Genomic DNA, 53117 nt, shown 5'->3' with positions numbered 1-53117 from the left:
TTATAATAGTTTTCTCATACCTCTTATCTACCCAATTTACCTCTACACCCTCACCAACCATCCTTTCAACCACTCCCCTTTATCCACACCACACCCTCCCAACAACTCCACCACCGCTCCATCCACCACAAACAGGAACATCTCTGCGTCAACTTTAGAGGCGTTCAAATTAGCAACTAGAAGTGGTTGATTGACTTCTTCAACCAGCCAGTTCCGATACTCCAGCACAATTGCATAAGCGTTCAGATAATGAATTTTTAAAAATTATTCCAGATTTTTGCGATATTGGATAAAACCAGCATTTATAGCAATGTTGTCATAAAGCCTTCTGGCCTGCTCATTACTTTCATGCGTTAACCAGTAGACACGCGAACATTGTCTTTCAGCCGCTTTTTCATAAACGGCTTCAATTAATTTGCGCCCCAAACCTTTTACCCGTGCATTCGGTGCAACAAATAAATCCTGTAAATAGCAATAGTCACCTATCGTCCATGTACTTCGATGAAAAATAAAATGCACAAAACCAATCAGCCCCTCTTGCTCTTCAATAACCAGACAGTACATCGCTTCATCAGGATCAAGTAAACGAGAAAATGTTTTTTCTGTAATTTGAGGATTGATCTCAACCTGATAAAAAGTTTGGTATCCTTGCCATAATGACATCCAGTTTTGCTGATCTTGCTGGCACAGCTGTCTTAATTTCACTTTATAATTTCCATTTGCACTTCTAATCTTCAAAAGCATAAGCCAGCCCTGAACAAAAGGCAGTGCCAATCGGCTTTTTTCACCAGAACCAATTTATAAACGTATATTTGGTTAAAATGTGACACACTTCTCTAAACCATAAACGAGAGATTTTCCACCACTTTACACAATATAAATACATAAAATAATTAAAAGCGACTTGATTAGTACATTTTGAAACATTCGCTAACCAAAACACTGTCTAATTTAAAGTAAAATTCATGAACTAACTCCTCCAACGTCTGTTTCAAGGCCATCCCTTGACTGATGTGCCTTTATTGCGTCTGTATCATCATTTAAATTCTTTCTCTCTATATCGTTTGTCATATAGAGCGTCATTTAATTTTTAAGGTAAATTGAATGAAAAAATTTTGGAAATATTTATTAGTACTGCTCGTAGTACTAATTATTATTGCAATTGCCTTTCTTTTTAGACCAGTTGCGTCTAAGGCAATTAAAACAGCAAATGACGAGCCGACTGTCGATGTTGTACTCATCGGCGGCGGGATCATGAGTGCCACTTTAGGTACTTACCTCAACGAATTACAACCAGACTGGAACATCCGCATGTATGAACGTCTTGATGCTGTTGCACAAGAAAGTTCAAACGGTTTTAACAATGCGGGTACAGGTCACTCTGGCTTTATGGAAATGAACTATACCGAAGAAAAAGACGGTAAAATGGACATTTCTAAAGCCATCAACGTGGCAAGCCAGTTCGAAATTGCAAAACAGTTCTGGGCTTACCAAGTTAAACAAGGTGTGCTTGAAACTCCAAATACATTCATCAACCCAGTACCGCATATTGCGTTTGTCTGGGGCGACAATGTGAACTTTATGGAAAAGCGTTATGCTGCCATGGTTCAACATCCATTATTCGCTGGCATGAAATTGAGTGAAGACAAAGCTGAAATTCAACAATGGGCTCCATTGGTGATGGACGGTCGTGATCCTCAACAAAAAGTTGCTGCAACGCGTATGGACGTAGGTTCTGACGTGAACTACGGTGCAATCACTAAACAGTTGATTGGCAACCTCGAAAAAAGTCCAAACTTCAAGCTAAGCACTTCAACAGAAGTTACTGGTATTAGCAAAAATGACGACAACACTTGGTCTGTCGCTTTCAAAGATGTGAAATCTGGCAAAGTTGATCATGTAAAAACACGTTTTGTGTTTATTGGTGCGGGCGGTGCTGCAATCAAATTATTGCAAATGACTGGTCTTCCAGAAGCTCAACAATATGCAGGCTTCCCTGTAGGTGGTGAGTTCCTTGTAACTGACAATCCAGCGGTAACTGCAAAACACACAGCTAAAGTGTATGGCCGTGCTGATCTTGGTGCGCCTCCAATGTCTGTTCCACATATTGATACCCGTTATATCGACGGTAAAAAATATGTATTGTTTGGCCCATTCGCAACCTATTCAAACAAGTTCCTGAAAAATGGTTCACAACTTGATTTGCTTGCGTCAACCAACAAGAACAACGTGTTGCCTATGGCTGCAATTGGTCTACAAAATGCGGACCTTGTACAGTATCTCGTAAGTCAGGTATTGATGTCGGATGCTGACCGTTTCAACGAGTTGAAAAAATACTACCCTGAAGCAGATCCAAAAGACTGGCATCTACAACAAGGTGGTCAACGTGTTCAGATCATCAAGAAAGAACCGGGCAAACCAGCTAAATTGCAATTCGGTACAGAAATCTTTGCATCTAAAGACAAGTCTGTAACGGCGTTGTTGGGTGCTTCTCCAGGTGCATCTACTTCACCTTACATCATGCTTAACTTGCTTGAAAAAGCATTCCCAGAGCAAACTAAAGGTGTATGGAATGATAAATTGCATGAGATTGTCCGTTCTTATGGTCAAGATCTTGCCAATGATCCAGCCTTGCTTGATCAAATCCGTCATTATTCAAGCTCAACACTTGGCTTGAACTATACGACACCAGCAAACTTGATTCCTGCGAAAAAAGTCGTAAAAGCTGAAGCTGTTGCTCAGTAATTCTGCTTAGGAATGAGTTCAAAAGGGAGGAGTTTCGGCTCTTCCCTTTTTTGTTTTATTTTTTCTGTGCCTTTTAAATCTATGTCTTCCGATGTAAGCCCCTCTGCTTTTGCCGCATTTACCTGTCGTGACTTTAAGTTATTGACCATCAATCAATGCTGCTTAACCTTTGCGGTTTTGATTCAGGAAGTGCTGATTGCCTTTCATCTTTATCAAATTACCAAGAATCCACTCATCCTCGGTCTGGTTGGGATCATGGATTTCTTACCCTTTTTGGCGCTCTCTTTATGGGGCGGTTATATTGCTGACCGTTTTAATCGTCAGCGTATTTTGCAGATCAGCTTTAGTATTGCCATTCCCCTTTCCATCGCTTTATGGCTGTGCTTTGATCTGTTTCAGTCGGACAAAATCACAACCACCGTCTTACTGATTTCGACTTTTAGTCTTTTATTTCTATTTGGCTGCATTCGCGGTATTTATAGTCCATGCTTTAACTCGTTACGACCTTTTGTCGTGCCCGAACATCTTTATACCAATGCCGCAACATGGACCAGCATGTGCTGGCAGGCCTGCGGTATCCTTGCCCCCGTGATCGGTGGTTTTTTGCTTGCACATCTTGATCTTGATATTACCTTTGGCGTTATTGTCGGATTATTTATGACAGGTAGCGTGGCACTCTGGCGCTTACAAAAAAGACAATTTCCACAACTTCAAACCGAATCGATTGCCAAAAGTCTGCAACAGGCACTGCAATTTATTTTTAAAACTAAAATTATTTTTTGGGCCATGTTTCTCGATCTTGGCTCGGTATTTTTTGGTGGCATCATTGCCCTGCTACCAATTTTTGCACAGGATGTGTTACATATCGGCGCCGACGGTTTCGGTCTATTGCGTGCTGCGCCTGCGTTTGGCGGCCTGATCATGATGATGATTCTGGTTCGTTATCCTCCCAAACATAAACCTTGGCAGATCATGTTAATGGCCGTTGCAGGATTTGGTTGTTGCACATTGTTATTTGCTGTTACCAGACACCTCTATTTTTCTGTCGCAGTTCTCATTATTATGGGAGCTTGTGACAGTATCAACATTGTCATTCGTCAAACCATACTGCAACTTATTCCCCCCAAGGACATGCTTGGACGTATTGCTGCCATTAATGGCATCTTTGTCACGTCTAGTAATGAGCTAGGCGCATTGCAGTCCAGTGTGATGACACGCTTTTTCAGTGTGGTTCCAGCAATGTTGATCGGCGGCACGCTTTCTTTGCTCTGCGTGGCTTTAACCAGCGTCAGAAGCAAAGCGTTATTTAAATTTCGTTTTTAAATTCTTTTATATCGCTGTTTAGAAAAATCAATGTAAGTCATATGAAACACACTTTGCCCGCATCCTCTGGTGCATCTAGGTTCATTATTGTTTCCATTTTTGTATGGCTGGTACTTTTGTGCCTGCAATCCATCTATATCGTGATTATTGGCGGCAGCGCTTATCTTTTCTGGACCTCTTTTGGCTTATTGATCTTAAATGTACTCAGCCTTCGTCCAACCATTTTAAAAAACCGAATTGCCACCGTTGTGACGGCAGCCTTATTGATTTATCTAGTGCTTAACTCACTGTTTTGCACTTATCTGATTATCGCATTCTATTGTATTTTCCATTTATATTCCGATGAGTATAAGAATAAACGCTTGATCAAACTGGCAGGCTTATTTCTGATCATGATTATTTTTGCGCTCTATCAAAGCCAGTCCCTACATGAACTAAAACAAAAATATGCGCCTTATGAAACAGGTGAAACTTGGCAACAACACGGCGCTTTATAAAACTATCCAATAAAAAAACCTCACATGACGTGAGGTTTTTTATTGTGAATACTAATCTTGCGAATCAGGATACAAAGGACGGTTTCCGGGACTAATGCGGTTGATATGCAAGAAAGTCATGTGACGTTCATACTTATCGAGAATGTCATTAATCACCTGTTCTTTGGTGTATCCCACCAAGTCATTATCCTGCGAACCTTCATACAGGAACGTTTCTAAACGATAGTAATGTTGCTTACCACGTTTGCCACGCTCACTAAAGGTCGGCGCGATATAACGCACAGGCCAGATCTGGTAAACGAAGTTATGCTCTTCTTCGATGTAAATGGTGAGATCAAGATGATACAGCGTATCACTCTCTTCCACTTCACCTTGGGTGACTTCGACACTCATACCACGCTTGACTAGCTCATCTGCAACAGTCTGAACGGCAGGTTTACACACGCTGTCGAGCATACGTTGGGTTTCGCTACTGCCAGGATGATGCATAACGCGAGACAAACGCTGTTTCCAGTTTAGAATATCAACATTACCCACCACAGGCGCTGCATTCAGGCTGCGACTGGCTTTACGATAATCTTCTAAACGCAAGGACTTATACAGACCCGCCATCACCAGCAACATGACAAAACTAAACGGCAATCCCATGATGACCGTGGCACTTTGCAAGGCGGTAATCCCGTTTGCCATTAACATGGCAATAGTCAATAAGCCAATTGCAGTGGCCCAGAAGATACGTAACCAACGCGGTGCATCATTATCGACATTGGAGAATTTGGTGGTGAAGTTGCCCAGTACCAAAGCACCAGAATCTGCTGACGTCACATAGAACAGTAAACCTGTAATGGTGGCAATACCCGCAATAAAGGCAAAGCCCGGATATTGAGCCAGCAAGTCATAGAAACCATGCGCAGGATCGGTCAATACCGTTTGTGCCAATGCCATATTCCCATCAAAGATCACGCTATGTAAGGCACTATTACCAAAAATAGATAACCAGGTAATGGTGAACAATAATGGAATGATCAAGGTACCACAGACAAATTCACGGATGGTACGACCACGGGAAATACGTGCCAGGAACAGACCAACAAATGGAGACCAAGCCACCCACCATGCCCAGAAGAACAAGGTCCAGGCATTCATCCAGTCTTTTGGACGGTCAAAAGCAAAGCTTTCCAGAGCCAGACTCGGGAAACGACTAATATAATCGCCAAAGTTTTGTACCAGTGCATTGAGCAGGAATTCGGTATTTCCGAGGAACAATACGAACAGCATCAAGCCAATTGCCGCATAGATATTGATTTCAGATAAAATCTTAATGCCTTTATTGACCCCTGCTGTCACTGAAATAATAGTGACGATTACCGCAAGCCCAATCAGAGCAATCTGAATCCACAGGTTCTCTGGTAAGCCAAACAGTACATGCAGACCATAATTGATCTGTACCACCGCAATACCGCAGGTGGTCGCAATACCGAAGATGGTACCAATGACGGCGGCAGTATCGACGGTATGACCAATCGGGCCATCAATCTTATTACCAAAAATCGGATATAAAGCAGAACGGATAGTCAGTGGCAGATTATAGCGGTAACTAAAGTAACCTAAAGCCATCCCGACCAGTGCATACATGCCCCAACCGGTTAAACCATAGTGAAATAGTGTCCACACCATCCCCTGACGGGCCGCCTCAAAGGTCTGGCCTTCGCCAACAGGAGGATTCATATAGTGGGAGAGCGGCTCTGCAACCGAGAAGAACATCAAGTCTGTCCCGATCCCTGCCGCAAACAGCATGGCTGACCAGCTCAGTAGACTGAACTCAGGCTTCGAATGTTTTGGGCCAAGCTTGATATCGCCATAACGGGAACAGGCAATAAAGACCACAAAGACCAGATAAAGTGTCGCTGCTAACAGGTAGTACCAGCTAAATTTATCACTGACCCATGCCAGTACCACATTCAATAAGTGGTTGGCAAAATCGTTAAAAAAAATCGTAACAAGTGCAAATGTTAAAATAAGTAGAGCTGAAACATAAAAGACCACACGATTCAAATGATCTTTATTCGCTAATGTAGAATCATCAACCGCTCTTGGATTATCTGTTGCCATACAATCCTCAGGGAGTTAGAGAACAAAAAGAAAATATTCATCCACGTCTTTCCACTGCATCTTCAATGAAAAGACATTTCTGAATAAAAAATGAAAAATAAAAGTCATTACCCAAATTACAATGTTTCTGATTTTTCAGTTGCAAAATGTGATGGTGGGGTTACTGGCGCTATTACTTGCGGCGGTTGAGGTCGTAAAGCATCCTGCTTCAGGGCTTTGGCTAACCCAAACATATACAGCAAAATAATAACGGAAAATGGCAAACCACAAAGTACCACGGCGCTTTGCATGGAGTGGAAACTCCCTGCCAAAAGCAAGCCAATACTGACAATGGTAATGACCACAGACCAGAAAACTCTTAACCAAATTGGCGAATCACTTTCATTGCTACCCCCTTTCGAGGACAGATTTGCGATCATGAGTGTACCAGAACCCACGGGGGTCAAAAACAATACGAAACAAATCACAACAACAATGCCAGCAATATAGGGGTTGAATGGTAAATATTCGAGAAGCTTGAATAGAGATAAAGCCGCATCGGTCAACACCATATCACCAAGTGCTTGCTGCTTTTGATTTAAAATCAGGTCAATCGCTGTATTTCCAAAAATCGAGATCCAGGCCAAGGTAAAGCCCAATGGCACCAGACAAACGCCCAGCACCACTTCACGAATGGTACGGCCTTTAGAAATACGCGCGATAAACATGCCGACAAATGGCGCCCACGCAATCCACCATGCCCAGTAAAATACCGTCCATGCCCCCTGCCATTCACCCGCTTTGGCATTGAAAAGATACATGTCGAAACTTTTACTAATGAAATGATCGAGGTAATCACCCGTGTTCTGCACCAGACCATTGAGTAAATGATTAGTTGGCCCAGTCAGGAACACAAATAACAATAAGGCATACAACAGACGCAGATTGATACGCGATAGCCATGCCAGACCTTTTTCAATACCAACTACCGTGGTAATGGTCGCCACAAACATCATCAATAACACTACAGCAATCAGCGTTGTATGATTATTGGGAATATCTGGTACTAAATAATGGAGGCCCGACACCAACACTAATGCGCCAATGCCCAGATTGGTCACAAGGGAAATAACCGTCGCCAGAATCCCGAAACCATCAACAAAATCACCGACCAGACCATAAATACGCTCACCAAAAATCGGATATAACGCAGAACGCAGTGCCAGCGGCAAATCTAAACGGAAGGCAAAATAACCCAGCGTTACACCTAATAAGGCATACAGCACCCAGCCATGAATCCCCCAATGCAGGAAGCTATACATCATGGCATCCCGTGCCGCCTGAATTGTTCCGCCTGTACCTTCAGGTGGTCGCAAGAAGTGATCAACAGGTTCAGCCACGCCATAATAGAGCAAGGCAATACCAATCCCCGCCGAAAAGAGCATAGAGACCCACGCTAGATAACCGAACTCAGGTTTATCGTCATCTCGCCCTAAGGGAATTTGTCCGACGCGCGAAAATGCCAGCCAGGCAACAAAACCTAAACACAGAATAATGACCAGCATGTAATACCAGCCAAATAATTTGTTTGCCTGCCCTTGCACATAGGTCAGCCAGTACTGGCTTTGGGCTGGAAACAGTACAAACAATAGGCCAAAAATGCCTATACTGATTGCAGAGCTCCAAAAAACAAACAAATTTAAACGTATGGGTTCGGATGGGGATCCTTCATTACTTTTTGACACCATGTTCTTGCTCCTTGCAATTGGTGTATTTTTCTTAAAAAATAATGTGATAAGTCCTGTTGAGTACTTACCTTCTTATCCATAAGAAGCCTTGATTTCTTACTTTACATCTATTCTTGCCAAGCAAAAATTAATTGATTTTTACAGATTATACTTTTTATTGATTGAACGTTCAATCAATAAAAAGTATGATAAAAAATGTTATGATGCTCTACATTGAGAAATGTTGAATAAAAAGCACCTTGGCAGGGCTTTAAATGGATAAGCATGACAAAGCGTAGAGTAAAACCGGAACATGTGCGACGTGAAGAAATTATTAACGCCGCATTTTATGTGATTTCTGAAGTGGGGTTATCCAATACCACCATTGCACAGATTGCAAAAAAGGCCGAACTATCAACCGGTATTGTGAGTCACTATTTTGGTGACAAGCAGGGTTTAATCAATACCTGTATGCAGGAGATGCTCAACGTTTTGCGTCAGAAAACTGACCAATATAAAACCGAAGCAGATCCACATCCAGAAAGCCAGATCAAGGCCATTATTGATTCCAACTTTGATATTAGTCAGGTCAACAAACAAGCCATGCGGGTCTGGTTAGACTTTTGGTCTGCAAGTATGCACCTTCCCGAACTTGGACGTTTACAACGAATTAATGATCAACGCCTGTATTCCAACCTGAAACATTATTTCCTCATGTTGGTCGATGATAAACAACAGGCAAGCATTGCCGCCCGCGGATTGGCGGCTTTGATTGACGGATTATGGTTACGTGGCAGTTTAAGCAGTCATGACGAGTTTGACAGCCAGCTGGCACGTTCCATTGCTTACGATTATGTAAAAACGCAATTGCAATTTGCGAACAAGCCTTTGCAGGAGAAACAGAATGAGTGATGCACAAGTTCATCAATTGTATATCCACGGACGTTATGTCGCAGCGACCAGTGGTAAAACATTTACCAGTATTAACCCTGCCAACGGTGAAGTGATCGCAACACTTCAACAAGCGTCACAACAAGACATTGAAGCGGCTGTTCAAAGCGCACAACAAGGCCAGAAAATCTGGGCTGCCATGACCGCAATGGAACGTTCTCGTATCCTGCGTCGTGCAGTTGATATCTTACGCGAACGTAATGATGAACTGGCTCAGTTAGAAACCCTCGATACAGGTAAAGCCTACAGCGAAACATCGACTGTCGATATCGTAACGGGTGCAGATGTACTTGAATACTACGCAGGCCTTGCGACTGCCATTCAAGGTGAACAAGTTCCACTTCGCGAATCAAGCTTCTTCTATACCCGTCGCGAACCCCTCGGTGTAGTGGCTGGTATCGGTGCATGGAACTATCCAATTCAAATCGCAATGTGGAAATCTGCCCCTGCCCTCGCTGCAGGTAATGCCATGATTTTCAAACCAAGCGAAACCACGCCACTGACTGCATTCAAACTTGCTGAAATCTATACCGAAGCAGGCTTACCAGACGGCGTATTTAACGTAGTACAAGGCGCTGGTCGTGATATTGGTCAATGGCTGACTGAACACCCAGTGATTGAAAAAATCTCGTTCACTGGTGGTGTCGAAACTGGCAAGAAAGTGATGGCAAGTGCTGCGGGTTCGACGTTGAAAGAAGTGACGATGGAGCTTGGTGGTAAATCTCCACTCGTTATTTGTGATGATGCCAATCTTGACCGTGCCGCTGATATTGCAGTGATGGCCAACTTCTTTAGTTCTGGTCAGGTATGTACCAACGGTACGCGTGTATTTGTACCAAAAGCCATGCTCGCTGATTTTGAAGCAGCCGTTGTGGAACGTGTAAAACGTATTCGTATGGGTGATCCAATGGCTGAGCAAACCAATTTTGGCCCACTCACCAGCTTCCCGCATATGGAAAAAGTGTTGTCATTCATCGAGTCTGGCAAACAGCAAGGTGCGAAAGTGTTGATCGGTGGTGGCCGTGCCACTGAAGGTGATCTAGCCAAAGGCGCGTATGTATTACCAACCGTTTTCAGTGATTGCCAAGATGACATGGCGATTGTGCAGGAAGAAATCTTTGGCCCAGTCATGAGCATTCTGAGCTATGAAACTGAGGAAGAAGTGATTCGCCGTGCCAATGCCACAGATTTCGGTCTGGCAGCAGGTGTGGTGACTCAAGACATTACTAAAGCACATCGCATTATTCACCAGCTTGAAGCAGGTATTTGCTGGATCAATACATGGGGTGAATCCCCTGCGGAAATGCCAGTAGGTGGCTATAAGCAATCTGGCGTAGGCCGTGAAAATGGCTTAACCACACTGGGTCATTACACCCGTATCAAATCTATTCAAGTTGAGTTAGGTGAGTATCAAAGCATTTTCTAATGCGCTCACCCTTCACCCTCAAGATTAATCCTATGTGCCACGCTATCACTTGATTGCGCTGGCACTCTCCAGAATACAAAAGGGATAACGATGAATACTCAAGCATACGATTACATTATCATTGGCGCAGGATCTGCCGGAAATGTGCTCGCAACACGTCTGACTGAAGACAAAGATGTGTCTGTTTTATTATTGGAAGCCGGTGGCCCAGACTACCGTTTAGATTTCCGTACTCAAATGCCAGCTGCGTTGGCGTTCCCATTACAAGGTCGTCGCTATAACTGGGCTTATGAAACCGACCCTGAACCACACATGAACAATCGCCGTATGGAGTGTGGTCGCGGTAAAGGTTTAGGTGGTTCTTCTCTCATTAACGGGATGTGCTACATCCGTGGTAATGCCATGGATCTGGATCAGTGGGCAACCATGAAAGGTCTGGAAGACTGGACTTATGCAGACTGCTTACCCTATTACAGAAAAGCTGAAACTCGCGACATTGGTGCCAATGATTATCACGGTGGTGATGGCCCTGTGTCAGTGGCAACGCCTAAAAATGGCAACAATGTGCTATTCCATGCGATGGTTGAAGCAGGCGTACAGGCGGGTTACCCTCGTACCGATGACTTAAATGGCTATCAACAGGAAGGCTTCGGTCCAATGGATCGTACCGTAACACCAAATGGTCGTCGTTCAAGTACCGCGCGTGGTTATCTGGATCTAGCCAAAGGTCGTCCAAACTTAACCATCATTACCCATGCCACCACCAACCGCATCCTGTTCAATCAAAAACAGGCTGTGGGCGTGGAATATATTATTGGTGCAGACAAAGCCAATTTGAAACAGGCACAGGCCAAACGTGAAGTCTTACTTTGCGCAGGTGCGATTGCGTCACCACAAATCCTGCAACGTTCAGGGGTGGGTGAAAGTACCTTCCTGAAATCGATGGACATTGATGTAGTTCATGATTTACCAGGTGTCGGCGAAAACCTGCAAGACCATTTGGAAATGTACTTGCAATATCAATGTAAGCAGCCTGTTTCACTTTATCCTGCCCTGCAATGGTATAACCAGCCTGCGATTGGCGCTGAGTGGCTATTCAACGGTACTGGCATTGGCGCGAGCAATCAGTTCGAAGCGGGTGGTTTTATCCGTAGTTCGGAAGAATTTGACTGGCCGAATATCCAGTACCACTTCCTACCTGTCGCGATTAACTACAACGGTAGTAATGCGGTGAAAGAACACGGTTTCCAAGCCCACGTCGGTTCAATGCGTTCACCTTCGCGTGGTCGTATCAAGTTGAAATCAAAGGATCCGTTTGAGCATCCAAGTATCCTGTTCAACTACATGTCAACTGAGCAAGACTGGCGCGAGTTCCGTGATGCAATCCGTATCACCCGTGAAATCATGGCACAGCCCGCACTCGATCCATATCGCGGTGAAGAAATCAGCCCGGGTAAACATATCCAGACTGATGCTGAGCTAGATGAATTCGTCCGTACCCATGCGGAAACAGCATTCCATCCTTCATGTAGCTGTAAAATGGGTGAAGATGAGATGGCGGTTGTAGATGGTCAAGGTCGTGTTCACGGCGTACAAAGCTTGCGTGTGGTCGATGCCTCAATCATGCCATTGATCATTACTGGTAACCTGAATGCCACCACCATCATGATCGCAGAAAAAATTGCCGATCAGATCCGTGGTAAAAAATTGCCGCGTTCAGAGGCGGGTTATTACAAAGCGGGTACAACACCAGCACGCCAAGCGCCGTTACGTCCAATACAATAAGCATGAAATTCCTTTAGGGGATACCCGAGGCTTAGGCTTCGGGTTTCACTTCATTCAGGGAGAAATGATGAAAAAAACCTTATTCGTAATTGCACCTTTCGCTTTTTATTTTCAAAGCACTCACGCAACTGAACCCACCTCACCTTACTCTGCCAATATCACTGCGGCCAGCCAATACGTTTCACGTGGTTTCCAGCAAACTTGGGGTAAACCTGCCTTACAGGGTGGACTGGACTACAACCATGACAGCGGTTTTTATGCAGGGACATGGGCATCGACTGTAAGCGATCACTTTATTCGTGATGCCTCTGTTGAATGGGATGTATATACGGGTTATAGCCGTACGATCGGGGATTTTACGGTCGGGACTAAAGTTGCCTATTACTATTATCCAGGCGCAAAAACCACGGCTGACACAGGCAACACCCGCTTTGACTATGGGGAAATCATCCCTGAAATCAGTTACGGTCCGTTAAGCGTTAAATATGCCATTACCTATACACAAGACTATTTTGGGAATAATTCCGATACGCTAGGCATGGGAAATAACCAACATTCTCGCGGCTCAGGTTATCTGGATGTGAACTGGTATCAACCGATCACACAAGGCTGGTCAGTCAATGCCCATTATGGCAATCAACGCATCAAAAACTTTTCTGCGGCAAACTTTCAGGATGCCAGTTTTGCAGTGAACAAAGAATTACCCTATAACCTGTCCAGCAGCCTGACCTATAGCAAAGCATGGGATAAAGACGGTTTTTATCAGCAATATAGTAATGGTAATCCAAACGCCAAAATCTCGAATCCAATTGATTCAACAGTGACATTTTCGCTGACCAAAACCTTTTAAATAAGCAAATATCAATCAAGTGCCCATAATAAAGCCGCTTTCGTTGAGAGCGGCTTTATTTAATTTTGATATTAAGACTTGATCAATTCAATCGTTGATCCTGCACGTTTTGGATCAATCAGAATCTTGGCATGTTGCTCTGGATCACGTAACGCATCAAAGGCATTGCTCACCCCTTCCAGCCCGACCACACCCGTGATCAATGGCGAACAATCCACTTTTCCTTCTGCAATCATATGCAGCGTGTCACGAAACTCAAGTGGTGTATAACCCAGCACATACTGGATTTCCAGCTCCTTATTGATCGCCAATGCTGGTTCAATCTTATCGCTTTGCATGCACACCCCCACGCCTACAATACGGGAGAATAACGGTGCACCTTCCAGAATCTGCTGCATGATCCCTGCCACACCCACACATTCAAAAATCACGGGACGTTTTGGCAATACTCCAAGCTTATCTCCCACTCGCATGGCATTGACCCACGGTAATGAGTAGGTTTGAACCTTATCAAAAAGTCCCATTCCCATATTAATGGCTTCAGAGACATTGCCCAGTAAGCCCAGCTCTTTCCAGTTGCTAAATGGAGATTGCTGTTTAGGATCAATCAAGATATCTGCACCACATTGTTCAGCCAGACGACGACGATTTGGTGAAAAATCACTGGCAATCACGGTTTTAACGCCTGCCGCTTTGAGCATAATAATCACGCCCAAACCCACAGGACCACAACCGATCACGATGGCAGGTTCATTTTTCTTGATTCGGCTACGACGTACTGCATGTAAAGCCACTGCCATTGGCTCAGTTAATGCTGCACGATCCGCATCTAAACCATTCGGCACTGCAAACATCAAACTGGATTGCACCAGAACCTGCTCTGCATAGCCCCCTGAAGCAGTTGGCGACAAACCTGTCGGAACATAACCCTGTGGATCAACATTTAATAAAGGCATCGCACAAACCAAGGTATCCGCTTTCAATTTCCGACGTGTTTTCGGGCCATAATCCAAGACCTTGCCACAAAATTCATGACCAAAAACCAGTTTATCGGAAGATTTTGCCACGCCATTAAAACCAACTCGTGCTGCCAAATCATGCATGTGGTCACAGTGATGTTGCATATGCAAATCCGAACCGCAGATCCCGCAACGCACCACTTCCAGTAAGACCTGCCCTTTGGCTGGAATCAGTTCAAGCGAATCTTCAAGTTGCAGTTGGGCGTTATGACAGACCAGAGATTTCATAGGATATTCCTTTTTTGTTTTATTCCAATTATTCACTTTTCAGCTTGTTCTGATGGGCTGAGGAAATGAGCAAACAACACTTTCCTTAATCCTGACAAGGATAATTGTCAAAACCTATGACCGAAATATAAATATCTTGAATAAATAAGGTCAGCTACAACTTATATTTTAATTTCAGATTATTCTTTTGCCCAGAACAACATGCATAAGCACTGTTTCAATTATTTTCACAAAGCCTTGGAAAATTATATTCTTATTCAATTCCTACTCGAAACATCTCCCCAAATAAAAAGAGCTAAGGCAAATACCTTAGCTCCCATAACTTAGCAATTACTTCCAAGCCTGCCGAATCATATCTACCGCTTTCTCTGCAATCATAATCGTAGGCGCATTGGTATTGCCATTGACCACCGTTGGCATAATAGACGCATCAATGACCCGCAGGCCTTCAACGCCATATACTTTCAGTTCAGGATCAACCACAGCCATATCATCTACGCCCATTTTACAACTACCAACAGGGTGATAAACCGTATCGACACGTTGACGTAAAACCTCACGGATTTCATCGTCCGTTTTTACATTGGCCGTGAACATATCTTCTTTGATTTTGTCTTGTAAAGCGGGTGCCTGCATCAACTTTTGCGTGACTTTATAACCATCTACCATATCTTGAAGATCCTGTTCATCTTCAAGGAATTTAAAGTCGATGAGTAATGGATCATCCACATGCTTACCACTGAGTTTGACTGAACCACGTGCACGTGGATTCAACAAACAGACGTGACATGAGATCCCGTGCCCCATATGCATGGTACGGGCATGGTTATCCACCACGGCGATCACAAAGTGTAATTGCAAGTTCGGTTTATCTAGCTCAGGGCGACTCTTTAAGAAGCCACCACACTCTGCATAGTTCGTCGTTAGCAGACCACGGCGATCTTTACGGTACAGCCCGATCTGCTTAAACAGATCCAAACTACCGCCCATTGAGACGCCAAAAGTGCCATCCATCAGCTTGGTTTTATAGGCAAAGATAAAGTCCGGATGGTCATGCAGGTTCTCACCCACTCCCGCAAGTTCTTTAACTACGGGAATGCCATGCTTTTCCAGTTCCTGACGTGGGCCAATACCCGAAAGCATCAGGATATGTGGTGACTGGAAAGCACCTGCCGACAGCAACACTTCCTTGTTGGCTTTGACAATCGTGGTTTGACCTTTATGTTTATATTCCACTCCAACCGCGCGACCATTTTCAATCACAATACGTGAAACTTTAGCTTGCGTAACCACATGCAGATTCGGACGTTTGCCTAAATAAGGGAATAAATAACCACGCGCAGCACTCCAGCGCTCGCCCTTTTTTTGGGTGACCTGATAAACACCTAAGCCTTCTTGTTCAGCGCCATTGAAATCATCATTCAATGGATAACCGACCTGCTTTGCCGCCTCAATAAATGTTTTCTGATAAGGGTTATCTGAATATAACTCACTGACATTTAAGGGACCATGCTGACCATGATATTCATTATGGATACGTTCATTATGTTCTGATTTTTTGAAATAAGGCAGCACGTCTTCATACGACCAGCCCGTATTGCCTAAGGCTGCCCAGTGATCATAGTCACTACGATGTCCGCGAATATAGACCATGGCATTGACCGCAGAACTTCCACCTAAGCATTTACCACGCGGTTGATAACCTTTACGGCCATTCAGGCCTTTTTGTGGAATCGTTTCAAAAGCCCAGTTATTAATTTTAGTGGGAATACTGATGACAGCGGCGGCAGGTGTATTCACAAGCCAGCTATTACCCTCTCCGCCCGCTTCTAATAAACATACCGAAAAATTAGGATTCTCTGTTAATCGTCCAGCCAGCACCGAACCTGCTGAACCACCACCTATAATTACAAAATCAAAAGCTGTTTGTGTCATCTCTATACTCTGTTTTTTCTTTTTAAAAAGCGGCAATATTATGCCAAATCTGGCATTTCAATACTGTTATCGTTGTATAAACAAGTTAATACATAAAATGCAAGTTAACGTGATCTCGATCAAACCACAAGCGTAAAATCGCGCAAATCACATGAAGTAAATCGCCAGTATTCAAAATCAGGAAACAGATTCTTTCTCCAGATTTTTCTGTTTTAAGTGTTCCACATGCTGTCGGTCTGTTTTCCAAGAAGGCTCCAGCACTTCTTTTTCTATGCGATAACGAATTCTTTTTTGTTTCATCGGACTAATCACTTCTTGATTAAAACCTTTTATATATTTCAACCATGATTTACCACGACATACATTTTCAGGCATTTCTGTTTTAAATTCACTCCGTGCGGTAAATACAATAACCGAATGAATATATTCAGGTGCTACAACATCATTTAAAACCGTTTCCAGTACTTTGGTATGTTTATAGTTCTGATGCAAAGGGTTTTGAAACTTATAACTTTTTTTATAAATTTTCTGCGTCCACTGTTTTTGCCGTGCATTGCCAAAAATCCAGCCTGTATAATTTTTGGTTTCGATAATAAAAACCCCATAAGGGCTTATTAGAATATGATCAATTTGTGTGGTACCTTGTTCGCGATCTGGCAGCGTACAGTTATTTAATAAGATATATTCTTCACCTAGGTTCTTAGTCACATCGGCTGAAACCTGCATCTCACCGACTTTACCTTTAAAATGTGGTGATTTTAGATAAGCAATCAAAATGAATAGAATAAACATCAGAATGAAATAGAAAAACATATCCCCGATCCCACTTATAATTTTTAAATGTTTAACAAAATAATTTTAATAAGTTTTATAAATATCATATTTTAGGATAGGAAAAAATCCAGACGTAAAAAAACCGCTAAATTAGCGGTATTTTATCTCATCTTTAAGATGATGGTCGGAGCAGTAGGATTCGAACCTACGACCCCCTGGTCCCAAACCAGGTGCACTACCAGGCTGTGCTATGCTCCGAAATTGGGGTGAATGACGGGATTCGAACCCGCGACAACTGGAATCACAATCCAGGGCTCTACCAACTGAGCTACATCCACCATCAAAATTTAGTTCTATGTACCAAGCGACCAAATGGCGCGCCTGACAGGATTCGAACCTGTGACCATCCGCTTAGAAGGCGGATGCTCTATCCAACTGAGCTACAGGCGCATAACGATGATAATAATATCAAGCGATACTTCGCCGATCTTAAACTAATGTTTTACAACACTATTTTAAATGGTCGGAGCAGTAGGATTCGAACCTACGACCCCCTGGTCCCAAACCAGGTGCACTACCAGGCTGTGCTATGCTCCGATTTCTCAGCTTTTAGTGTATCGCACATCGTGCGGTACGGTGTGCATTCTAGGCGCGACGCTCTGGAACGTCAACACCTATTTTTCAAAAATATTAAAAATCCTTACCAAATGTATATTTAACAAGCATCTTGATGCTTTTTAACGCTTTAATGAGGCACTAAAGTTCAACATTCGATCTAAAGGCAATTTAGCACGTTCCGCCAAAGCTGGATCAACGTGTATTTCTTGATCAGCATGCTGTAATACATGCAGAATTCCATCAAGTTCATTCATTGCCATCCACGGACAATGCGCACATGAACGACAAGTTGCCCCCTCACCTGCGGTTGGCGCTTCAAATAATTCTTTGTCTGGCACTGCTTGTTGCATTTTATAGAAAATACCACGGTCGGTTGCTACGATCATTTGCTTATGCGGTAGAGTCTGAGCTGCTTTGATCAGTTGCGAAGTGCTTCCCACTGCATCTGCAATATCCACCACCGATTCAGGTGACTCAGGATGCACCAAAACCGCTGCATCTGGATAAAGCGCTTTCATTTGTGTAATACCGCGGGCACGAAATTCTTCATGTACGATACAAGCACCATCCCATAGCAACATGTCAGCGCCGGTTTTTTTCTGGATATAGCGACCTAGATGCTGATCAGGCGCCCAAATAATTTTTTCACCTAAACTATCGAGATGTTCAATGATCTCAACCGCACAGCTTGAAGTCACTACCCAATCTGCACGGGCTTTCACTGCTGCTGAGGTATTGGCATAGACCACTACAGTATGATCAGGATGTTGATCACAGAATGCAGCGAACTCATCCACTGGACAACCTAGATCAAGTGAGCACGTTGCTTCCAAAGTCGGCATCAATACCGTTTTCTCAGGTGATAAGATTTTTGAGGTTTCCCCCATAAACTTCACACCAGCCACCACCAATGTTGTCGCAGGATGATCACGACCAAAACGCGCCATTTCCAATGAGTCAGAAACACAACCACCTGTCAGTTCAGCAAGCTCTTGCACTTCTGGATCACAGTAATAGTGCGCCACAAGCACAGCATTGCGTTTTTTAAGTTCTGCTGCGATTTGAGCGAACTTTTCTTGTTTCACTTCTGGGCTAAGGCTATTGTCCTTTGGCTCACCCAAACGATCTAAATGCGCCTGCACAATATTTTTGGCTTCGTTCGCAATTAAATTCGCATCATTCATAAAACGTCTTCTCTATCCTGCGTGCTTGCATTACTGCAAACCTATAACGTGGGTGTCTGGGTGATTATTTGTTGAGAATCACACTGTCCACAAACCAGCTTATAAAAAAAGCCCCACTGTGGAGGCTTCATTATAACGCAAATTTATGAGCGATAATCGGCATTAATTTTTACATAGTCATAAGAAAAGTCACAGGTATAAACCGTGTCTTTTGCCGTACCACGACCAAGATCAATACGAATGGTAATTTCTTTTTCAGCCATCACCGCAGCGCCAGCTTCTTCGGTATAGTCAGGGTTTGCACCACCATCCAGACAGATTTGCACATCGCCCAACCAGACTTGAACCTTGCTACTGTCCAGATTTGGCACGCCCGCCTTACCAATGGCCATCACAATACGTCCCCAGTTTGGATCTGAAGCAAATAATGCAGTTTTAATAAGTGGTGACTCTGCAACGCTATACGCCACATCACAACACTCTTGCGTATTTGCTCCACCCTCAACCTGAACCGTAATGAATTTGGTTGCACCTTCACCATCACGTACGATTAATTGCGCCAAACGATCCATAATACGTGCAAGCACGGCAAGAACGTGTTGATAACGCGCATCATCCTGACGCTGGATTTCAGCGCCACCGGCCAAACCTGTAGCCACAAAGATACAAGAGTCATTGGTCGATGTATCACCATCAATCGTGATGCGGTTAAAGGAATGCTCAACCGTGGTTCGCAATAAACGCTGTACCAGTTCTTGGCTAATCGGTGCATCAGTCGCAACAAAACTCAACATGGTCGCCATATTCGGACGGATCATACCCGCACCTTTACTGATACCAGTCATGGTATAAGTCACGCCATCCAGTTCGAACTGCTCAGATGCGCCTTTCGGTGTGGTGTCTGTGGTCATGATGCCAGATGCCGCTTCAGCCCAACGATCTGCATTTAACTCATTTAATGCAGGCTGAATGCCTTGAACCAAACGTTCAATCGGCAATTGTTCCCCAATTACACCTGTTGAAAAGGGCAAAATCTGGTTGGTTTGTACACCAGCTAACTCAGCCAACTTGGCACATGTGGCTTCTGCATTTTTATAACCGACTGTACCTGTTGCTGCATTGGCATTGCCCGTGTTGATGATCAGGTAACGTGGGGTATTTTCTGCTAAATGCTTTTTACTCAATTGAACAGGCGCAGCTGCAAAAGCGCTTTGGGTAAATACCCCAGCAACCTTTGATCCTTCAGCAAATTCAAAAATGACTAAATCTCGTCGATTTGGATAACGTACATACGCCTCAGTTGAGCCAATTTTTACACCCTGCACCACATGCATAAGTGGCATAGTTACGTCACCAACAGCCATTTTTAAACTTCCATTCATTAAGCTTTAAAGATATTAGTTTGATATTTAATTAGGAGTTTTTTCTCATCGGAGTCTTATTGAACTTTCATCCCATTTCTGGGTAAGCCTTCGGCTCGACCTACTTTTCTTTCGGGAAAAGTAGGCAAAACCATTTGTCATCCGCAAAACCTGTTCATTTCTTGCATTTATCTAATTTCAATCATAAATAAAATATCTGCATCTTCTTTAAACCACGCAGGTTGAGGGTGACGTTTCCGCGTATCAAAAATCTACTAAGGTTTATATATCAGACCTTGCCTTAAAAGCTTATGCTAAATAATCAGAAAAATCGAGTATTAACAATACAGATTATGGAATTTGGCTTTGCTCTAAACTGAGTAAAATCTGCTTCTTATCCAGACCACCCGCAAAACCCACCAAAGCCCCACTCGAACCAATCACCCGATGACACGGCGCAATAATCGAAATCGGATTCTTGCCATTGGCAGCACCCACCGCACGCACTGCTTTTTCATTCCCCAACTGAACAGCTATCTCTTTATAACTGCGCGTTTCCCCATAAGGAATATTCAATAATGCTTGCCAAACCTGTTGCTGAAAGGCTGTTCCCTGAAAATCCAGAGGCAGATCAAATTGCTGACGTTGCCCCGCAAAATATTCTTCTAATTGTTGTTTCACTTTATGCAACATTGGATGCTGGCGATCTTCAATCAACTCGGCTAAACGAACCCGTTTATGATCTTCGTTATCCCACATCACCGCAACCAATGCCTGATCATGTGCAACCAGCTTTAATGCGCCAACAGGCGAATCCATATACATATAAACCAGTTGCATCATGTTCTCCTTAAACCATTAATTTGATGAGAGCTTCATCAACATCAAACCTGATACAATCAAAACCGCTGCAATCATCCGCATCGCAGTCATCGGTTCATTTAACACCATGATCCCGACAATAAAAGATCCAATCGCACCAATCCCGGTCCAGATGGTATATGCCGTTCCTAGCGGAAGTGTACGCATTGACATCGACAGCAACACCACACTTAACACCATGAAAACAATCGTTATGATACTTGGCGTTAACTTGGTGAATCCTTCAGACAACTTCATCGAGTATGCCCAGATCACTTCAAAAATACCTGCCAAAACTAAAATTGCCCACGCCATTTTATTACGCTCAACTTTATCAAGGGTTGGGTCGTCCCAACGTGATTCTTTCGAGGGAGGTCGTCCTCCTAAGCCAAGCAGTGTACTGTAAAATAAACCATGATGTGCTGTGTTATGTATTAACTCACATGAAATTTTTAGCTCTGGTCAGTGACTCATCCTATTTCTTTCGTAAGGCTTTTAACCATTGTTCGAAACGTTCAATAAGCTTGGATAAAAACTGTTGCAACTGGCTTAAAGCATTTTCATTTGAAGGGTTCAATTGACCTGCATGTGTCTTTTTCTTGGCTGTTGCAATTTCCAAAGGTTCATAATGCGGCATGGTTTGTTGTAGCTCAGCACCCAGATTTAAGCTCTGCAAAGCCACTGTGACAACCTCAATTGGATCTTGATGATAAAGCGCCAAATGACGGGCATCGACATCAATGCAATGTTCAATGAGCAGTTCCGAAAAAGGAATGAGAGCTTGCCTTACCCGTTGTTGTTCTACATCACTCCTCATATCAGGAATATGATAAAAACTGACATACATACTGTCATCAAGTGGAATCAGTTCAAGCTGAGAAGTAGAGACGCGCTGCGGCTTTTCGCCCGACGGAGTAGCCTGAGTATTTTTATCTCTTATTGGATTGTCTTGTTGTTCTAAAGCCATTTATGCACCATGAATGACTCAAAAAAGATACTGTTAGTATAAACCAACAGTATCTTGAAAAAATGACATTTTAAACAAAATATCAAAACTTTAGCGTAAGTCCGGCACCATAGATCCAACCTGTTTCAGAATCAGTGGCTTCTTGCCAGTCAGTCGCCTTGCGCCCCTTGTTATAGCCATAAGCCACATCAATAAAAGGCATCACACGATTCTTCACAATTTCATATCGGGTTTTAATCCCCACTTCTGCATCGGCAAGCCCTGTTTTGGCGGCGTACTTGGATTGATCTTGCAGTACCCATTGCATTTCCAGATAAGGCTGCATAATCAGCTTTTGTGTGAGCAAGAAATCACGTTCTGTTTCCAGCACAAAGCGCCATTGCTGATCCTGTCCCGCATACAGATGTGCATCGGTTTCGAAGAAGTATTGAGCCATGCCATGTAAACCCACGACAGCCTCAAACTGTTCCTTATCGACTTGCTGCTCAGCGTTATAACGGTAATTTACACCAGCTTGGACATCCCAAAAATCTGAAATATTACGGCTATACAGAGCCGCAATACGTTGCTCCGATTTTTCAGACTCTGCCTTAGCATAATCGGCATTGATAAACAATTTATTTTCATCACTACCCACCCAAGTTTTTAATTTAGACTTAAGCGTACCCTTGCCATCTTCATCCAGCAACCATGCGTTATCCAACTGAGTCGATTGATAGATTTGCCCACCATGTTCACGGGTATGGTCGTGCTGCCCATGTTCTGTTTCAGGCGGTTGCTGAACTGTTGTCTGATGTTGATGCTGTGAATGATCCATCGTAGATGAAGCAGCCACTGGCATATTCTGTTGTGCAGGCATTTCCATTTGCATCATGGCGTCATGCCCTTCATGTGCATAAGCTAGTCCACTCAACGAAGAAACCATGCCACCGATTGCCAATAATTGTGTATATCGTTTCATTTTAGAAACTTGCTTAGTGATGTGCATGGCTCGCTCCTTGAGATGATTGAACAGGGGCTTGAACTGGAGTTTTTGAATCGTCTACATTGGCAACGATCAGCTTACTCATCATGCCTGCGCTCATGTGATATAACAGGTGACAATGGATTGCCCATTCTCCTAATTCATCCGCAGTCAACAAAGCTGTTACCGTCTTACCAGGCGGTACAATCACTGTATGTTTATTTGGCATGTCCTGTGGCGCCTGACCATTTTCCAGTTGCATAAACATGCCATGCAAATGCATCGGATGCGCCATCATACTGTCATTGACAAATTTCAGGCGGATACGCTCACCATAACGCACCGTTAAAGGCTTAAAGTCAGGATCACTAAACTTCTTGCCATCAATGGTCCAGATATAACGTTCCATGGTTCCGCCCAGACGAATCACCACTTCACGTTCTGCTGGACGGCTATATTTTTCTGGCTGGGGTTGTAAAGATTTAAGATCAGCATACGTTAAGGCTTTCTGACCAGCTGGGGTTGCAGCATTGGCCCAGCCTTGTACAGTATTGGTGCCTTCTTTTTCAGAAGAGTCCTTCATTTGATGCTGGCGATGCTCCATGTCTTTCATGTTCATCTGTACATGAGCACTATGATCCATTTGCGACATGTCCATATTTTCATGTGAAGCATGATCCATGCCTGCATGTTGTTTAGAGGCATCGGCCTGTTTGTTCTGAGCAGTCTGATGTTGGCCATGATCCATCTTGCTCATGTTCATTTGCGTATGCGCGCTGTGATCCATAGCTGATTGCGAGGTCGTTGCAGTCTTCGTTTTTTCCTGTGGCATCTGATGTTGACTATGGTCCATTTCGCCCATTTTCATTTGACCATGCGAACCATGATCCATCCCCATATCTTCCATGGTTAATAAGGCACGTGGACGTGCTTTTGGAATCTGAACCCTCGTCGGAGTGGTCAGCATTTCATTCTGCAATGAGGCAATAGCAAAGCCAGAGCGATCAATCGACTCTGCTTCAATTTGATAATGTGCCTGTTTCGGTTCGACCAACACATCATAAGTTTCTGCCGTACCAATACGGAACTCATCTACAGGAATAGGCTTTACTGGCTGTCCATCGGCACTGACCACGGTCATTTTCAGGTTAGGAATACGTACATCAAAAAATGACATCGCCGATGCATTGATAAAACGCAAACGTACCTTTTCACCCGTCTTAAAAATACCTGTCCAGTTTTGCTGTGGCGTCTGCCCATTCACCAAAAAGGTATAACCCGTGACATCGGACAAATCCGTTTTCAGCATGCGCATCTGGTTCCACATCGAGCGATCTTGCCAAGTTGCTTTCAAGCCTTGTTGCTTGAACTGTTTCCAGACATCGCCAACTGTTTCACGCTGGTTCTGATAATACTCGGCTGATTTCTTCAGATTTGCCATGATCTTGTCACTTTCAGTTTCATGGAAATCAGACAACATCACCACATAATCACGTTCAGCTTTTTCATGTGCTGCGACAGGCTGCTTGCCTTTTGGATAAATCACCAAAGGGCCATATAAACCATCCTGTTCCTGCCCCTTGCTGTGCGCGTGATACCAGTAAGTGCCATTTTGACGAACCTTAAAACGGTACTCAAAACTGCCATTCGGCTTAATACCTTTGAAACCGTTAAAGCCTGGCACACCATCCATGAGTCCGGGTAAAAGCAGACCATGCCAGTGTAAAGAAGTATCTTGATCTTTGAGCTGGTTATGAACATGAATGACAGCTTCATCCCCCTCCTCAAATTCAAGCAGCGGCGCAATAAATTTCCCATTCACGGTAATACGTTGTACGGATTTACCTGTCACATTGACAGTGCCCTGATTAATATTGAGATGATATTCTTTAATTGCTGCCACACTATAAGGTGCGAACAATAAGCTTAGGCTAGCGACAACACCAGCATATATTTTTGAGGACATGATGATTTCCTAATCTGTTAACTTTAAAAATGCTCACTTCGCTTTTCACAAAGCGAAAGAGCCTGCAAAGACAGATCAGGTTCTAGGAGGGCGTAAAATCTCTTGCCAATAGCCAGCAAGATGCCGAGCTTGGTAGTCCGTATTGATATACGTACTCAGCTCTAAAAATGGCGAAGCAGAAAGGCTTGGCGTATTTTGGTCTAAAGCGAAATTGATGCTTTGGCAATGCGAGATACTATTACAATCCTGACAATGCAGATGATCCTGCATCTGTCCATCATGGCATTGACCGAGACTCATGCGATCTGCATGTGAGCTTTGCGCAGGATGATGTTGCATCATTTGCTGATCATGACACGATAAGGTTGAAACAGTAGATGAATGATGAGCATGAACCTCTTGAACTGCTGCAACGGCCGCACTGCTTCCCCCGATGAAAAAGATCATCAGGAATACAAACCACAAATGTCTGTATTGCTTGCGAAATTGCACTAAAGGTTCCTTGTTTCTATCAATTCAGGTAATTGAATATGCCTAGCATAATTTCTTTCTGCTTTATGCACAATGATCTCACTGTTTAAATTCTTATCATTATATTCAACAACAGCATGATTTCGCTGTTTTCTTGGCCGATTCAAACCTTTAAGCCCACCGCGCAAAAATAGTGCAAAATAAATAAGTTAGCGCATAAAAAAAGGACAAAAAATTGTCCTTTTTTCGTTTTTTTGCTGTGAATATAAACAACTGAAATCATTTTGTTTATTTTAACAACATCTTATCCACCTGCTTATCAACATGGTTATCCACCCAGTTATAAACAAAGTTATCCACAAGCTTATGTGAAAAATAGGATGAAAACACTAAACTTCTGTTGCACCAACTTGAGCCAGCTCTGCACGCATCTGATCGATCACCGCTTTATAGTCTGGTTGACCAAAAATTGCCGATCCAGCCACGAACATATCCGCACCCGCTTCTGCAATCTCACGAATATTTGCTGGGCCAACACCACCATCAACTTCTAAACGGATATCACGACCGCTGGCATCAATAATTTGACGCGCCTGACGCAATTTATCCAAAGTCATTGGGATGAATTTCTGGCCGCCAAAGCCTGGGTTTACGCTCATCAATAAAATCTGGTCGACTTTATCCAGCACATAATCAAGATAATGCAATGGTGTTGCCGGGTTAAATACCAAGCCTGCTTTTGCACCACCCGCCTTGATCAATTGCAAAGAACGGTCAATGTGATCCGTTGCTTCTGGGTGGAAGGTAATAATTTCTGCACCCGCTTCAATAAAATCACCAATCATGCGATCCACAGGTGAAACCATCAGATGCACATCGATAGGTGCTTTGATACCGTAATTTTTCAGTGCCTTACATACCCCTGCACCAAAAGTAAGGTTTGGTACATAGTGGTTATCCATCACATCAAAATGTACAACGTCTGCACCTGCAGCTAGAACTTTTTCTACCTCTTCACCTAAACGCGCAAAATCAGCAGATAAAATCGAAGGAGCAATCAAATAAGGCTTGGACATGGATGACCTGGCAAACTCTGAGAAAAATGATGAAATGATTATAACAAATTCAGCACACTTAGGGCTGTTACAAAGTCATTATTCAAGCATTGCAAACTTGCAACAACGCGTTGCATCTGGACTATTTTTATCTCGCCTGCGCTTTGCTATGTTAGTCAATGAAATTAGAGGAAGAAAAGCAACATGAATAGCAGCACAAATATCACGACGACTGAAGGAAAACGTATTAGTAAACGTTTGCTCAATCACTGGAAGCATAAGTTTGAAGTTGCAGAAACGGAAACAGAGACAAAAATCTTTATGCCTACTGCTACCGTCACCCTCACACCGCATGAACAGCATTTGGCGGTGCTGATTGAAAACCAGCAAGATGATATCGCACATCTCGAACAAGTGGTGATCAATCATTTAAACCGTATGGCACAGCAGGAATTTGTGGCTGAATGGCAGCACAATTAAAAAGAAGCTCAAATGAGCTTCTTTTTTTATCCCGCTACTTTTTCAAGCTGAATGGCGTGGAACTGTAGATGATCATCGATAAAACTTTGAATAAAGTAATAGCCATGATCATAGCCTTTGTGTAGACGTAAAGTGAGCGGTTGCTCAGCCTCCAGACAGGCTTGTTTAAATTTTTCAGGATTCAGCTGAGCAAAAAACTGGTCATCCAGTCCTTGATCAATGAGGATTTCTTCAAATAATCCACCTTTCTGCTGCACCAGCACGGTCGCATCATGTGTCGCCCATTGCTGCTGATCAGTGCCAAGATATTGGCTAAATGCTTTTTCACCCCACGGGCAAATACTTGGCGCACAAATCGGCGCAAAAGCCGAAACCGATTTGAATTGGTCAGGATATTTAAAAGCTAAGGTCAATGCGCCATGTCCACCCATTGAATGTCCAAAAATTCCGACCTGGTTTTCAGCCACAGGAAACGATTGTAAAACATGCACATAGAGTTCATCAACCAGATAAGACTCCATTTGATAATGCTCAGCCCAAGGTTGCTGGGTCGCATTAATATAAAAGCCAGCTCCCTGTCCAATATCCCAATGATCGCCTTGTGCAACACCTTCACCACGCGGAGAAGTATCAGGTGTAATTAAAATCAGGCTGAGTCGAGCCGCCATCCGCTGTGCATGGGCTTTAATCGCAAAGGTTTCTTCGGTACAGGTTAAGCCTGCAAGATAAAACAAGGCTGAACACGCCTTGCCTTCCAATGCCGCAGGTGGCAAATAGACACCCACTTTGGTGCTGCCTTTAAGATGTTGAGACTCAAGTTGATAAATACGTTGCTCACCCTCAAAACAACGGTTTTTTTGCAGTAGCTGCATGTTCATCATCCTGTGTTTTTGTAATGTCTGTAGATGCAATATTTTGTGTCGGGAACAGATACGGTTCAAGCTGTGGCAGCATCAATTCCATATTACGACCGATCGACCATTGCGGTTCAGATGGTTCAACACCTTGTGCCACTTCCCACTTGGTCACGGTCTGCTTAGCCTGCTCAAACGCTTTTTTCATGGAATATTGTTCGCGCATCGCCAGATCAAAAAACGCCCGACCAAAATAAGTATAGTCTGCTTCGTTATTACAGCCAAAAGAAGTTTTGTCTGCCGCAGAAGCAGTAATAATTAAAGTATCTGGTGATTGTAAAGCGGGAATAAAACTACCTGAGTAACACGCTGAAATCACAATAACACGCCAGCGAATTCCAGATTTATCTAGCGTTTCTCTTAACCATTTTGGATCGACCTGATCCAGATTAAGAGGTGCATTTTCAATTTCAAAATGATTACGCTCACCATGCGATGTCATATATAGAAACAACACATCGCTATCACGATTCATTTGCTGACCAATACGGCGTAAAGCCAACTCCATACTGGTTTTCGATGCGATTGGCACTTCTAAACGCGTGGCTGGATTGTTAATCAGCATAATCGAACGCCCAAAGGTTCCAAACCGCGTATCAAACTGTTCTCTTATACGTTCAATTTCCGATTTGAATACATCCACATAGCTATCACCAGCCACCCCCATAAAGTACCAGTGGCTTTGTGCAATATCACCATATTGAATCTGATCCAATGCCTTATCCAGCAAATGGCTTTGCGCATAGAAGGCATCTTCGGCAAAACTTGGCGGGGTCTGTTCCACTTTCCAGATCGGCTGATCCTTTACTGAAAGCTGCCATACCACCATGGTTGCAATCGTTGCCACAAAAACCAGCGCCCGCTCCCACCAAGGCCAGTTCAAAGCACGAGAAAAGACCCAAATTACAGCCAGACTTTGCCAGACAAATAGACCAACAAACAGTGGCGGCAGGAAACCGTTATAGATACTGTCAGGAATAAAGTTCAGATAGCCATTCGAGCCAAGATATTGGATAATGCATTGTAAAAGCAGAATATTGGTATCAAGCACTAACCACAGTAATGCAGGCACCAGCATCAAACGCGGCTGATTCATCCGTTGCGAAAGAAAAATACCGACAATAAGAGCAATAAAAGGCCAAAGTGCGTAGCCAATCAAACCTTGAGCATTGAACTCCCCCATTTGACCCGCCACCAACCAGCTATAAAGCGAGTTGGTACAGCCACCGAGGATACCCCAGAGAATCAACTGGGTAATAGAAGGATGAACAACCTGTAAGGAACGGCGAGACCCGAGGAACAACCACATTCCAGCAATTTGGTTACTTTTAAAATCATGCCAGAGATTAATGGACGGTTTGAGGTCTATCATAAAATTCTTCGGGAGTTTCTCTTTTCAAGCCTAAACTGAAAATATGCCATTCTAATGATTGAATGTGCAGTACTTTTCCTAAAAGACGCAATGCGTGACTGTAGTGTAAGCTCGACAAGAATTTTTTAGCAATCATGCTTTTGCACTATATCACAAATCTTTACCGAGCATTGACGCAAGCCAAACAATCATTTGAATCTGATTTAAAGTTAACCTTTTGGAAAATATGCATCAAAACGGCAAGCATCACCTAACCATTGGTGATCAGGGGTTTGATCCGCCAGATAAACCGCATGTCGGGGTCGTTTCACAATTACCCGTTTCGCGATCTGGTTGGCCAAATGCAAGAGTTGATCCCCAAGATCCATTTCCCCATCTTCAGGCAACAACATATGTAATAACTGCATTTGCTTCTTGACCTGAGCCTGTTTCTTTACTGCTTGCTGGTTCTGATCACGTTGCGGAAACATGGGATCAAGATACACGACATCGACCTGCTCACCCTGCTGGACTAGTTGCTGTAAATAGCTATTCGAATCCGCATAGGTCAGTTCAATACGCGACATGAACGACTGTAAAAATGGATCTTGCTCGGCCTGTGCTTTGGTATGTTCCAGCAACACAAACAGGATCGGATGTCGCTCAACCAGTCGTACATCGGCTCCCAAATAAGCCATCAGTAAACTGTCATGACCTAAACCAGCAGTTGCATCGATCAAGCTTGGCTTTTCACCCAGTTGGCATGCTCTGGCAATCATCTCTGATTTTAAGCTGGCTCTTTTTAAACGGGGAATCTCCGCACGCCAGTCAGGTTGCATTTTCATCCCGTTGGCAGCAAGGCTAACCCCATCGCTATCGATGACCAAAGCCATTTCAGGATTCAAACGTAAAAAACGGGCATTAATCTTTTCAACAGCTTGACCATTCAACTGAACATTCAATTCAGCTAAACGGCTTTTCAATTGCTGAAATGCCTGTTCATATTCCGTTTGATACCAACACTCCATCTGCATTACCAATGCACCCAACCTGTCCACCACGTCGCTAAGATAAATAAACCAAATACAATTCTATAATACGCAAATGCCGTGAAGTCATGCTTAGACACATAGCGAATCAAGGCACGGATGACAACCAAGGCAGAAATGAAAGCAACAATAATACCGACGGCTAAGACCATCATGTCATTGCTATGCAATTCATGACGCATCTTGTACATATCCAGTAAGCCAGCGCCCATCAATACAGGGATTCCCAAGAAGAATGAGAATTCGGCTGCGGCTTTACGAGATACACCTAAAAATAATGAACCAATAATGGTTGAACCTGAACGTGAAGTCCCTGGAATCAAAGCCAGACATTGAATCAAACCAATGAGCGTCGCCTGTTTAAAACTCAGATCATCCACTTCTTTGGTAACGATCTGATGCGGTCGACGTTCCGCCCATAGAATAATAAAACCACCAACAATCAAGGCAATCGCAACGGTAATCGCATTAAATAAATAGGCTTTGACCACATCACCAAAAGTCAGGCCAATAATCACGATGGGAATAGATGCGATGATCAGGTTCAGACTCAGACGGCGACCCTGCTCTTGTCCAGTGAGCGCGCCAATCAGCGCTCCCCACAATTTACCCCAATATTCATAAATAACCGCGGCAATTGCCCCAATCTGCACGGCAACAGCAAACATATCTCTTTTTTCAATCGTCCAGAAATCAAGAAGTTGTCCTGATAAAATGAGATGTCCTGTACTTGAAATGGGCAGGAACTCGGTAATTCCCTCAACCAAGCCCATAATTGCTGCTTTAAATAGCAATAAAAGATCCATAATTAACCTTAATTCGCCTTACCTTGTTCTGGAATTTTTTTCCATGCATCATCACGTAAATACACAGGCAGCGCATGTTCAGCATCGACCCATTTTTGCTGTGCTGCATAGCTTCTGGCAATCACAGCAATATCTTGTGCTGTTGCCTTAATTTGTACCCGTGTCGTGTTTTGAATGGAAACCTCAGCGGAGTCTATTCCAGTTGGCTTAATTAATTCTGAACCCGAACCAATCGGCGTAAATTTGCAATACGCAGAAGCTTGCTCGTAATTTAATAATTTTTCTTCATCCATCGCCTGCATCATGCCCTGCTCATCCAGACAGAAGTTGGCGATATAAACTTCCTGCATGCGTGCGTCGAGTACAGCTGTGACTTGCTTTAAACCCGTAACACGATAAGCCGCTTGAGCCAAGGCCTGCAAACTAGAAACGGGGATGACGGGTAAATCCTGAGACCAAGCCAAAGCCTGTGCAACGGCAGCATTAATACGCACCCCACTAAATGAACCTGGGCCGCGACTAAATGCAATTGCTGTCAAATCAGCAAGTTGAGTTTGGGTTTGTAATAAGGCTTGCTCGGTTAAAGGCAAAATTGTTTGCGTTTGTGCTTTCGGCCGATCATCCAACTGAAAATAGAGTTCTTGAGTATCATCAATTAATGAAACAGAACACTGCTCATTTGCAGTTTCCAATGCCAGCAACTTCATGCAAAAACCTTAGCCCAAAAGAGATAAAAAACGTCGAGTATCATACTCCACTCAAACGCGATAGGCGAGTTCTTGGCTTTTTTATCTCAATAAAAAGCCAAGCATAAACTTGGCAATATCAAGACTTCATTTTTAAATAGGCTTAAAAAGTAAAGGGTTCCAGATTTAAGAAGTTTTTATAATGCTCTGCATAATGCAAGGCACTTAAACGCAAACGTGCAGCCCCTTGTTCATCCAGTGTTTTCACTACTTTTCCGGGAGACCCCATCACTACAGAATTATCTGGAATAATCTTTCCTTCTGGAATCAGCGCATTAGCACCAATAATGCAATTTTTACCAATCACGGCGTTATTCAAAATAACCGCATTCATGCCAATCAGCGAATTATCACCAATGGTACAACCATGTAACATGACCTTATGTCCAACCGTCACATATTCGCCAATAGTCAATTCAATACCAGCATCGGTATGCAACACGGCATTTTCCTGAATATTCGAGAAATCCCCAATCCGTATCACACAATTGTCAGCACGGACCACTGCACCAAACCAAATACTCACTTGCCGACCAAGTTCTGCTTGGCCAATGACTGTCGCTGTTGGCGCAACCCAGCCATCCCAAGGTTCATGTAAAGCTTTCGGACTCAATCCCTGATAGGTATACATCATGATAAAAAACTCTTAAAAAAATTAGAACTTTGCAATCCCAAAGTGCGGGGGATTCACGAGAAAAGGCCAGCTTTTTTGATAGCCCAATCCATATTGAAATAAAGACACCAACATACGCGCAGTCAGCCCCCACACCACTTCACTCTCCACTTGCATACTCGGGAAATATAACGATTGTCGAGCCAAACGGACTTCGTAAGGCAAAGGTGGTGCATCGATGAGTTCTTGTAATGGGACAAAGAAAATCCGATCAATCTCGGTCGGTTGCGCCACCAGATCCACTTGAGCAGGAATCAGCCCCACGATCGGCTTAACAGACAAGCCACTGCGTGCCCGCTGAATCGGCAGATCGCCCAACAGTTTGACATCAAAAGGATTCAGTGCAGTTTCCTCTTGCGCTTCACGCAACGCCACAACAATATTACTGGTATCGCTCGGATCACGTTTGCCACCAGGAAAGGAAACCTCCCCTGCATGTTGAGACAACTGCATCGAACGGCGCGTGAGCAAAACTTTAGGCTGATTTTCTTGTGTAATCGCAATTAATACAGCAGCATCCGCCTGCTGGATTCGTTTGGAAAAACGTAACCGTTGTTGTAAAAGCGCGATTAACGATGGTTCTTCCATCTCAATTATCTCTTGTTCTCATTTTCCTTAATCAGCATCATAGCTGAATTTTTAGCTGCAATCATAGATCATGATGCGAAGTCATAAAAATTCGGTTATGCTGAGTTATCTCTACGGCTGATGATAACTATGAGCTTTTGCGTTGCGTGTGGACATCAAACTGAAGCAAAAATTCCACTTGGTGATCATAAATCACGATTGGTCTGCACACATTGTGGCAACATCCATTATGAAAATCCCAAAGTCATTTGCGGTGCATTAGCCCTGTGGGACGATAAAGTTTTACTGTGCCGTCGAGCCATTGAACCACGTTATGGTCTCTGGACTTTACCTGCGGGTTATATGGAATTATTTGAAACCATGGAACAAGGTGCAGCACGCGAAACCAGAGAAGAAGCTGAAGCTGAAGTTGAAATCGAACAACTCTATTGCATGTACAATATCCCGCGTATCGGACAGATTTACGTACTCTTTAAGGCCTTATTAAAACAAGGACAGTTCGGTGCAGGTGAAGAAAGTATCGAGTGCCGCTTATTTGAAGAACATGAAATTCCATGGAAAGAACTGGCTTTCCCAAGCGTAGAGCAAACTCTACGACATTATTTTGCTGACCGTAAAAGTGGACAATTTCCAACACATTTAGAAACGCTTGGTACACGTCTGGACCATACGGGATAAATAAAAAAGACCGCGTTTATGCGGTCTTTTTTATTTTGCTGTCCATCAAGATTTTATCTTGATGGAGTTACACGCTGGAATTTTTTGGTCTGCAACCTTAATACTTGCGGTACCCGTATAACGCTTAGCGATGGCACGCTCTGCATCTGTTGGTGCAATCAATTTACTCTTATCTGTATCTTTATGATCATAGATGGTGATATAAGACGTCAGATAAACTGCATGCGTATTCAACCATGAAACTGTTTTATCAGAGAAGTTGGTCAAGTTAATTCCATTTGCTTCGCCATTCAACAAGTTATACACATTGATTTTTGCACCACTAATATTTTGTTTGTTATTTAGAGATGTAAAGTTTAAACCAAGTAAAATCCCCTCAAGTACGCCAAATTTCGGATTTGAGAAAATCATACGAACAGTTACTGATTTATCGTTACTTGAAGAGTTTGCACCACCCGTTGTACCAATTCGATATTGTGTTACACCAAACTCATCTAAATATGTACCATCTGCCTGTGGTTCAGCTTTGGCACAATTACCGGACATATCTGTTGCGGTTGCATCTTTTTTGATATCGGTTCTGATATCACCACGTTCATCAATCAAAATGCCCAAATCAACAGGGGCAATGCTGGCATCCTGAAATCTAAACGTCAGGGTTGCATAGAGCGGAAATGCGTAACGTTGTTGAGGTTGAACGTTGGCTTCTGTCGTAAACACATCTTTTGCTAGGTAACTTGCCGAGTTAAACTTAAAGATATCGGTTACACCTTTATATGTTAAACCATCAATCTTTTGCTGCCATAAACCCAGATCTTTTGCATTTGTAAAGGGATCTGTACTCTTTGCTTTGGTGAGTTGACGATAAACAGCTTCTGTACTCGCGATATTGGTTCCATTAATCAATTTACCTTGTGTGATTAACAAATCCTCTGAGGCATTATTATTCAACATAAATCGCAAAGGCTGTTCAGGGTTAATCTCTTGATTAATTACATTAAACCAGTTTTTTTGTGCCTGAACCTGCATTTTCTCTGGTTTAGCGCTCCCAATTAATGCAAGTGGTGGAGCGACGACATTATTGGTGATAATCGGGTTACCTCGCCATTGTTGACCATAGCCAAGAATATAACCTTGACGATCTGTAAGTAACTCAAACCGCCCCATTAAATGGCGTAAGTTCGCGCCTTTTCCATCTGTAGCATTCAGACAGTCTGTATAAAGGTCTCTGTTACATCCAAACAGACCATCTGGGAATACGCCACTTCCTTCATTTGGCGTTTCGATGACAGCACCATTACTTCCCGCCTTAAATAGAGGTAACTCCGCATACCATACCCCAACCTGACTTAAATTCAGTAATTGAGTAACCAGAGCAAAGGCTTGTTCATCCGTAATTTCACTCACATCCAGCCAAGGTTTCAGAATCTCTGCATATGCCCCGCTACTGAGTTCATTTACACCAACATCCTGAGATATTTCCGCAAGCGTATTTTTCTTTTCCTTTGTGAATTCAATTTGCTGAATATCACCAATCACATTACGTTTATCAGCAACACCCTGACTCTGAAGAATTTTAATGAGTGCCATTGCCACACGTATAGTTTCGTCATCTTCACTTACGCTTGCTGGGGTTTTTCCAGTTAGGCCCATTGCTAAATCAATGATACGAATACGGGAATAAGCGGCTGTTTTAAGTTTGGTAATCTTATCTAATTGCACTGAACCTAAATTAATTTTGCGGGCGCTGGTCTCACCTTGAAGATAGAAAGTAATCGTATCTCCCAACTTACAGGCACCCGTAGCAAGATTACCTTCCATTTTTGTTGAAAAATGATTGAATTTATCTGAGCTACAATCAAAATTAAGCCCTGCGATCGGATAATCCAGTACAAACTGTAAGCATGTATCTTCTTTCACATTACAACTGGTATTTGAAGTGACTCCTTCAACACCTTTAGTTGGATCTTCATTAATCTTGGCACTTTCACCACCACAACCATGTAACATTAGTGCAAGCGTAGATACTGCAAAAGGTAATAATATTTTCTTATTCATACATTTCAATCCTGTTAATGCTTACTTTAAAGCAGAGATCCTTATCTGGCCTTGATTTGATAATTCGCTTTCAGGTACATCAATTGCAGAAGCGAGTGGCGTCATCATCATATATTCAGCTTTTGGTGGAATTTTTATCACACCTTGAATCGCTGAATGTTGCAGCAATGTTGTGTTCAGCGAGTTATTTTTAAAACCACTTACGGCCTCCTGTGCACAGCCTTTTTCATCTAAGAAGACGACCAACGGCCAATAATAAACAGGCTTTTCATTACTTGAGGCGTAAGAAGCAATTTGCATATATTCTACGGAATGATCTAACTTGACTACTTCGTATTCAAACTTTTCTTTTAAGGGCTTTCTCGGCCAGACACCAACTTCTTTTTTAGGCGTTAAAGTCTTAATTGATTTCTTATAATCCTTTAAGAAACAACGATCATTTTCAAAAGTTGCCGCCAAGTCTTCAGCAGATAAACGTATATAAGTACTCGATAAAACGATCGGTTCTTCAGGTTTAGGATTTCGATTCAACAATCTATTGAGCATCGACTGGTTTACACCTTTTTTACGCTCAATTGTTTCCATACGCCCAGTTCCATCAGGCATTGTATAAAAACGTTTTTTGCCATCGAGATTAAACTCTTGGTCTTCTAGATATTCATTATTTACATATTCTACGCCATCAATTTTAGAAAGCGGTGCTGATGTAGAGTTCTCAACATTCACAGCATCACTAGATTGTTGCCTTGGTACCACGACTTCTTTCTTATTCGGCCTTTCTGATGTTAAAGATGGTTTAGCCGAAATAGTAGGCTCAATATGAACGGGGTGAGATTTTTGTGATGACGTCACTGTTGGTAGTGCTGTTTCTGCCACAGGTGGCTGTGGTTGCTCTTTTTTAACCTCAACTATTTTTTTCACTTGCTTAGATGATGCAGGTACGATGACAGGAGGATGGGAAGCTCTTCCATCGGTAGTTTGTTTTTGTATTGAAGATTCTTTAGGCACTGCCATTGCAGCAGCTGGCTTTGAAGAAGCAACCTCTTTTTTATCTGGCTGCTTTTTCTCCACCACAACAGGTTCTACTTTCTCAACCTGTGTGACCTTTTCTTGCTTTTGCTGAACTGGTATCGTTTTTACAGGTTGAGATTGCTTTTTCTGAGGAATAATCATTGGCCGACCATCTGGGCCAATGATTGTATAGAAACCCTCTTCTGCATACACAGCTCCCCCGCTTGACAAAGCAACGAACAAGGTCACGAGCAGAGGCTGTTTAATCATTTTATACATTACCATTTTGTTCTGTAGTTAATGCCAAGTAAGGTGACTTTGGTATTTGTTTTTACATTTAGGCCTGCATAAGGGTTTAATAAGATATTACCCACCCCAGTCTGATTCGATAAACTACTGGTGTTAGCTGGAATATCATCACGGCTACGCAAGAAACCTAAGGACAAATCGAGATCTGTATCCTGATCAAAACGATAACCAATACCTAGACCAAATAGTTGTGCATTGTTAATCGGTACCATGGTATTTCGTTTGTCATCTGGAATAGAACTTGTACGAGGTTCATATCCCATCCGTAATTTCAAACGATCTGTCGCAGAATATTCAAAACCTATGCCCCAACGCCAAGAAGACTGGAAGCGTAATGGTAAAGCTAAGGAACGGTCTGTCACATCGTTGGAAAGTAGTTTGGCAACTTTAAGTAATGAAATTTGTCGGTCAAACTCAAATCTAAATTTGTCCCAAGCCGAGAAGTCGGTCCAGCCTACGTCAAAATTCATTTGCAAGTCTGGGAATATTTTATATTTAATCCCAGCTTTAAAGTGCTGAGGATATTTGAAATCCATCGCAACCAGACCTGATTCCACATCTGGAACATAACCAGGTAAGCCCAGAATCGCCGCAAGAATTTGTCCTGTTGCAGAAGAGTTTAATCCAGCAACTAACTGTTGTGGCGCTACTGCATTATCAATTAAATATTTACCTTTTAAGCGCATTTTGGCTTCACTTTGATACACCATACCAAAGCTAAAGTCATCAGTTGGCTCCCAAAGTAGGCCCAAGTTATAGCTTGGACTTAAGGATTGCTCCAAAGAAACATCCATGGCACCCATTTTATTAAACGGGTTCATTCCTTCTTTAGCATTACAAATACCGAATAACAATAAATCGGTAATGATATCTCCGTTGTCTTTAAATGGCCGACAAACGACCTCATCGACCATACGTAATACACCGATCATTTCATTCGGGAAACGTAAATCAGTTTTCAGGGCAATTGCCTGATAGGACATTCCGAATGAAGCGCCGAGTGATAAATGATCATTCACCTGATAACCAAAAGACGGCGATAAATAAGTAATACGCTCTAAGGCAACCTGTTGCCCCATATAGTTACTCGGGTTGCCATCTTCTGCACCAAAACCAGCCACTAAAGGTGCATAAACCGCAGTTGCATAAGTTACTTTTGAACCAGGTGGCTTATATGAAATACCAGCAGTTGGTGCGACTAATGGTGAATTAGGCCCCAAATCAACAATTTTCTTGAGAATCGGAACGTAAATACTGGCATATTCTACATCCCCGTGCACTGTACCTTTAAAGTCCGTACAGATATTAGAATCAATTTCAGGGCCATCATTACAAACCAATGGATCATCTGAGTAACCAAAAACGTTGTAACCAGCAGGTGCCGAATAATCACGTTTAATGGCAAAATTTGCCAAAATCCCTTGTACGTCAGTTTGTAAACCCTCTAATTTCGCAAGTGCTGCTGGGTTAAAATGCACAGCACTAATGCCTGGCGGATCTGCTGTTACGGCATTCCCCAAAGCAAGCGATCTTAAGTCTACAGATAAGTCTTGTCCTAACTGTGCATTGGCAACAGTAGATAAACCAGCAAAAAATACGGCTATCGTTAAAGGACATAATTTAAGGTGTTTCACCATTACATCTCCTTAACGAATTTTTTTGCCAAAACCTATAATATCAAGTGGGAAAGATAGACCAAGTGACACATCTGGTGCATCTTCAGTTAAACCAATACCGACCGTACCATTCACAATCGTTTCAGGAGAAACACGAACCCCTAAAGCAAAAGACAGCATGGCACTACTCTGATCCCCAGATTCGTAACTCTCACCATTTGAGAAATTGAATTTTGCGCCTGTATTGAAGCTTTGTTGATACGACATGGTCAGTGACACGTCATAGTTAAATGAGTAGGCAAAACCAAAAGCAAAGCCACCACTCACACCTGGATCAAAACTCTCTAATGTTCTTCGACCTCGAGCTTGGTCTAAGCCAGATTCTTTAAAGCCATAATTGACAGATACAGAACTAAATAATACAACTGGATCAATGTACTTACGGGTACTTGCACCAACACCAGCCGAATAATATCCCTTACCTGTTGAAAGTTCATCGATCCCGATTTCATAAGGGCTATCGCCTGTTTTAGTCGATAAACTTCCGAATAGTACTAAAGGTAAGCGCCCTTGTTTTAAAGGAAATGGTTCCCAACGTGCCCCAAAGTTAATATCCCCCAAGCCCGCTGCAGTTTTATCTTTTAATAATTCTTTTTTTGCAACTAGAGGCAATGATGCAGACAACGTAAGATTGTCTAATAAGCCGTACTGTACTGTAAATGTGTTGGTTAAGGTATGATTCGCATCTTCTTCAAATCTTAGGTTATTTAAGCTTCCATCCTCCATAGAGGCATCGACACGAGTATCACGATAATAGGTGTAGTCAATGTCGTAATAGGATGAAAAAACACCTTTTTTGATTAGCGAGTACTGACGCTCATTCGAGGTAAAAACTTCTTGCAGGTTGGTTTCTTGAGTTGCATCTGTTTCTTTTTTCTGCAATGCACTCGCCGCTTGATCAGCCTGACTTGTTTCAACCGCTGGAGCAACGGGGCTCGCCGTCGTCTCTTCCACAGGCGGGTTGGTCGGCTCAGGGCTTACAACTGTTGCTTCATCTGTTTGAGGTGCTGTAGATTCAACTACAGGTTGCTGTTCCTCTGCTGCGTAAAGTGTTGATGTGATTGCGCCTAAACTCAACGCCAACACAGTCATCTTCATCCATGTATGATTCATTTTACTTTGCATCCTATTACATTAATTTTACTGATTTTTATTAACTATTTCCGCTTGTAATATAAGCGCATATACGTCGTAATTGGTTGATTGTAAGTATCTGATGTAGAGTTCGTATCCAATACTCGGCGCATTGTTGAGCCCTTGTCTGCAAGTTTCTCAAACTGTTGCGTTGGATATTGAATGTCAGCAAGCGCATATCGATTTACAGTTGCATCTTCCACATGACGCATATCGGAATCTTGAAGTGCCAATAAATTCTTTTGGTACTGTTGAGGTATATCAACAATAAATAATGTATTGTTATCCCAGATTTCTTTAAATCGAATCTCGTCAAAACTGATATTGCCTAAAGCTGGATCAGCGACATAAACTCTTCCATCTTTATATGCTTTATATACTACAAAATGTTTAAAACCCGCATAGGTAATAGGAACAATTGCAGGTTGCTTCAAAGCAGTTAGATCAGAAAACTCGCCACGGTAACCACCACTTGTTAGCCCCAATGCTGAAACGAAACGTTTCATATCTAACAAGGAGAAACTACGACGCTCGATGATACGTTGATACTCACCATATTGAAGCAAACCGGTCATCGTCTGTTGTTCAGTCAAGCGCAAACCACCATAACCATTTAATAGCGTAGTTAAGGCTGCAGATCCGCAACTATAGTCGTAAGCTTGACGTACAATTCCCCTGAATTGATCTTCAACAGCAGGCTTAATCACCACGGCTTCGCGATGATTACGAGTAAATGAAGGATTACGGGAATCGAGAGTTTCTGTGTAATGAACAGTCCCCTCTGGCTTTTTCTCAATTTCAAAGGCTTGCGTTGTAAAGTAATACATCAATGCTGAGCCTAAAGCGATCTCTAACATAAGTCTCTTTTTCTAACTATGGCACAACTTGCCTTATTCGTTTTATTTTAGTGTTTAAAAACACTACATCCCTGTCTGTTGAAGATACCTTTTTTTATAGAAAAAAACAGCTTTTTTTTAGTTTTTTTTGACGAAATGTAATGAAAAATAGAATTAAGTAAAGTTTTAATAAACTATTGTGATCAATACAGCATTTCTCATTTTTTGCTTTAATTATCGATATTTAAAAATAAAAAAAAGCGCACATTGTGCGCTTTTTCTGAAGGAAACTTAGTGACCAGAAATCGTGATCATAGAACCTTTCACGTTTGCTGTACCGTCGTTGTAGTAAGTTTGTAAACCTTGTACTTCAACATCACCGATTGACTTAGCATCTTTACTACCTAAATGTACACCTTTGATGTATACATCAGTTGCTGGGGTTGAAGCACCAGAACCTGTAATAAGACGTAAATAACCGTTATTTGTACCTTCTTTACCCACTACACTTACTTTTGCATTTACAGTTAAGTCAGTATTTGATGCATCAGATACTTTGATGCTATCAAGATAAATTTGACCAGCAGCACGGTTACCCGTAGTACCATCACCTGTACCTTGCTTAGTTGAGCTATCTACGATACCAAGATCTTTAAGCTCTAAACCACCTTGCATCGTTGTATTCAATACAATCATTGCACCTTGTGGAGCAGCACCTAACTGAATATTCGCACTTGTTAAACCAGTTTTGACAGTCAAGCCTGATAAAATTGCATTGTAGTTTGCATCATCATTACCACGACGCACTGAAGTTGTGCTTGCAGCATTTGAGCCAGATACACCAATTTCACCCACGTAAATATCTAGACCAGAAACTGCCGCAGCAACGTTCAGGAATGCACCATTTGTACCCGTACCTTTGTCTGTATCAATCACTAAATCAGCAAGGTTATGAGATGCTAAAGCACGAGAAGTATCTAGTGCTGTACCAGCTGCATTCATTGGTGCTGTAATAACAATACCGTTTGTCGCTGTAGCGCCAGTACCGTTTCCTTTAATGACGATCGCACCAGCTTCACCCGTACCACCAGCAGTTGTCGCTAAACCATCGTTATCATGAATTAAAACTTTTTCGATTTCGATTTTAGAAATACCGATACCGATATTAAGACCATCTTGACCTGTTGCAGCGCTTAGTGCAGCATCATCCATTGACTGCATAGCCATTGCATTTGCGCTAATCGCCATTGAAGAAACTAAAACAAGTTTAGTAAACATTTTCATTGAGCACTCTCCCAAGAGCATTTATTTTTTGACTTTCACTACTCTAAACTGTCCACGGTCGTTTTTTTATTAATGACAACTAGAACTTCCAATCCTTGAGTAGTTCGCTTAGCAATTACTAAATTACCTGTTTGTTATTTTATGTTCAACTCCTGTTAACTGCTTTTTGAGCACAACCCGACAAACGGCATATAAATCACTCAATTAACGTTTTTTCAGCGTTACCTCATAACCACATGTAATTATTATTTATTTTTAATTTTTATCCTACATAATCAAAGATTAATTTCTACTCACTGCCCGTTTATCCACTCCCAATAGTGTTGTTACAAGTGTAAACAAAAACGCATTCTTAATCGTTAAATTGATCTTAATATCAATCAGACTAATAAAGCAAAAATCAGTTCTCACCCTTTCCCCAAAACTGCTGATTTTTCATCTCATCGGGCCATAAATATCGGTCGGGATTTTTTGAATGTAGTACAATTCCTCCCTCCAAATGTATCTGCAAGTATTTCCGTTTTTATGTCTTATTTTCAGCAAAAGCTTAACACGCAACTCACTTCTGCATTTGACCTTCTTGCCCAGCTTAATGAATTAACGGGTCTTGTTTATTTATACGACCATCATGCCCCTGTTATTGCGTTTTTACCCCAAGAGTTTCTCATTTTCCAACAATCAGAATTAAAACAATTTCATCAAACTCAATTTAATCAATATCAAATAAGATCAGAGGCTTGTTCACTTACCGCTTTTTCAACATTTAAATCTACGCCAAAGACATCAAATGCAGCAGCTTTTAGTGGTGGCTATATTGGCTTTTTCAGTTATGACTTTAGTGCAAATCAATTTGTTGAAGTGAATGGACGCGATCAGCCTGATTTTTTCTTAGGTCAGTATTCGACTTTTTTAAAGTTTGAGAATAATGCTTGGTATTTTCACAGCGATGATCTTCAGGCCGAACTCATCTTTAAGCAGATCTCTGATCTCATCAATCAACCTGTTCAAATACCACCAGCACTTTGTCTACTTGAGAAGTGCCAAGCCCGTTGGTCAAAACAGCAGTATCTCGATGCTTTTCATCAGGTACAGGAATATATTAAAGCAGGCGACTGTTATCAAATTAATTTGACTCAAGAATTTACAGCACATGCTCAAGGGTCACTTTTAAGTCGCACCAACCCATTATGGGAACTGACCCATGCACCTTATGCGGGCTATCTCAAAATACAGGATTTTGAACTATTAAGTTGTTCGCCTGAATTATTTATTGAGTTTCAGACCAATCGAAAAATTAAAACACGTCCAATCAAAGGCACGATGCCGCGTTTTGATGATCCCCAACAAGATCAGATATCAAAAGATAAACTCAGTCACTCTGAAAAAGATCAAGCCGAAAATGTCATGATTGTAGATCTTTTACGTAATGATCTCAGTGTCTATGCTGAAACAGGCTCTGTTGAAACCACTAAACTATTTGAAATTGAAAGCTTTAATCAGGTTCATCATATGGTGAGCGAGATTACAGCGACTTTAAAAGCAGACATCAATCCCATGCAGATGCTCTTGTCTGCCCTACCGGGTGGTTCAATTACTGGCGCACCAAAGATTCGGGCCATGCAAATCATTGAAGAATTAGAAGGTGCACCACGTGGTGCTTATTGTGGTAGCTTAGGCTATTTTAATTTCGATGGTACAGGCAGTTGGAATATTTTAATCCGTAGTATTCAAAAATATCAGGACCAATTATCGATGTGGGCGGGTGGCGGCATCACAATTGCGTCTGGTGCGGAAGCCGAATATCAGGAATGCTTTGATAAAATTTCTGCCATGCTTGATTTGCTCAATACATGGCAGGCTTCTGAACAGTAAATCTCAATACTGATTTATAAAATTTGCGTTTTAAGAGTATCTACTAAACGCTGGTTTTGTTCATCGGTACCAATCGTAATACGCAGGAATTGATTAATGCGTGGTTTATTGAAATAACGCACAATAACTCCCTGCTCACGTAATTTTTGAGCCAGTTGAGCAGCGTCGTGTTGAGGATGCGTAGCAAAGATAAAATTGGCTTTCGATGGCAATACCTCAAAACCTAAAGCACTAAGATCTGTTACCAGTTTTTCTCGGCTCTCAATCACCTTGACACATTGCGCTTCAAAATAAGCTTGATCTTCAAATGAAGCCACCGCTGCTGCAATCGCAAAACGATCGATTGGATACGAATTAAAACTATTTTTGACTGCTTCAAGTGCCGCAATCAAATGTGCTTGCGCAATCGCAAAACCAACACGTAAGCCAGCCAATGAACGTGATTTCGAAGTGGTCTGACAAACGACTAAATTCTCATAGCGATTGACCAGTTGCACCGCGGACTCAGCACCAAAATCAACATAAGCTTCATCAATCACAACCACGCGATCTGGATTTGCCTTGAGTACCTGCTCAATCTCATTTAAACCGAGCGCGATACTGGTTGGTGCATTTGGATTGGTGATGATAATACCGCCATTTTCCTGTTCATAATCCGATACATCTATTTCGAATTTTTCATTCAAAGGAATTTGCTTGGTTTGTGTCGCAAAGAACTGGCTATAAACAGGATAAAAACTATAGGTAATATCTGGATAGAGGATCGGTTCTTTTTGGATAAAAAAAGCTTTAAAAATATGTGCCAACACTTCATCCGAACCATTGCCGACAAATACTTGAGCCACATCAACCTGCTGCTGCTTGGCAATTGCCTGTTTTAAAGCGGTTGCATCTGGATCTGGATATAGACGTAAGGCATCGGCTTGTTCAGTTAAAACTGCTTGCACAGCCTGCACCACTTTTGGCGATGGCGGATATGGATTTTCATTTGTATTGAGTTTAAGTAAGTTCTGAATCTTAGGTTGCTCACCTGGTACATAAGGTTCTAATTCTCGAACCTCTGGACTCCAAAAACGCATTTGTTCTGCTGTAAACGTCATTGTTCTACTCTCATGTATCCTAAAAAAAGGGGCTAACCAGCCCCTATCAATTTTTGAGTCGGTTATTGGTAACGATAACGGGCTGAGCGCGCATGAGCATCAAGATTTTCTTGCACTGCCAGAACATCGGCTGCTTTTGCCAAGCTTTTTACTCCCTCTTCAGAGCACATGATCAAGCTAGAACGCTTCTGGAAATCATAAACACCTAGTGGTGAAGAAAAACGTGCTGTCCCCGATGTTGGCAAGACATGGTTTGGCCCCGCGCAATAATCACCGATGGCTTCTGGCGTATAACGTCCCATAAAGATTGCCCCTGCATGACGAATGTCCTGACTCATCAACTCGGCATCATCAAGACACAATTCCAAATGCTCTGGAGCCACCTGATTAATCAGTTCAACCGCTTCTGCACGGTCTTTTACCAGCACCAACGCACCGCGATTTTGAATCGAGGTTTTGGCAATTTCTGCTTTTGGCAATGCACTTAAATGCTTTTCAATCGCAGCTTCAACTGCATTTAACAGCGTTTCATCTGGGGTAATGAAAATAGCTTGCGCAACGGTGTCATGCTCGGCTTGAGATAACACATCCATGGCTAACCATTCAGCATTATTTTCACCTTCGGCATAGACCAAAATTTCCGAAGGCCCGGCAATCATATCAATACCGACTTGTCCAAAGACCGCACGTTTTGCGGCTGCGACAAATCGATTACCTGGTCCTGTAATTTTATCTACCGCTGGAATGGTTTGTGTTCCATAAGCTAATGCCGCAACGGCCTGCGCACCACCGATGGTAAACACACGGCTCACCCCTGCCAAATAGGCAGCTGCTAACACCAATGGATTCAACTCACCATTTGGCGCAGGAACTACCATGATAATTTCTGGGACGCCCGCGACATGTGCCGGCAAAGCATTCATCAGTACAGATGAGGGATAAGAGGCTAATCCACCCGGTACATAAATTCCAACACGATCCAGTGGTGTAACTTTCTGACCCAAGGTATTTCCGAGATCATCGATATAAGTCCAACCTTCCTGTTTTTGTGCCTGATGGAAAGAACGAATACGTTTGGCAGCAAGTTCTAATGCTTCACGGATTTCTACACTTAAACCATCAAATGCAGTTTTAAGCTGTGCCTGAGTCAGTTCTAAATCAGAGAATTGATGCGCTGGATGTCGATCGAACTGTTGCGTTAATTTAAGCACATGATCATCACCATGCTGACGAACATCAGCAATAATTTGATCTACAGTTTGTATTAATTGAGGATCATTAACCGTTTCAAATGCTAAAAGTTCAGCAAATGTCTGTTTAAAATTTTGATCCTGAGTCGATAAACGTCGCATCAATTTACCCACAAGGCGAAAAAGAGAACGCTAAGTTTACTCTTTTTCAACACACTTGTGGGCAAGATAACATCAGCATTTCCGCTGCTTTTATAGGAAAAAACTTTTAATTCTCACAATTTTATACTTTTTAAGTACTTACATCAGGATTATCCCAATCCGCCTCCGCTTGTATCAGCCAATTTAAAGCACCGTGACGCTCCAAAACTATGGAAGCATTTAAATTCGAAGGTGCATTCTGCTGTTTTAAGCGTGCATCAACACATGCCCAATCATAACGATAAATTAGATCTGCCTCATCCAGAATCTCTTCAATATCTCTTAATCTCACCTGTTGCATAAATTCCTGCAATGAGCGACAACGAGATACGACCTCAATCGCAAAATCACAATCCGCGATTTCATCTGGATATTTCAGTTCATCGACAATGCCCAGCGCCCACAGTAATACCCAATATGCTTCATACTTCCAGATCATATTGACGATATCTTGCTGTGCGGCACTTCTATTCAATATATTTTTTTCTTTAACAGTTAATTCATCAGCGACTTCAAATTTATTGAGTAGATCGACAATAAAATCTTCCGTTTCTTGATCAAACTGATCACGATCCAGATCACATGCAACCTGAATCATCAGTAGACATGCAATAGCACGCTTGGCAATGTACTCAGCGGAGCGCTGGATCACGTCATCACTTGACTCAATATGTGGCAACCAGTCGATATAAGGTATGGCTTTGGTTTTTAATTTTAGAATAGATTCTTGTTTACGCTGCTCTGGATTTTTCATTGTTCCTGTACATTTTCAACAAACCATAAGCTTTTTTAACATAGCCTCAGGTCAGAAACAAAGGTGTTATGTCTTCCACACAAATATTAGAATGTAAAAAAACCGCTCATGAGAACGGTTTCTTAATTTAATGTACAAAGATCAGTTTTGACGTGCTTTAACCGCTTCTTCAAGTTGCGTCAAAATCGGATTTAAAACCGCTTGTTTACGTTTAAAACTTGCCTTATTGACAATTAAACGTGAAGAAACTTTGCAGATTTCTTCTAACGGCTCTAAGCCATTGGCACGTAAAGTATTTCCTGTATCAACCACATCGACAATGTAATCACCTAAACCAACCAAAGGAGCAAGTTCCATTGATCCGTATAGTTTAATTACATCCACCTGCTCACCGAGGCTTGCATAATATTGACGGGTTAAATTGACGTATTTAGTCGCGATCTTTAAACGGCCTTTTGGACGCTCCATACCGACTTTACCAGCAGTCATCAATTTACAATTGGCAATTTTTAGGTCAAGCAACTCATAAACATGTTGTGCGCCATGTTCCATCAATACGTCTTTACCCGCTACGCCAAAGTCTGCCGCACCATTCTCAACATAGGTCGGAACATCAGAAGCACGTAAAATCAAAATACGGACTTTTTTGTGCGTCGTTGGAAAAATCAATTTGCGTGATTTATCTGGATCTTCAAGTAAATTAATACCCGCCTTTTCAAGCAAGGGTAATGTTTCCTTTAAGATACGGCCTTTACTGAGTGCTAAAGTTAAACCATGATCAAAATTGCCCATTACGTCAAAATTTGGATCATCGTTTCTTAAGTCATTCATCCTTTTACTCGCTTAATCTGAGCACCTAAACTTTGCAATTTCTCTTCCACATGTTCGTAGCCACGATCAATGTGATAGATACGGTCAACCAGTGTTTCACCTTCAGCAACCAAAGCAGCTAAAACAAGTGAAAATGAAGCACGTAAATCTGTCGCCATGACAGGTGCAGCTTGCAGTGTTTCCACACCTGTAACGACCGCATCATGTCCTTCAACCTGAATATTAGCACCCATACGTGAAAGTTCTGGGACATGCATAAAACGGTTTTCGAAAATCGTTTCAGAAATCGTTGCAAAACCACGACCAATGGCATTCACTGCCATCAATTGAGCCTGCATGTCTGTTGGAAATTCTGGATGAGGTAAAGTTCTGAAACTCACCGCTTTCGGACGCTTGCCCTGCATATCCAGTTCGATCCAGTCATCACCACGCGTAACTTCCGCACCCATTTCTTCAAACTTATCCAACACCGCTTCTAACAATGCAGGATCGGTATGCGTGGTTTTAACTCGGCCACCTGTAATGGCAGCAGCAGCTAAATATGAACCAGTTTCAATACGGTCAGCTACAACGGCATATTCGCAGCCATGCAAACTTTCCACGCCCGTTACCACTAGCGTATCAGTATCCAAACCTTCAATCTTGGCACCCATCTTAATCAGCATTTGCGCAAGATCGGTAATTTCAGGCTCACGCGCTGCATTACGAATCGTAGTCACACCATCAGCCAAAGCCGCAGCCATCAAGATGTTTTCAGTACCACCAACGGTGACCATATCAAAAACAACTTCACCACCTTTTAAGCGGCCATCAACTGAAGCATGGACATAACCATTTTCGACTTCAATATGCGCACCTAAAGCTTCTAAAGCTTTTAAGTGTTGATCAACTGGACGTGAACCAATCGCACAACCACCAGGTAATGATACTTTTGCATTACCATAACGCGCCAATAAAGGGCCAAGCACTAGAATAGATGCACGCATAGTACGTACAAGTTCATAAGGTGCAAACTGATTGTCTAATGTCGAAGCATCAGCACAAACGGTTTCACCTTCGTAGCTCATGGTCACACCAAGACCAGCAATCAACTTAACCAATGTATTTACATCTTTTAAGTTTGGTACATTGGTCAATGTAATCGGAGAATCAGCAAGAATCATTGCTGCAAGTAAAGGCAATGCTGCATTTTTAGCACCAGAAATGCGCACTTCACCCTCGAGCTTAACACCGCCCGTAATTAAAAACTTATCCATTAATATTTAAGCTCCGAAAAGGCTTGCTTTGCGCCATTCGTCTTTTGTCATTGCGCGAATTGTTACTGCGTGAACTTCACCACTCGCGATATAAGAATTTAGAGGTGCATAAACCGATTGTTGACGAGCAACGGTACGTTTACCTTCAAACTGATCATCAACAATACGCAGGTCAAATTTGCCAGCTTGTCCGCTCACCGCTACTTCTGCTTCAGGGAAAGCTTCTTTTAAAATTTGCGTGAGCTGCTCACTATTCATTCCAAGACCTCTTATACAACCATTGGTGTAAAACGAGCTATTTTACTATAACTTTTTCACATAATTCAGTAAGCAGTTTCTTTTTTTATCAATAAAAAAAAGAGGCTCCACAAAAAGCCTCTTTTATAAAAATAAAAATTAACTCAAAAGTGCCAGTTCATGCTGATACGAACACTGGATTTTTCTATGTTTAGCAAGCTGACGTTTTAATTTATCGGTCAATTTTCTAATCGAAGTATACATATCATCGGCTGTCGCCTGCGCAAACAGTTCCACCCCCGGCAAACGTATAATTGCTTCAGCAATATGATTTGCACTTCCCTTGTGTGAACGCTTGTCAATCTGATGATCTTTAGCCAGTTTGATTTGCATACTATTCACTTGGTCTAGATGCTTGGTCATTTGACTAAACTTTTCTTTTATATTTTCTTCAATTGCTGGTGTAATGGTTAAATGGTGTCCACGAATTGTTATTTGCATAATTCTATCCCTCACCTTTTTCTCAGGATACAAGAAAATCGCTTAAGCAAATTTAATGCACATCAGTGGTTCAATATCCATTAAATCATTTCAGCGATTCCTCTAGTGATCATTAAAAAAATTCATTATTTCGTAATAATGAACCAATAGAATAGTCACACCTTAAAATTTAGATCAAGACTTTTCTTTCAGAAGATGAAGGAATATGTAACGATTCACGATATTTCGCAACAGTCCGCCGAGCCACCTCAATCCCTTCATTCTTCAACATCTCGGCAATTACATTATCCGACAAAGGCTTACGTGGATTTTCATTTGAAACCAGCTTTTTGATCATGGCGCGGATCGCAGTCGATGATGCTTCACCACCTGTCGTCGTTCCAACATGACTTGAAAAGAAATATTTCAATTCGAACAAACCACGTGGCGTCAGCATATATTTATTGGTCGTTACTCGTGAGACAGTCGATTCGTGCAACTCGACTTCTTCTGCTACATCACGGAGCACTAAAGGCTTCATTGCCTCTGGACCTTGCTCCAAAAAGGCGCGTTGATGCTCAACAATACAGGTTGCAACTTTTAATAGAGTCTTATGGCGCTCATCAATACTCTTGATAAAGTTTTTGGCTTCCAGCATTTGATTGCGTAAATAAACATTATCATCACTTTGATCTGCACGACGAATCATGCCTGAGTAAAATGAATTGATCCGTAATTTAGGTAGAATATCTGGATTCAGCTGCACTTGCCAATGTTGATCTCTCTTCGACACCACTACATCAGGGACTTGGTATTCAGATTCCTGTTGGTTAAACTCTAAGCCAGGATATGGTTTTAGAGTCTTGAGTAAATCAACAGCACTTTTTAATTGCTCTTTAGATAAACCTGTTTGCTTTAATAATTTGTTCAAATCATTGGAAATAAGCAGCTCATAATATTTCAATAAATTCTTAGCTTCTGCCAAATAAGGAACTTTCTCATGCACTGTTTCAAGCTGAATTTTCAAACATTCAGCTAAGTTTCTTGAGCCAACACCTATCGGATCTAAACGTTGAATGTGTTTTAAAACAACAATGATTTCATCTTCTTCAACTTCTTCCTCGCTCTCCATTTCTTCTAATAATCGAGTAACTGCAAGCACAATATCACCCAGCTCAGCATCCAAGAATCCCTTATCATCCAGAGAATCAACAATGCAATAAGCAATGAGCTTATCTACAGTCGAAAAATGCAAAAGATTGACCTGATCTAAAATATGCTCCTTCAAACTCATTTGTGCTTGACGATTGTCTTCTCTTTCTTCGTATTCTGGTGACGCCAAAGCAGTTGATTGATGCGTATAAATATCATCCCATTCAGTATCTACAGGTAAATCATTGGGAAGATGATCAGCATTCAGCTCAGTCGTTAAGTCCCCTGTCTCTTTTGCTTCTAAGCTCGAAAGGCTTTCAGTTGAGCTAATATCTTCAATTTTTTCAAGTAAGGGATTGCTATCTAACTGAGTTTGAATTTCTTGTTCGAGTTCTAGACTTGAGAGTTGTAAAAGACGTATGGCCTGTTGTAATTGAGGAGTCAACGATAAACTGTTCGCAACTTTCAATCCAACAGATAATTTCATAGTCTTTCCTTTTATTAAGATAAGCAAAAAACATGCCTATAAAAATATTTATAACATAAAGTAATGTTTACGCATACAAGGAAAATTACATTCTTTTTGACTGAGTGAGTCAATATATAGATCACGAGGAAAATGACCTTTCTGCTTCTTCTTACAGAATATTTAAAACACTCGATTTTTAAACAATAATATATTTAAGAGCTATAAAGTAGCGCCTGTACTACTTTCATGAAAAATCAATCCAATTTTACTATCTGGCTTTAGCTCAATGTTTGGTAAAATATCATCACTTGTATAAGGTTCTCCATCCTGCCCCACACTGAGCAAATAATAATGAGAGGAATCTTTTAACTCATAATGGTAATAGCGTGGTGAACTGCTCCATGAAACATCAGTAGCGTCAAACACAAAAACTGAACTATTTTCTGGCAAGGACTGACTTAATGTTTCCAGCGAATCTGGATAATGACCATTCTCTACTTTATAAAATTCAATTGCTTGAACTAACGATGTCATAGCTATTTGACTTGATTGAGCGCGCAATTCATCATATAAACCTCCCCTCTGAACAAAACCAAAGTAAAAGAGCGAACCATAAAGAACAATACTAAGGCCAATACCACAAGCACCAATAATCGCGAGTACTTTACCACCACTTTTTTTAGTCAGTACTCCCCAAATAACAGCAATAATTCCAAAGATTACACCAATACCAGGTATAAACGATACTGCTGCAATTACATAAGGGAAAACACCCAATTTATTTGGCTTTTCATTTACATTAATATCAACCATTAGATTTATCTCATAGTTATCTTTATGTTTTAGTTATAAATAGAATAATCTCCTCCCCCTCATAAAAGTTAACCAATTAGGTCAATACTTCTAACACATTATGTTTTTTGTTCTTATTTTTAACGCGCACAAAAAAACACCCCTAACCGTCAGGTTAGGGGTGTTTTCAATTTAAAAGCTGGCGATGACTTACTCTCACATGGCAAGTGCCACACTACCATCAGCGCTAAGAGGTTTCACTTCTGAGTTCGGGAAGGGATCAGGTGGTTCACTCTTGCTATTGTCGCCAGCAAACTGTTTATGGATACTTGCTTTGGTCTTATGTAATGCCAAGGCTTTTTCCAAATGAGTTATTAACGGATTAGTTAATT

At 42.1% G+C, this 53117-nt stretch carries 48 protein-coding genes, 4 tRNA genes and 1 rRNA gene; 11 read left to right on the top strand and 42 right to left on the bottom strand.

What is annotated here, in order from left to right:
• Positions 1-264: 264 nt before the first annotated feature.
• Positions 265-705, bottom strand: a complete 441-nt coding sequence (locus tag AWW72_RS06700; RefSeq protein ID WP_062846819.1) for a GNAT family N-acetyltransferase — start codon at positions 703-705, stop codon at positions 265-267.
• Between the two features lie 399 nt (positions 706-1104).
• Here AWW72_RS06700 and mqo point away from each other — a divergent pair, with 399 nt between their 5' ends.
• The 3 genes from mqo to AWW72_RS06685 all read left to right on the top strand — a co-directional run bounded on the left by mqo (position 1105) and on the right by AWW72_RS06685 (position 4565).
• Positions 1105-2745: a malate dehydrogenase (quinone) gene (gene mqo / locus AWW72_RS06695; RefSeq protein WP_062846817.1), complete on the top strand. Its 1641-nt coding sequence runs from the start codon at positions 1105-1107 to the stop codon at positions 2743-2745.
• Positions 2746-2826: 81 nt separating this feature from the next.
• Positions 2827-4068, top strand: coding sequence for an MFS transporter (locus AWW72_RS06690; protein ID WP_062846816.1), 1242 nt, complete (start codon positions 2827-2829; stop codon positions 4066-4068).
• A 41-nt stretch (positions 4069-4109) separates the two neighbouring features.
• Entirely contained in the window at positions 4110-4565 is a 456-nt protein-coding gene (locus tag AWW72_RS06685; protein WP_062846815.1) for a hypothetical protein, read from the top strand.
• 51 nt (positions 4566-4616) lie between these two features.
• Here the strand turns inward: AWW72_RS06685 and AWW72_RS06680 are convergent, their stop codons facing one another.
• Both AWW72_RS06680 and AWW72_RS06675 read right to left on the bottom strand, forming a co-directional pair.
• Positions 4617-6677, bottom strand: coding sequence for a choline transporter (locus AWW72_RS06680; protein ID WP_062846814.1), 2061 nt, complete (start codon positions 6675-6677; stop codon positions 4617-4619).
• A 116-nt stretch (positions 6678-6793) separates the two neighbouring features.
• Positions 6794-8404 (bottom strand): BCCT family transporter, encoded by a 1611-nt coding sequence (locus tag AWW72_RS06675; protein ID WP_062846813.1) that lies wholly within the window; start codon positions 8402-8404, stop codon positions 6794-6796.
• A gap of 264 nt (positions 8405-8668) precedes the next feature.
• Between AWW72_RS06675 and betI the strand changes: the two genes are divergently transcribed.
• From betI to AWW72_RS06655, 4 genes are all read left to right on the top strand, one after another.
• The gene (gene betI, locus AWW72_RS06670) at positions 8669-9295 is read left to right on the top strand and encodes a transcriptional regulator BetI (protein WP_005228886.1); all 627 of its coding nucleotides are present in this window, start codon (positions 8669-8671) and stop codon (positions 9293-9295) included.
• Positions 9288-10760: a betaine-aldehyde dehydrogenase gene (betB, locus tag AWW72_RS06665; RefSeq protein ID WP_062846812.1), complete on the top strand. Its 1473-nt coding sequence runs from the start codon at positions 9288-9290 to the stop codon at positions 10758-10760. The genes betI and betB overlap by 8 nt, the downstream gene beginning before the upstream one ends.
• Positions 10761-10850: 90 nt before the next feature.
• Positions 10851-12545 carry a choline dehydrogenase gene (gene betA, locus AWW72_RS06660; RefSeq protein WP_062846811.1) on the top strand — a complete coding sequence of 565 codons (1695 nt, stop codon included), beginning with the start codon at positions 10851-10853 and terminating at the stop codon, positions 12543-12545.
• A gap of 67 nt (positions 12546-12612) precedes the next feature.
• Positions 12613-13395 carry a TorF family putative porin gene (locus tag AWW72_RS06655; RefSeq protein ID WP_062846810.1) on the top strand — a complete coding sequence of 261 codons (783 nt, stop codon included), beginning with the start codon at positions 12613-12615 and terminating at the stop codon, positions 13393-13395.
• Between the two features lie 71 nt (positions 13396-13466).
• Here AWW72_RS06655 and AWW72_RS06650 read toward each other — a convergent pair whose 3' ends face one another.
• The 16 genes from AWW72_RS06650 to rpe all read right to left on the bottom strand — a co-directional run bounded on the left by AWW72_RS06650 (position 13467) and on the right by rpe (position 26819).
• Entirely contained in the window at positions 13467-14642 is a 1176-nt protein-coding gene (locus tag AWW72_RS06650; protein WP_062846809.1) for a zinc-binding dehydrogenase, read from the bottom strand.
• A gap of 330 nt (positions 14643-14972) precedes the next feature.
• Positions 14973-16577: a GMC family oxidoreductase gene (locus AWW72_RS06645; RefSeq protein WP_062846808.1), complete on the bottom strand. Its 1605-nt coding sequence runs from the start codon at positions 16575-16577 to the stop codon at positions 14973-14975.
• Between the two features lie 177 nt (positions 16578-16754).
• On the bottom strand, positions 16755-17390 hold the full coding sequence (locus tag AWW72_RS06640) for a nuclease-related domain-containing protein (RefSeq protein WP_062846807.1): 636 nt from the start codon (positions 17388-17390) through the stop codon (positions 16755-16757).
• A 142-nt stretch (positions 17391-17532) separates the two neighbouring features.
• Positions 17533-17609: transfer RNA gene (locus AWW72_RS06635), tRNA-Pro, on the bottom strand.
• 4 nt (positions 17610-17613) lie between these two features.
• Positions 17614-17689 (bottom strand) — tRNA-His (locus tag AWW72_RS06630).
• 35 nt (positions 17690-17724) lie between these two features.
• Positions 17725-17801, bottom strand: a tRNA-Arg gene (locus AWW72_RS06625).
• 70 nt (positions 17802-17871) lie between these two features.
• Positions 17872-17948 (bottom strand) — tRNA-Pro (locus AWW72_RS06620).
• A gap of 140 nt (positions 17949-18088) precedes the next feature.
• Positions 18089-19153 (bottom strand): quinolinate synthase NadA, encoded by a 1065-nt coding sequence (gene nadA / locus AWW72_RS06615; protein WP_004774940.1) that lies wholly within the window; start codon positions 19151-19153, stop codon positions 18089-18091.
• Between the two features lie 143 nt (positions 19154-19296).
• Positions 19297-20517 (bottom strand): bifunctional glutamate N-acetyltransferase/amino-acid acetyltransferase ArgJ, encoded by a 1221-nt coding sequence (gene argJ / locus AWW72_RS06610; protein ID WP_062846806.1) that lies wholly within the window; start codon positions 20515-20517, stop codon positions 19297-19299.
• Between the two features lie 348 nt (positions 20518-20865).
• A complete protein-coding gene (locus AWW72_RS06605; RefSeq protein WP_062846805.1) occupies positions 20866-21354 on the bottom strand; it encodes a methylated-DNA--[protein]-cysteine S-methyltransferase in 489 nt (162 codons plus the stop codon).
• A gap of 18 nt (positions 21355-21372) precedes the next feature.
• Positions 21373-21690 carry a DMT family transporter gene (locus tag AWW72_RS06600; protein ID WP_004774947.1) on the bottom strand — a complete coding sequence of 106 codons (318 nt, stop codon included), beginning with the start codon at positions 21688-21690 and terminating at the stop codon, positions 21373-21375.
• Between the two features lie 160 nt (positions 21691-21850).
• Complete coding sequence (locus tag AWW72_RS06595) at positions 21851-22342, bottom strand: hypothetical protein (protein ID WP_062846804.1); 492 nt, start codon at positions 22340-22342, stop codon at positions 21851-21853.
• An 82-nt stretch (positions 22343-22424) separates the two neighbouring features.
• Positions 22425-23330 (bottom strand): copper resistance protein B, encoded by a 906-nt coding sequence (locus tag AWW72_RS06590; protein WP_062846803.1) that lies wholly within the window; start codon positions 23328-23330, stop codon positions 22425-22427.
• The gene (locus tag AWW72_RS06585) at positions 23317-25272 is read right to left on the bottom strand and encodes a copper resistance system multicopper oxidase (RefSeq protein WP_062846802.1); all 1956 of its coding nucleotides are present in this window, start codon (positions 25270-25272) and stop codon (positions 23317-23319) included. The genes AWW72_RS06590 and AWW72_RS06585 overlap by 14 nt, the downstream gene beginning before the upstream one ends.
• 75 nt (positions 25273-25347) lie before the next feature.
• On the bottom strand, positions 25348-25764 hold the full coding sequence (locus tag AWW72_RS06580; RefSeq protein ID WP_062846801.1) for a hypothetical protein: 417 nt from the start codon (positions 25762-25764) through the stop codon (positions 25348-25350).
• Positions 25765-26132: 368 nt separating this feature from the next.
• The gene (gene rpe / locus AWW72_RS06575; RefSeq protein WP_004774957.1) at positions 26133-26819 is read right to left on the bottom strand and encodes a ribulose-phosphate 3-epimerase; all 687 of its coding nucleotides are present in this window, start codon (positions 26817-26819) and stop codon (positions 26133-26135) included.
• Here rpe and AWW72_RS06570 point away from each other — a divergent pair.
• Together AWW72_RS06570 and AWW72_RS06565 are read left to right on the top strand one after the other, a co-directional pair.
• A complete protein-coding gene (locus tag AWW72_RS06570) occupies positions 26818-27006 on the top strand; it encodes a hypothetical protein (RefSeq protein ID WP_062846800.1) in 189 nt (62 codons plus the stop codon). The two genes, rpe and AWW72_RS06570, sit on opposite strands and share 2 nt — an antisense overlap.
• Positions 27003-27278, top strand: a complete 276-nt coding sequence (locus AWW72_RS06565; protein WP_062846799.1) for a DUF2218 domain-containing protein — start codon at positions 27003-27005, stop codon at positions 27276-27278. The genes AWW72_RS06570 and AWW72_RS06565 overlap by 4 nt, the downstream gene beginning before the upstream one ends.
• A 26-nt stretch (positions 27279-27304) precedes the next feature.
• Here the strand turns inward: AWW72_RS06565 and fghA are convergent, their stop codons facing one another.
• The 7 genes from fghA to AWW72_RS06530 all read right to left on the bottom strand — a co-directional run bounded on the left by fghA (position 27305) and on the right by AWW72_RS06530 (position 33405).
• Positions 27305-28150 carry an S-formylglutathione hydrolase gene (fghA, locus tag AWW72_RS06560; protein WP_062846798.1) on the bottom strand — a complete coding sequence of 282 codons (846 nt, stop codon included), beginning with the start codon at positions 28148-28150 and terminating at the stop codon, positions 27305-27307.
• Complete coding sequence (locus AWW72_RS06555; protein ID WP_004774961.1) at positions 28119-29564, bottom strand: C13 family peptidase; 1446 nt, start codon at positions 29562-29564, stop codon at positions 28119-28121. Before AWW72_RS06555 ends, fghA begins: the two co-directional genes overlap by 32 nt.
• Positions 29565-29773: 209 nt before the next feature.
• Positions 29774-30577 carry a class I SAM-dependent methyltransferase gene (locus tag AWW72_RS06550; protein ID WP_062846797.1) on the bottom strand — a complete coding sequence of 268 codons (804 nt, stop codon included), beginning with the start codon at positions 30575-30577 and terminating at the stop codon, positions 29774-29776.
• A complete protein-coding gene (locus tag AWW72_RS06545; protein WP_005256121.1) occupies positions 30577-31398 on the bottom strand; it encodes an undecaprenyl-diphosphate phosphatase in 822 nt (273 codons plus the stop codon). Before AWW72_RS06545 ends, AWW72_RS06550 begins: the two co-directional genes overlap by 1 nt.
• An 8-nt stretch (positions 31399-31406) precedes the next feature.
• The gene (gene tsaB / locus AWW72_RS06540) at positions 31407-32105 is read right to left on the bottom strand and encodes a tRNA (adenosine(37)-N6)-threonylcarbamoyltransferase complex dimerization subunit type 1 TsaB (protein ID WP_062846796.1); all 699 of its coding nucleotides are present in this window, start codon (positions 32103-32105) and stop codon (positions 31407-31409) included.
• Positions 32106-32247: 142 nt separating this feature from the next.
• Positions 32248-32775 carry a gamma carbonic anhydrase family protein gene (locus AWW72_RS06535; protein WP_171248594.1) on the bottom strand — a complete coding sequence of 176 codons (528 nt, stop codon included), beginning with the start codon at positions 32773-32775 and terminating at the stop codon, positions 32248-32250.
• Between the two features lie 24 nt (positions 32776-32799).
• Positions 32800-33405: a CoA pyrophosphatase gene (locus AWW72_RS06530; protein ID WP_062846795.1), complete on the bottom strand. Its 606-nt coding sequence runs from the start codon at positions 33403-33405 to the stop codon at positions 32800-32802.
• A 129-nt stretch (positions 33406-33534) separates the two neighbouring features.
• Between AWW72_RS06530 and AWW72_RS06525 the strand changes: the two genes are divergently transcribed.
• Complete coding sequence (locus tag AWW72_RS06525; RefSeq protein WP_005256115.1) at positions 33535-34083, top strand: NUDIX hydrolase; 549 nt, start codon at positions 33535-33537, stop codon at positions 34081-34083.
• Between the two features lie 45 nt (positions 34084-34128).
• Here the strand turns inward: AWW72_RS06525 and filF are convergent, their stop codons facing one another.
• The 6 genes from filF to filA form a co-directional block, all read right to left on the bottom strand.
• Entirely contained in the window at positions 34129-36141 is a 2013-nt protein-coding gene (gene filF, locus AWW72_RS06520) for a putative pilus system protein FilF (RefSeq protein ID WP_062846794.1), read from the bottom strand.
• Between the two features lie 21 nt (positions 36142-36162).
• On the bottom strand, positions 36163-37431 hold the full coding sequence (filE, locus tag AWW72_RS06515; protein ID WP_062846793.1) for a putative pilus assembly protein FilE: 1269 nt from the start codon (positions 37429-37431) through the stop codon (positions 36163-36165).
• The gene (filD, locus tag AWW72_RS06510) at positions 37431-39095 is read right to left on the bottom strand and encodes a putative pilus system OmpP1/FadL family transporter FilD (protein WP_171254687.1); all 1665 of its coding nucleotides are present in this window, start codon (positions 39093-39095) and stop codon (positions 37431-37433) included. The genes filE and filD overlap by 1 nt, the downstream gene beginning before the upstream one ends.
• Before the next feature lie 12 nt (positions 39096-39107).
• The gene (filC, locus tag AWW72_RS06505; protein ID WP_062846791.1) at positions 39108-40250 is read right to left on the bottom strand and encodes a putative pilus system protein FilC; all 1143 of its coding nucleotides are present in this window, start codon (positions 40248-40250) and stop codon (positions 39108-39110) included.
• A gap of 44 nt (positions 40251-40294) precedes the next feature.
• Positions 40295-41128, bottom strand: a complete 834-nt coding sequence (filB, locus tag AWW72_RS06500; protein WP_005256106.1) for a putative pilus system C39 family peptidase FilB — start codon at positions 41126-41128, stop codon at positions 40295-40297.
• 270 nt (positions 41129-41398) lie between these two features.
• Positions 41399-42391: a putative pilus system protein FilA gene (gene filA, locus AWW72_RS06495; protein WP_062846790.1), complete on the bottom strand. Its 993-nt coding sequence runs from the start codon at positions 42389-42391 to the stop codon at positions 41399-41401.
• A gap of 525 nt (positions 42392-42916) precedes the next feature.
• Here filA and AWW72_RS06490 point away from each other — a divergent pair.
• A complete protein-coding gene (locus AWW72_RS06490; protein WP_062846789.1) occupies positions 42917-44263 on the top strand; it encodes an anthranilate synthase component I family protein in 1347 nt (448 codons plus the stop codon).
• A gap of 14 nt (positions 44264-44277) precedes the next feature.
• On the opposite strand, the gene hisC is transcribed toward AWW72_RS06490, so the two are convergent.
• The 10 genes from hisC to rrf all read right to left on the bottom strand — a co-directional run bounded on the left by hisC (position 44278) and on the right by rrf (position 53037).
• Positions 44278-45363, bottom strand: a complete 1086-nt coding sequence (gene hisC / locus AWW72_RS06485) for a histidinol-phosphate transaminase (RefSeq protein WP_062846788.1) — start codon at positions 45361-45363, stop codon at positions 44278-44280.
• A gap of 62 nt (positions 45364-45425) precedes the next feature.
• The gene (gene hisD / locus AWW72_RS06480) at positions 45426-46715 is read right to left on the bottom strand and encodes a histidinol dehydrogenase (RefSeq protein ID WP_062846787.1); all 1290 of its coding nucleotides are present in this window, start codon (positions 46713-46715) and stop codon (positions 45426-45428) included.
• Between the two features lie 130 nt (positions 46716-46845).
• Positions 46846-47508, bottom strand: coding sequence for a DUF4272 domain-containing protein (locus tag AWW72_RS06475; protein ID WP_062846786.1), 663 nt, complete (start codon positions 47506-47508; stop codon positions 46846-46848).
• 141 nt (positions 47509-47649) lie between these two features.
• On the bottom strand, positions 47650-48339 hold the full coding sequence (gene hisG / locus AWW72_RS06470; protein ID WP_004774987.1) for an ATP phosphoribosyltransferase: 690 nt from the start codon (positions 48337-48339) through the stop codon (positions 47650-47652).
• Entirely contained in the window at positions 48336-49595 is a 1260-nt protein-coding gene (murA, locus tag AWW72_RS06465; RefSeq protein WP_004774988.1) for a UDP-N-acetylglucosamine 1-carboxyvinyltransferase, read from the bottom strand. Before murA ends, hisG begins: the two co-directional genes overlap by 4 nt.
• 6 nt (positions 49596-49601) lie before the next feature.
• The gene (gene ibaG, locus AWW72_RS06460; RefSeq protein ID WP_004655594.1) at positions 49602-49853 is read right to left on the bottom strand and encodes a BolA family iron metabolism protein IbaG; all 252 of its coding nucleotides are present in this window, start codon (positions 49851-49853) and stop codon (positions 49602-49604) included.
• Positions 49854-49991: 138 nt separating this feature from the next.
• Positions 49992-50333: a ribosome hibernation-promoting factor, HPF/YfiA family gene (gene hpf / locus AWW72_RS06455; protein WP_004655596.1), complete on the bottom strand. Its 342-nt coding sequence runs from the start codon at positions 50331-50333 to the stop codon at positions 49992-49994.
• Between the two features lie 169 nt (positions 50334-50502).
• Positions 50503-51951 (bottom strand): RNA polymerase factor sigma-54, encoded by a 1449-nt coding sequence (locus tag AWW72_RS06450; RefSeq protein WP_062846785.1) that lies wholly within the window; start codon positions 51949-51951, stop codon positions 50503-50505.
• A gap of 201 nt (positions 51952-52152) precedes the next feature.
• Positions 52153-52746 carry a type II secretion system protein GspG gene (locus tag AWW72_RS06445; protein WP_062846784.1) on the bottom strand — a complete coding sequence of 198 codons (594 nt, stop codon included), beginning with the start codon at positions 52744-52746 and terminating at the stop codon, positions 52153-52155.
• 176 nt (positions 52747-52922) lie between these two features.
• Positions 52923-53037 (bottom strand): 5S ribosomal RNA (gene rrf, locus AWW72_RS06440).
• Positions 53038-53117: the final 80 nt, after the last annotated feature.

The organism is Acinetobacter sp. NRRL B-65365, from assembly GCF_001605865.1.
In the GTDB taxonomy this organism is placed as follows: domain Bacteria; phylum Pseudomonadota; class Gammaproteobacteria; order Pseudomonadales; family Moraxellaceae; genus Acinetobacter; species Acinetobacter vivianii.
The sequence above is the reverse complement of the archived record's forward strand: the minus strand, read 5'-3'. Positions and strand labels throughout refer to the sequence as shown.

Excerpts from the sequence above, each read along its gene's own strand:
- hisG (WP_004774987.1), bottom strand. The coding sequence starts at position 48,339 with ATGAATGACTTAAGAAACGATGATCCAAATTTTGACGTAATGGGCAAT.
- AWW72_RS06600 (WP_004774947.1), bottom strand. The coding sequence starts at position 21,690 with ATGGCGTGGGCAATTTTAGTTTTGGCAGGTATTTTTGAAGTGATCTGG.
- mqo (WP_062846817.1), top strand. The coding sequence starts at position 1,105 with ATGAAAAAATTTTGGAAATATTTATTAGTACTGCTCGTAGTACTAATT.
- filF (WP_062846794.1), bottom strand. The coding sequence starts at position 36,141 with ATGAATAAGAAAATATTATTACCTTTTGCAGTATCTACGCTTGCACTA.
- hisC (WP_062846788.1), bottom strand. The coding sequence starts at position 45,363 with ATGACGTTTACAGCAGAACAAATGCGTTTTTGGAGTCCAGAGGTTCGA.
- AWW72_RS06675 (WP_062846813.1), bottom strand. The coding sequence starts at position 8,404 with ATGGTGTCAAAAAGTAATGAAGGATCCCCATCCGAACCCATACGTTTA.
- betB (WP_062846812.1), top strand. The coding sequence starts at position 9,288 with ATGAGTGATGCACAAGTTCATCAATTGTATATCCACGGACGTTATGTC.
- tsaB (WP_062846796.1), bottom strand. The coding sequence starts at position 32,105 with ATGAAGTTGCTGGCATTGGAAACTGCAAATGAGCAGTGTTCTGTTTCA.
- AWW72_RS06680 (WP_062846814.1), bottom strand. The coding sequence starts at position 6,677 with ATGGCAACAGATAATCCAAGAGCGGTTGATGATTCTACATTAGCGAAT.
- murA (WP_004774988.1), bottom strand. The coding sequence starts at position 49,595 with ATGGATAAGTTTTTAATTACGGGCGGTGTTAAGCTCGAGGGTGAAGTG.
- AWW72_RS06645 (WP_062846808.1), bottom strand. The coding sequence starts at position 16,577 with ATGACACAAACAGCTTTTGATTTTGTAATTATAGGTGGTGGTTCAGCA.
- rpe (WP_004774957.1), bottom strand. The coding sequence starts at position 26,819 with ATGTCCAAGCCTTATTTGATTGCTCCTTCGATTTTATCTGCTGATTTT.
- filA (WP_062846790.1), bottom strand. The coding sequence starts at position 42,391 with ATGAAAATGTTTACTAAACTTGTTTTAGTTTCTTCAATGGCGATTAGC.
- ibaG (WP_004655594.1), bottom strand. The coding sequence starts at position 49,853 with ATGAATAGTGAGCAGCTCACGCAAATTTTAAAAGAAGCTTTCCCTGAA.
- AWW72_RS06655 (WP_062846810.1), top strand. The coding sequence starts at position 12,613 with ATGAAAAAAACCTTATTCGTAATTGCACCTTTCGCTTTTTATTTTCAA.
- AWW72_RS06475 (WP_062846786.1), bottom strand. The coding sequence starts at position 47,508 with ATGAAAAATCCAGAGCAGCGTAAACAAGAATCTATTCTAAAATTAAAA.
- AWW72_RS06685 (WP_062846815.1), top strand. The coding sequence starts at position 4,110 with ATGAAACACACTTTGCCCGCATCCTCTGGTGCATCTAGGTTCATTATT.
- hpf (WP_004655596.1), bottom strand. The coding sequence starts at position 50,333 with ATGCAAATAACAATTCGTGGACACCATTTAACCATTACACCAGCAATT.
- filE (WP_062846793.1), bottom strand. The coding sequence starts at position 37,431 with ATGTATAAAATGATTAAACAGCCTCTGCTCGTGACCTTGTTCGTTGCT.
- AWW72_RS06605 (WP_062846805.1), bottom strand. The coding sequence starts at position 21,354 with ATGCAACTGGTTTATATGTATATGGATTCGCCTGTTGGCGCATTAAAG.
- betI (WP_005228886.1), top strand. The coding sequence starts at position 8,669 with ATGACAAAGCGTAGAGTAAAACCGGAACATGTGCGACGTGAAGAAATT.
- AWW72_RS06590 (WP_062846803.1), bottom strand. The coding sequence starts at position 23,330 with ATGCACATCACTAAGCAAGTTTCTAAAATGAAACGATATACACAATTA.
- AWW72_RS06535 (WP_171248594.1), bottom strand. The coding sequence starts at position 32,775 with ATGTATACCTATCAGGGATTGAGTCCGAAAGCTTTACATGAACCTTGG.
- AWW72_RS06650 (WP_062846809.1), bottom strand. The coding sequence starts at position 14,642 with ATGAAATCTCTGGTCTGTCATAACGCCCAACTGCAACTTGAAGATTCG.
- filC (WP_062846791.1), bottom strand. The coding sequence starts at position 40,250 with ATGAATCATACATGGATGAAGATGACTGTGTTGGCGTTGAGTTTAGGC.
- betA (WP_062846811.1), top strand. The coding sequence starts at position 10,851 with ATGAATACTCAAGCATACGATTACATTATCATTGGCGCAGGATCTGCC.
- AWW72_RS06595 (WP_062846804.1), bottom strand. The coding sequence starts at position 22,342 with ATGGCTTTAGAACAACAAGACAATCCAATAAGAGATAAAAATACTCAG.
- AWW72_RS06550 (WP_062846797.1), bottom strand. The coding sequence starts at position 30,577 with ATGCAGATGGAGTGTTGGTATCAAACGGAATATGAACAGGCATTTCAG.
- AWW72_RS06690 (WP_062846816.1), top strand. The coding sequence starts at position 2,827 with ATGTCTTCCGATGTAAGCCCCTCTGCTTTTGCCGCATTTACCTGTCGT.
- AWW72_RS06490 (WP_062846789.1), top strand. The coding sequence starts at position 42,917 with ATGTCTTATTTTCAGCAAAAGCTTAACACGCAACTCACTTCTGCATTT.
- AWW72_RS06545 (WP_005256121.1), bottom strand. The coding sequence starts at position 31,398 with ATGGATCTTTTATTGCTATTTAAAGCAGCAATTATGGGCTTGGTTGAG.
- AWW72_RS06585 (WP_062846802.1), bottom strand. The coding sequence starts at position 25,272 with ATGTCCTCAAAAATATATGCTGGTGTTGTCGCTAGCCTAAGCTTATTG.
- AWW72_RS06445 (WP_062846784.1), bottom strand. The coding sequence starts at position 52,746 with ATGGTTGATATTAATGTAAATGAAAAGCCAAATAAATTGGGTGTTTTC.
- AWW72_RS06525 (WP_005256115.1), top strand. The coding sequence starts at position 33,535 with ATGAGCTTTTGCGTTGCGTGTGGACATCAAACTGAAGCAAAAATTCCA.
- AWW72_RS06530 (WP_062846795.1), bottom strand. The coding sequence starts at position 33,405 with ATGGAAGAACCATCGTTAATCGCGCTTTTACAACAACGGTTACGTTTT.
- AWW72_RS06570 (WP_062846800.1), top strand. The coding sequence starts at position 26,818 with ATGGATGACCTGGCAAACTCTGAGAAAAATGATGAAATGATTATAACA.
- argJ (WP_062846806.1), bottom strand. The coding sequence starts at position 20,517 with ATGGCTGTTGGTGACGTAACTATGCCACTTATGCATGTGGTGCAGGGT.
- AWW72_RS06640 (WP_062846807.1), bottom strand. The coding sequence starts at position 17,390 with ATGTTTTTCTATTTCATTCTGATGTTTATTCTATTCATTTTGATTGCT.
- AWW72_RS06565 (WP_062846799.1), top strand. The coding sequence starts at position 27,003 with ATGAATAGCAGCACAAATATCACGACGACTGAAGGAAAACGTATTAGT.
- fghA (WP_062846798.1), bottom strand. The coding sequence starts at position 28,150 with ATGCAGCTACTGCAAAAAAACCGTTGTTTTGAGGGTGAGCAACGTATT.
- AWW72_RS06450 (WP_062846785.1), bottom strand. The coding sequence starts at position 51,951 with ATGAAATTATCTGTTGGATTGAAAGTTGCGAACAGTTTATCGTTGACT.
- nadA (WP_004774940.1), bottom strand. The coding sequence starts at position 19,153 with ATGAATGATGCGAATTTAATTGCGAACGAAGCCAAAAATATTGTGCAG.
- hisD (WP_062846787.1), bottom strand. The coding sequence starts at position 46,715 with ATGCGACGTTTATCGACTCAGGATCAAAATTTTAAACAGACATTTGCT.
- filB (WP_005256106.1), bottom strand. The coding sequence starts at position 41,128 with ATGTTAGAGATCGCTTTAGGCTCAGCATTGATGTATTACTTTACAACG.
- AWW72_RS06555 (WP_004774961.1), bottom strand. The coding sequence starts at position 29,564 with ATGATAGACCTCAAACCGTCCATTAATCTCTGGCATGATTTTAAAAGT.